This is a genomic window from Qipengyuania sp. ABI-127-1, from assembly GCA_022953095.1.
Lineage (GTDB): Bacteria > Pseudomonadota > Alphaproteobacteria > Sphingomonadales > Sphingomonadaceae > Qipengyuania.
Window position 1 is genome coordinate 1,239,416 of record JALJCR010000001.1, and the last position, 53,836, is coordinate 1,293,251.

The following is a 53,836-nucleotide window of genomic DNA, read 5'->3' on the forward strand; positions in this document are numbered from 1 at the left end:
ACGAGCGCGATGACGACCACGATCACGAGATCGTACCACACCTGTGTTCCCCACAGGTTCTGGATATGGTTGGGAATGAAGCCGAGATAGCCTTCCTGCACGATGGGGACGGCACTGAAGGCGATAAAACCGACCGCCAGCAGCGCCGCAAGGCCCGCGCTTTCTTGCACTCGTTTGCGGAATGCCAGAGAGAGCATGGCCGGAAGCGCTCCGAGCGCACCGAGGACGAAGAGGATTTCGAGCGTGGTCATGTCTGATTCCCATTGCTGTGTAGCGACTGCTACATACGATATGTGTAGCAAGTGCTACATTTAGTCAATGGCCGATCATCGCCTCTCGCGTGAAACGCTGCTGCCGCTGCTTGCCCAGCACGTGCTGGAACATGGCCTGGCCGGAGCCAGCCTGCGTCCGCTGGCCAAGGCCGCCGGGACCAGCGACCGGATGCTGATCTACCATTTCGGCTCCAAGGACGGTCTCGTCACCGCGCTGCTCGACCATGTCGCAAAAATGTATTCGGGCGCGCTTGCAATGGCCTATCCAAGCGAGCCTGCGGCCTCGCGCCGGGAATGCGCCCAGCGGCTGCTGGAGATCGCGCGCGCGCCGATGTTCGCGCCGTTCCTCAAGCTGTGGTGGGAAATCGTTGCGGGCGCATCCACGGGCGATCCCGCCTACCGCGCCAGCGCTTCCGCGATGATGGACAGCCAGCTCGCCTGGTTCGAAGCGCATATGCCGCATGATGATCCCGACCCCAAGGGCGGGGCGCGGCTGGTTGCAACCATGGTCGAAGGGGCGCTGATGTTCGATGCGCTGGGCCTGGGCGAGACCGCCGAAGCCGGGCTTGCCGCCTTGGAAGGCTGACCTGCTTGCCGCTTCACGCGGGCATGCTATCGAGCGCGTCATGAAGAACACCACCGGCACCAACCGTTCGATCACCTCTGGGTGGCGGCCCGCGACGCAGGCCGTGCGCGGCGGCACCTGGCGATCCGAACATGGCGAGACCAGCGAGGCGCTGTTCCTCACCTCCGGCTATACCTATGACGACGCGCAGACGGTGGCCGACCGTTTCGCGGGCGAGGCGGCAGGGATGACCTATTCGCGCCTCCAGAACCCGACCGTCGCCATGCTCGAAGAACGCGTCGCGCTGATGGAAGGGGCGGAGGCCTGCCGCGCCCAGGCAAGCGGGATGGCGGCGATGACCACTGCGCTGCTGTGCCAGCTTTCGGTGGGCGACCATGTGGTCGGCGCACGGGCGGCGTTCGGTTCGTGCCGCTGGCTGCTCGATCATCTGCTGCCGCGCTTCGGGATCGAGACGACGGTGATCGACAGTGCGGACGACGATGCGTGGGAGGCCGCGATCCGACCCAACACCAAGGTGTTCTTTTTCGAAACGCCCGCCAATCCCACGCTCGATATGGTCGACCTCGCACATGTCTGCGGCGTCGCGCGGGCGCACGGGATCACAACCGTTGTCGACAACGCCTTTGCCACAAGCGCGCTACAAAAGCCGCTGGAATTCGGCGCGGATGTGGTCGCCTACAGCGCGACCAAGCTGATGGACGGGCAGGGGCGGGTGCTTGCGGGCGCGGTCTGCGGATCGCAGCAGTGGATCGACGAGGTATTGCTGCCCTTCCAGCGCAATACCGGCCCCAATATTGCGCCGTTCAACGCCTGGGTCGTGCTCAAGGGGCTGGAGACGCTGGACCTGCGCGCGCGGCGCCAGAGCGAGAACGCAGTCGAACTCGGCCAATTCATGGAAGGCCGCGTGCCGAAGATGCTGCATCCCGGCCTGCCCAGCCACCCGCGCCACGATCTCGCAAGCAAACAAATGGTCGCGACCGGCCCGATTTTCGCCTTCGATGTGGGCGACCGGGCGACGGCTTTCAGCATTCTCGATGCGCTCGAACTGGTCGATATTTCCAACAATATCGGCGATGCGCGCAGCCTGATGTGCCATCCGGCCAGCACCACCCATGCCGGCATGACGCAGGAAGCACGTGACGAGATGGGCGTGACCGAGGGCCTGCTGCGCATCAATGTGGGGCTGGAAGATGTCGAGGATGTGAAGGAAGATATCGACCGGGCGCTGACGATCGCCGGGCTCTAACGCCGCCAATTGTTGCGGATCGCGACCCGTTCCAGCTCTTCGCCCAGCGCATGGGCGCTCGTCATCGCCACGGCACAGCGCGCATCGTCGGTCAGCACGCCGTGAACGTCGAGACCGGCGCCGCCGATAAGCGCCATGAGCAGACCTTCGTCGCGCGTCATTCCGGTCGCACAGCACGGTGCGAGCAGAATCCGGCGCTGCGAGGTTCGGGCCAGATCGATGACCAGCGCCCGCGCCAGCACCAAGATCTTGCGAAATTCCGCACCGCTTGCATCGAGCGCCAGCATGGTTGCGCGGGCATCGTGAAGTCCGTGTGCCGCCAGTCGCCGCATGAGAACCAGCCCGAGCGTCTGGTGGCGGCGGGCGGGCAACGGCAACTCGAGAGCGGTCGAATCATGTGAACGGGCCATGCGATCTCCTTTTCAGCCCTTCTACGCTAATGCGAGTCATTCGCAAGTAGAGGCTGGGTGTGACCCGTATCGTTTGGCGGCCCTTTTCGATAACCTGCCTTTATCGCCTGCGGGAAGCTTCGCAGGCCACCCCGTCATTGTCGCGGTCCAGCGCCCGCCGATATCCGGCCTCTCCGCGGCGGATCGGCGCTGCGCCTGCCGCCCGGGCGGCATCGCAATTGCGGAAATAGACGCCGCCCCTGATCTGTGATGCGGGTGGTTGAGGCGTTGCGCGCCGGTTGCGGTGGCAGTGATAATCGCCCGTCTTGCGGTTGTTGTGGCATCCTTGCGCATTCAGCCCACCCGGATGCGCCAGCGCGGGCGGCGGCGGACCAGCCAGAAGCGCGAGCGGCAGGAGGAGGGCGATGCCTTTCATCCTCGCAAGCATAGCATCAAACGGCTATCGGGGGGAGCGGGGAGAAACGAATGGCCCGGAAGACCATCGAATACATTTTCGATTTCGGTGCGCCGAACGGCTATCTTGCATGGTATCCACTCAAGGATATCGCGGCGCGAACCGGTGCGCGCCTGGAGGTGACGCCGGTCTTTCTCGGCGGCATGCACAAGCTCACCGGCAATGCCCCGCCAATGGTGCGCGATGCCGGGGTGAAGGGCAAGGTCGCCTATGCCGCGCTCGAATTCCAACGCTTTCTGGACCGTCACGGGATGGACAAGTTCAGGATGCACCCCGCGCTGCCGTTCAACTCTATCCTACCCCAGCGTGTACTGGTGGCGGCGGGCGACGAGGCGGAGCGACACGCCATCGTTGAAGCCCTGCTTCCGGCAGTATGGGAGCGGAATATCGATTGCGGCGATATCGAGGTGGTGGGGCGTGAACTGGCCGGGGCAGGCCTCGATGCGGAGCGCCTGCTCGCCGCCACGCAGGATGCGGCGGTGAAGGCGGAACTGGCGGAGAATACCGAACGGGCGGTGGCGCGCGGGGCTTTCGGCATCCCGACCTATTTCGTCGATGGCGAAATGTGGTTCGGCAAGGAACGTCTCGGTCAGCTCGAAAGCTATCTGGTCGGTGGGAAGCCCTAGCACGGCGGAACCGATCGTTTGCGGTCCGCCGAATCGGCGAGGCCGGGGCATCGCAGCATAAAGGCCCGGAATATCGCGGTTGATCGGTGCTTGCCGAGACGATCGCCGGGAGGGCAGACGAGATGCCTAAGGTGGAAAATCGCACGGTTTTGCTTGCACAGCTTTGCAGGTGCTCTAACTTGGGCGTGTGATGAAAGAGCTTTTCCAACATGCCGCGATCACCGATGGGATTACGGTTCGCGTCTCGGTGAATTTCCTGCCCGAGCAATCGCGCCCGGAAGCGGGAAAGTGGTTCTGGGTCTATCACATCCGCATCGAAAACGGCTCTCATGAGCGCGTCCAGCTTATGACCCGGCATTGGCGGATTACCGACGGGGCCGGGCTGGTCAGCCATGTCGATGGCGATGGCGTGGTTGGCGAACAGCCGGTCCTGATGCCGGGGCAGAGCCACGATTATGTTTCGGGCTGCCCGCTCGACACGCCCCATGGCTCGATGGAAGGCTTCTACACGTTCCGCGGCGAGGATGGCTCTCCGCTGGAAGTGCGCATTCCGTATTTTCCGCTCGCCGCACCCGCAACCGCGGATTAAGCCTTGCGGGGGCGCACTGCTTACCCGTCCTCTTCCTCGTCCAGCCCCGAAAACTCGAAATCGCCGATCTTGATCTTGGGACTGAGGTCGAGCCAGTTCGCCAGCACTTCCAGGTCCTGCGTGGCGGGATAATTTGCCAGCGCGGCGCGGCTCTCATGGAGGCGCAGGACCAGCCGCTTCTTCTTGCGCCGCAGCGCGCTCGTGGTGAGCGAGACCTTGCTCCCGCCGCCCAGCCTGCGCGCGAGGCGAAAGCCCAGCCCCCAGGTCATGCCTTCGCGCAGATCGTCGTCGCTGGTGAGTTCGCGCAACTTTTCGGGCAGTTCGGTACGTCCCATGCTGCCGAACAGTGCGGCGCAGATCATGGCCCGGCCGCGCGCGTCCAGATCGATCCAGCGCTTGCCCAGCGCCCATTCGATCGCGTGGCTGCTCCGCAGGTTGGGCTCGACCCGCTGGAGCGCGCCCGATAGCTGCGCGGCGGCCAGCCGCAAGCGCTCGTTCACGCGGCCATCGCCATCCGCCAGCTCCACCGTCCAGGCGGCAAGCAGAGCCGCTTCGGTGATCGAGGCATCGCGCGGCCCGGCATAGGCGGCGACCCCCGCAAGGAGCGGATCGGCGCGCATCTGCGCCGGATCGAGCCGGGCATAGAGCAGCCCTTCGCGGATACCCCAGGAGGAGAAGACCAGCTCGTCGGGGTCAACCGCGTCGAGCAGCGGACGCAGCAGGGCGGCGGCATCGGGGAGATAATGCGCGCGCATCGGAGTGATCCCGCTGATCTCCATCAGTGCTTCCGGTTTCGCTCCGACCAGCTCGCCGGCCAGGCGTCGCGCATCGTCGGGTGCCAGGGTGAAGCCGTGCGGGTCGGTCAGCGGATAGTCGAAATACCGCATGGCATAGGCCGCCAGCGCCCGCCAGGTGCCGCCGATCATATATATCGGGCCGGGATGCGCGACCGCCCAGCCGACGCCGGCGAGCTGATCGTGCACATGCCGGGCGAAGGCATCCTGTCCGGCGGCGCGCAGCGCGGGCAGGCGCAAGGTTCCGAGTGCCAGGCTGGCGGCTTCGTGACATTCGTTCTTGGCGATGGAAACGAGCTCGAGGCTGCCCCCGCCAAGGTCAGCGACCACGCCCCTGGCACCGGGAAAGGCCCCCAGCGCGCCCATTGCCGAGGCGCGGGCCTCCTCCTCGCCCGACAATAGCCGCGGTTCGAGCCCGAGATCGGCGACCCGCTCGAGGAATTGCGCGCCGTTCTCCGCCTCGCGCGCGGCGGCTGTCGCGACCGTCTGGACATCGTCGATCCCGAGATCGCGGATGATCAGCGCATAACGCGCCAGCGCGCCCAGTGCCTCGTCGGACGCTTCATCGGGAATGCGCCCGGTTTGGGACAGGTCCCGCCCGAGCCGCGCAGCGACCTTCTCGTTCCACACCACTTCGGGCGCGCGCCCGGTGCCTTCGTAAATGACCATCCGCACGGTGTTCGAACCGATGTCGATCACTGCCCGCGGAGGCTGCATCAGTCGGCGCTGCCACTTGGCCGAACGCGATTTGCTCACGTGGTGCCGTCCCGCAGCGTCAATCGCGGAACCTCGTGATCGGCAAGCGCGGCACCACGGCCCGAAAGTGATGGATTGGCCATGAAATACTGGTGGCAATTGAAGCCGCCATCTCCCTGTCGCATACGATGATACTGACCGTCCGGCTCCAGTACCCAGCTTTGTTCGGTATCGAGGATATTGGCCAGCATGACCTGCCCCAATACCTGGTCGTGCACGGTCTTGTTGGCGATCGGCACCATCACCTCGACCCGGTGTTCGAGATTGCGGCTCATCGCATCGGCGCTGGTCAGGAAAACCTTGGCCTGGCGGCTCGGCATCGTTTTGCCGTTGGCGAAGGCCCAGACGCGCGAATGTTCGAGGAACCGACCGATGACGGATTTGACGCTGATATTCTCCGAGATGCCCGGCAGCCCCGCCCGCAGGCTGCAGATGCCGCGCACCACCATGCGGATTTCCACCCCCGCCTGGCTCGCATCGTAGAGCTTGTCGATCATCGCCCGGTTGGTGATCGAATTGAGCTTGACCCAGATACCTGCCGGCTTGCCCGCTTTCGCATTGGCGATTTCGGCGTCGATCAGTTCGTAGAGCTTTTCCTGCAGGCCGATAGGGGAAAGCGCCAGCTTCTCGAGATCGTCGGGTTCGATGTAGCCGGTGATGAAATTGAACATCTTGGCTGCATCGCGCCCCAGCGCCGGATCGGCGGTGAAGAAGCTGAGATCGGTGTAGATCTTCGCATTGACCGGGTGATAATTGCCGGTGCCGAAATGGCAGTAGGTGCGGTATCCGTCCTCCTCGCGCCGCACGACCAAGCTGACCTTGGCGTGGGTCTTCCAGTCGGTGAAGCCGTAGATAACCTGCACTCCGGCGCGCTCCAGCTCGCTCGCCCAGTGGATGTTGCGCTCCTCGTCGAAGCGGGCCTTCAGCTCGACCACGGCGGTTACCGCCTTGCCGTTCTGCGCCGCCTCGATAAGCGCGGCGATTACCGGCGACTGGTCGCCCGCGCGATAAAGCGTCTGCTTGATCGAGACCACCGCCGGATCGCGCGCCGCCTGGCTCAGGAAATCGACCACCACGTCGAAACTTTCGAACGGGTGATGAATGACGATGTCTTTCTCGCGGATGGCAGCGAAGCAATCGCCATCATGTTCGAGGATCCGTTCGGGATAGCGCGGGCTGAAGGGTTCGAACTTGAGATCCGGGCGCGGCTCGCCGCATATCGCCGAAAGGTCGGCAAGGCCCAGCATACCGCCGGTCTTGACGACCATGGCCTCTTCCACCTCGAGTTGTTCGCGTAGCAGCGTTTCGGCCACTTCGTCGCAATCGTCGTCCAGCTCCAAGAGGACGGCGCGGCCCCGGCGGCGACGTTGAATGGCGGTGCGGAAATAACGCACCAGATCTTCGGCCTCTTCTTCCACTTCGATGTCGCTGTCGCGGATGACGCGGAAAATTCCGTCCCCCAGCACTTTGAAGCCGGGGAATAGCTGGTCGGCATATCGCGTCACGAGCTGTTCGATCGAAACGTATATCGCATCGTCCCCCGGCACGCGCACGAAGCGCGGGGCGCCGCTCGGAATCAGCACCATTTCGATGAGATCGGCCTGACGTTTCCCGCGCTTCAGCCGGAAGATCACCCCGATCCCCTTATTGGCCACGAAAGGGAAGGGGTGGCTGGGATCGATCGCCTGAGGGGTGATGAGCGGCAGAATGTCGCTTTCGAAATACTCGGCCAGCCAGTTCTGCTGGCTTTCCGGCAGATCGTCGATCGCGGCGATCAGGATACCTTCTTCGGCCAGCAGGCCGCGCAGCGTTTCCAGGCTTTCCTGTTGCCGGTCTTCCAATGCCGAAAACTGTTCGCGAATGGCGGCAATTTGCTGGCGCGGGCTGGTGCCGTCGATTCCCTGGGTTTCGATCCCGCGCTGTACCTGGCCTTCGAGGCCGGCGACGCGCACCATGATGAACTCGTCGAGATTGCTGGCCGAGATCGACAGGAACCGGAGGCGTTCAAGCAGGGGATATCGCTCGTTCTCGCTTTCGGCGAGCACGCGCCGGTTGAACGAAAGCCAACTGAGTTCGCGATTGGTATAGCGGTCGCCCCGCGCTGGCGGCGCGTTCGTTCCGGCGTCATTGGCCGGGGTGGTCCGGGCAGCTTCGGCAGTCATGCGGGTACGGTTGCGGCCATGGGCCTCGATTGTGACGGTCGGGTTACAAGATGCTTCAAAGGCGCGCTAAAGGAAAGGGTTGACAGACGCACCTTGTTTCCTGCGCGTGCCGCATTTATGTCGCATCGCACCATGAAGCGTACCCATCTGCCCCTGAACGCCCTGCGCGTCTACGATGCCGCCGCCCGGCATTTGTCCTTCACCCGCGCCGCGGACGAGCTGGCGGTGACCCCGGCAGCGGTCGGCCAGCAGATTCGCGCGCTGGAGGATCATCTCGGCACGGTTCTGTTTCGCCGTACCAGCAAGGGACTGGAACTGACGCAGGAAGGGGCTGCCGGGCTCGATGCGCTGCGAGAAGGGTTCCTCAAATTCGAGGAAAGCGTTTCGGCGATGCAGGCGGGGCAGGCGTCCGACAGCTATACCATCGCCTGTCCGCGCGAATTCTATGCCCAGTGGCTGGCACCGCGCCTGGCGAAGTTCGGGGAAGCCAATCCGGACATCAAATTCACTTTCGTCGCAGACGAAAATGCCGACTTCACCGAAACCAATCTCGATTGTGCGATTCGCCTGGTCGACGGGCCGGGCGACCTGCAAGGTATCGAATTGGACGAAGCGCGCCGTGTCACCGTGGCGCGGCCCGGGGATCAGGGCGGCGCGCCCGACCAGTGGATCGACTGGGGCCTTCCGCTGCAGGACGGTATGACGGCGCATGTGACGGTTTCCAACGCCGGGCAGGCTTTGTCCTCGGCCCTCGCCGGCCTGGGCAAGGCAATTCTGCCCGAACTCCTGGCGAAGGAATCGATCGAGGCCGGCAAGCTCGAGGTGCTCGATGGGCCGCACACCGGCACGCGGGCCTATTGGCTGGTCGCCCCGACACCGCAATGGCGGACCAAGAAGGTCAAGTCTCTGGTATCGTTTCTTTCGGCGGAGTGAGGGCCTTTCGGCGACCTGCCGCGATATTGTTGGCTCGGGGCAAGCCGTTGTTTTGTAATGCGTTTAATGTACTTAACCGGGCGTAAACCATAATAGGTTCCGGAATGTTTCCGTTTTCCCTCGATAGGGCCTGATGGGCTGAACAGGGACAAACGGAATGACGGGCTTTTTCCGAAAGCTTACAGCGGACCAGAAAGGCAACACGCTGGCGATTTTCGCCGCTGCTCTGGTTCCGCTGACCATCGTCATCGGCAGCGGTCTGGATTTGAGCTTTGCCTATATGGCCAAGGCCAAGCTGCAGAACGCCTGCGACGCCGCCGTGCTGGCAGGCCGCCAATCGATGGACGGCAATGCCTGGACCGACGCCAACAAAGACGAGGCGTTCAAGTTCTTCGACTTCAATTATCCCGCTGGGCTGATGGGTTCCCGGAACCGCGTGTTCACTGTCGCCCAGGACCCGAACGACAATGCCCAGATCGTCGGCAGCGCCACCGCGGATGTGCCAACGTCGCTGATGCATATTTTCGGCTTCGACACGATCGGGATCAAGGCCAATTGCGACGCCAAACGCGATCTTGGCCATAACGATGTGATGCTGGTGCTCGACACCACCGGGTCGATGAACGACCCTCCTTCGACCGGCGGAAGCAAGAAGAAAATCGAACTTCTGCGCGACGGGACGACCGGACTGTACCGTGCGCTCGACGACTCCGGCAACGGATCGATTACCCGGTTCGGCATCGTATCCTACTCGCACACCGTCAATGTCGCGCGTCGCTTGAAGAATCGCGACATCCTGCAAAACCAGCAACACCATAAGAGGGTTTACGAACAACGAGTGTGCACGCAGTACAAAAGCGGTTGGTATTGGTATCAGGATAGCTGCACGACCAACACCTACGACAGCTATGGCGACACGCAGAGCAGCGGCTACACGTATCAATCGAGCACCCGCCGGACCCGGGTCTATAACCCGTCTTCGACATATGAGTACCGGACGGTCGACATCAACGATACCCCGTGGGCTTCCTCTGGCAAATCGGTAAACGAAAACAAGCGCGACTTCCGTATAAGCGGCATTGGCTGTATCGAGGAGCGCTCCAGCATCGGCCAGGCAGAAGATCCCGTGACGATCCTCCAGACCGTGAGCCAGCAGGATATCGATTCGGTTGCGGCCCGTGACAGCGATACGGCCTTGCAGTGGGGCCGGTACGACCCCGTCAGCCAGGAAGGGGAATCGCAGGACGGCTGCCCATCGGAATCGCGAAAGCTCCAGGAATACAATACGGAGCGAGGATTCCAGAACGCGGTCGACGCATCCACCAGCAATGTCACCGGCGGTACCTATCACGATATCGGTCTTCTGTGGGGCGCGCGGTTTCTCTCGCCCACCGGCATGTTCTCTGCCGAGAATCCGACATCGCATGGTCTCGTGCCGGTCAACCGGCACCTGGTCTTCATGACCGACGGCGAACTCGGTACGGGTGACAGACTCTATTCCGCCTTCGGTATCCAGCGCTATCACGACCGTCTCACTGGATCCGGAACGCAGGGAGCGAAACACATCGCCCGTTTCCACGCAATCTGCGACCGGGTGAAGGCCACCGGGACGACGATCTGGGTAATCGCGCTCGACGTGACGGCGACGGACGATATCGACGATTGCGCGACGAGTACGGCGCATTTCTATACCTCGGACGGTTCCGATCTCGAAGAGATTTTCGAGAATATCGGGCGCGGTATCGGCAATCTGAGGCTGACGCGGTGATGCGGCTGCCACTTGTCATCCGTCGTCTGCGGCGCGACCAGCGCGGTGCGACCATTGTCGAATTCGCGATCATCAGCGGGCCTATGCTGCTGCTGCTGATGGGCGGGCTCGAACTGGGCTACGACAGCTATGTCCGCTCGACCATGCAGGGCGCGCTCAACGATGCGGCGCGTACTGCGGCGGTCGAATTCCCCATTATCAACGTGCCGGGCAGCACCGTCGAAGAGCAGGTCGAGAACCTGATCGAGGAACAGGTCCAGAATGTCGCGCCGAATGCGACCATTACCGTAACGCAGAAGAGCTATTTCGATTTCTCGTCCATCGGTGATCCGGAAAAGCTGATGACCGATCACAATGGAAACGGCCAGTTCGATGCTGCGGACGGCGATTGTTTCGAAGATGCCAATGGCAATGGCAGCTACGATACCGACGCCGGCAAGACCGGCAATGGTGGGGCGGATGACGTCGTGCTCTACACCGCCCATGTCAGCGCGCCGCGCATCCTGCCGCTCGACGGGTTCCTGCCCGGGGTAGGGCCGACGATCGAATATTCGCTGCAGACCGCAGTGCGTAACCAGCCCTACGACCAGCAGGCGACCGCGGCGGTGATCTGTGCTTAGGGCGCTGCGATCCTTGCGCGCGCTGCGGCGCGACACGCGCGGGCTGGCGCTGACCGAATTCGCCTTTGCCGCGCCGGTCTTCCTCACGCTCGTGCTCACCGGGCTCGAGCTGTCCAACCTCGCGCTCGCGCATTTGCGCGTCAGCCAGATGGCGATGACCGTGGCCGACAATGCCGGGCGCGTTACTACCGGGATCGACGAGGCCAATATCTACGAGGTCTTCACCGGCGCCGAGTATGTCGGCAACAGCCTCGACTTCAAGGCCCATGGCCGTGTCGTGCTCTCCAGCCTCGAACACAATGGCGAGACCGGATCGGACGAGGGGCAGACGATCGTCTGGCAACGCTGCTGGGGCGACGATACGGCGGTGGAACCCCTCTATGGCGAGCAAGGTGACGGGGCCGACGACGATAGCCTCGAGGACGGCCTGGGTTCGGGCAGCGACAAGATCACCGCGCTCGAGGATACGGCGGTGATGTTCGTCGAGGCGACCTACGATTACCAGCCGCTCGTCTCGACCGGCTTTTTCGACCCGCCGACGATCCGCTATGAAAGCGCCTTCAACGTCCGCGGGCGGCAGAATAACGACATCACCAACACGCAGAGGCTCGCCGTGATGAGCTGCTGACCTGCCCGTGCGCCCACGCGGCCCGGCGGGCTGCGACCCGCGCGCGGGCGATCGGGCCTAGGCAGCTTCCGAAGCGTCGAAATGGGCGAAGATATCGGCCAGGCCCGGCGGGTCCTGCTCTTGCCGCAGGCGGGCGAGCGCCTCGGCGATGTCGAGCCGATATTCCAGCGTCGGCCCGTCCTGCGCCACGCGCTGCGCGCCCAGCCGCCGGATAAAACGCATCGCCGCCGTGTTCTCGTAAAGCACATGCGCGGTCAGCGCCTCCAGCGCATCGTCGCGCGTATCCAGCAGCAGCGTCGCCGCCAGCAAACGCCCCAGGCCGAGCCCGTGATAGTCGTCGACCACCCCGACCGAAAATTCCGCCACCCGGTCGCCCGCATCGGGCCGCATCGCATGGACCACGCCCATGGCGGGCTGCGCGGGGTCCGACAGGTCGATCGCCCCCCAGGCGAGATGCAGCACGCCATCGACGTCCAGCAGCCGCTCGATCACCCAGTCGGGCGGCGTGGTAGCGCCGGAAAAGAACCGCAGATAGCGCGAGCGCGGGCTCATCCGCGCAATCCCCTCGCGCAGCCGCCCCTCATCCTCGGGCGAGACGGTGCGGATGCAGATCTCCCGCCCGTCCTCCAGCCGTGTGAGGATGGAGGCATCGCCGCGGGCTTCCTGCCAGCGCGGCGCGGCCTTGCGGTTCGTATCGTCACCCATGGGTATCCTTGGCTCCCGCGCGCACGTGCGATCGGGATCGAAGCTAGGGCTTTTGCGCAGAGCTTGCCAGTGCCGAGATGTCGGCGGAGTTCGCGCAGGTCCCGTCGTCGGCCCCCTCCTCGCCTTCTCGCGCCAGCCGCTCGGCAAAATGGCGGGAGAGCGCGCATTCCCGCGCCTCCTCCCCGCTCCCGCACTCGGCGGCGGCAGCGCGGGCGGGGGGCAGGCCCGCCAGCACCTCGGCGCGAATGCGTTCGTAGACCGGGTGGCCGGGGCGGATATGCTCGGAATAGCGTTCGGGGCGGCGGTTGCGCAGGAAGAACATCACCAGCGCCTCGTTATGCGTCACGCCATAGGTGACGAGCCCGCCATCGCCATCGCTCTTCCATACTGGCGTGCCCTGGATCGCGCGGGCGAGCGCACTGTCCTCCAGCCGCTGCACCCCGCGCTCCAGCGCCGCATCCCAGGCCGCCGCAAAACCCTCCGCGCCCGGTTTATTGCGCAGCTTGTAGAGCGCCTCCATGCTCTTCCCGATGGAGAGCGCGGCCTGCGTGACGATCCCCGTGGCCGCAAGGCTGGCGATAAAGCGCCTCTGCAACGTCGGCGTGATCGAATTGGAGCGCGGTGCCTTGTGGAGATAGGGCGCGAAACCGAGCAGCGGATCGTCCGCCGCAGGCTCGGGCGCGATGTGGGCGACGGCCGAGGTGGCCTGGCGAGCGATTGCGCGGGTGGGGGTGGTCATATTGCTCTCCGTCATTGCGAGGAGCCGCAGGCGACGCGGCAATCCAGCTTCCAACCTTGTAAAATGCGGCGAGGGCAGGAGATGGATTGCTTCGCTACGCTCGCAATGACGAGTAGGAAAATGGTTCCTAGCTGGCGCTGTAACCGAGCCGCAGGCGAGGCAAGCACGACTGCGCGCCCGAGCTTATGCGAGGGAGTCGGAGCCGTAGGCGGAGACGGCGCGAAGCGCCAACGCAAGGCGCGCGGATGCGTCGCGCCCGGCGCTTGAGGGGGAAACACGAACTCGCGGGTAAGGCTGGTATCCTCCCCGAACCGGGGAGGGGAACCATCCGCAGGATGGGGGAGGGGCATGTCCGGCGGCTCCGTAGGTCCGCCATCCGCGCCAGTCCGGCTATCGGCAGGCACTGCGCCGGTCTGAGTCACACAAAGGCGCGAAGGCACGAAGAGTTCTGTGGGGCTGGGGTCGTCCATATCCTTCAGACTTAGCGCCAGCAGCATCTGAAGTATCTTTCCGCCGTTGTCTTGGAAGATATCGTCGATGCCATTGTGCCGATGTAGTCGGAATTGCCTCAAGTCCTACCCTCTGCATCCATAATCCCTTGTCCCCCCACATCCCACTATGTGCGCGCATATCCGGTGTTGGAGCCGCTTCGCGTGATTCCCCCATCGGTCAGATAGAACTGAACATTGCCGGTCACGTCCCGGGGGCCATCCCCCCTTGCAATCCACCGTCCTGCCCCCATATAACACCTAGCTACCAGTCGCGATTGACGGTCTTGGGGGCCAGTTGCCTCCCCTTCTTTCCATTTCGCCTTCTAGCCCGCGTGCACCAGCGGTCGCTATTGAACGCCTGCGCGACATCGAAGGAAGCCAGTCCCATGACACATTTCGGCACCATCAAGAGCTACGACAGCGGCAAGGGCAGCGGCACGATCGCTCCCGAAAAGGGCGGCGAGCCGCTCTTCTTCGGCAAGGACGACTTCCAGCAGAAGGCCGCAGAGCCCAAGCAGGGCCAGCGCTGGGGCTATGAAACCCGCCAGCTCGACGGCAGCAAGCCCACGGCCACCAACCTGCGCCAGCAGGAGCAGGAAAAGGGCCAGAAGCAGCAGCAGGGTGAAGAAGGCGGCAAGAGCGCAGCGCGCACGCAGGCCCACTAACCCCTGACACCCCGGTTGCCCGGACGCGTCCCCAAGAGCGCGTCCGGGCGGCACCTGTGTTCCTCGCGTTCCAGCTTCTGCCAGAAAGGGGGCCGCCTGTGGACCTCAACGAACTTCTCCACGCACACCAGGTCGCGGTGATGCAGGCCAGTGCCTCGGGCGACGAGGATGGACGCGACGGTCACTTCGCCAAGGTGGCCGAATATGCCCGGCGCGTGCGCGCATTGCGCGAAATGCGGATGGAACCTGCCCCTGTCGCGATGCCCGCGGCCATGCCGAAGCCCGAGACGATCATCTACGGGACCTATGCCGGCCCGATCGAACAGCCCGCGGCGGCCAAGGCGGTCGATAGCTGGGAAGACGAGGGCGGGGCGCTCGATCCTCCGCAGGTCGTCATGCGTGACGGGGTGACGAGCAGGACGGTGCGCGAGTATCAGGTTGGGCCTTTTGTCTATCAGGACCTCGACCTTGCCGTGGCCGAGCACATGCGCCAGCTATCGGCGGCGAGCGAGGACTGACCGCCTTGACCATGCGGCGTGCAGACACTATGTGCGCGCCCATCCGGTGTTGGACCCGCCTCGCGTGATTCCCCCATCGGTCAGATAGAGCTGAACATTGCCGGTCATGTCCCGGGGGTCTGTCGCTTATGCGATCGGGCTCTTTTCTATTGGTGTTGCTCTGTGAGGATAGCGGTCCCCGCTTTCGCGAGGACTGCGTGCTTCCGCAAGGGAGCCTTGCAGAAACACTTGGGGCAGCCGTCAAAGTAACCCGGTGGCCGTGTGGGCCGATGGGTGGAGTGATTTCAGCTTAGACGTCATTCCAGCGAAAGCTGGAATCTCGTGCCGCAGGCTCTGCGCTTGCGGGCAGCGATCCCAGCTTTCGCTGGGATGACGGGCTAAGCCAGACACACCACCTCATCTCCCGCTAGTCGCCGCCACGAAACGGTGAAGAGAAAGAACTCATATGCCGACGATCAACCAGCTGGTCCGCAAGGGCCGCGTTCCGCAGAAGGCCAAGAGCAAGGTCCCTGCGATGGAGCAGAACCCGCAGAAGCGCGGCGTTTGCACCCGCGTCTATACGACGACCCCGAAGAAGCCGAACTCGGCTCTGCGTAAAGTTGCCAAGGTCCGCCTGACCAACCAGCGCGAAGTCATCTCCTACATCCCGGGCGAAGGCCACAACCTGCAGGAACACAGCGTCGTGCTGATCCGCGGCGGCCGTGTGCGCGACCTTCCCGGCGTGCGCTACCACGTCCTTCGCGGCGTGCTCGACACGCAGGGCGTCAAGGACCGCAAGCAGTCGCGCTCGAAGTACGGCGCAAAGCGGCCCAAGTAAGGTTTTTCCCTTTCTCGTCACCCCGGACTTGTTCCGGGGCGATGCTTCCTTCTCACGCGCGCGTCGCCATGAAGAAGAAGCGCTGGCCCGGAACAGGTCCGGGCTGACAGTCAAGATTTTGGAGACATTGAAATGTCACGTCGTCGTCGTCCCGAGAAGCGGGAAATCCTGCCTGATCCCAAGTTCGGTGATCAGGTCCTGTCGAAGTTCATGAACAACCTCATGCTCGACGGTAAGAAGGCTGTTGCCGAGAAGATCGTCTATGGCGCGCTCGACACGGTCGAGAACAAGGCCAAGGCCAACCCGGTCGAGCTGTTTCATGCAGCCCTCGACAACATCAAGCCGCAGGTCGAAGTGCGCAGCCGCCGTGTCGGCGGTGCGACCTATCAGGTGCCTGTGGAAGTGCGTCCCGAGCGTGCCCAGGCGCTGGCCATTCGCTGGCTGATCTCGGCCGCGCGCGGTCGTCCGGAAACCACCATGTCGGCCCGCCTCTCGGGCGAGCTGATGGATGCGGCCAACAATCGCGGCAACGCGGTGAAGAAGCGCGAGGACACGCACCGCATGGCGGACGCGAACCGCGCCTTCTCGCACTACCGCTGGTAAGGCTCGTCTGGCAGGCCGTTCCGCCGAAACGCGGAACGGTCGCCGGGCGGTCACATTAAGGATCCAAGGGGCGGCGCATCTGTCACCCCGAACCCACGAGGAATTTCACATGGCCCGCGAATATCCGCTGGAGCGGTACCGCAATATCGGCATCATGGCTCACATCGATGCCGGCAAGACCACCACGACCGAACGCATCCTCTATTACACCGGCAAGTCCTACAAGATCGGCGAAGTCCACGACGGCGCCGCGACGATGGACTGGATGGAGCAGGAGCAGGAGCGCGGCATCACCATCACCTCGGCTGCGACCACGACCTTCTGGACGCCCGAGGATCCGGCGATGGATCCGCGCTCGGAGCCCGAAGCGCTGCGCACCGACATGCCCAAGTACCGCATCAACATCATCGACACCCCCGGCCACGTCGACTTCACCATCGAAGTCGAACGCAGCCTGCGCGTCCTCGACGGCGCGGTGGCGGTTTTTGATGGAGTTGCCGGGGTCGAACCCCAATCCGAGACCGTCTGGCGGCAGGCCGACAAATACGGCGTTCCGCGGATGTGCTTCATCAACAAGCTCGACCGCACCGGCGCTGACTTCTACTACTGCGTCCAGTCGATCATCGACCGCCTCGGCGCCACGCCGCTGGTGATCACGCTGCCGATCGGTGCCGAGAGCAACCTGCAGGGCGTGGTCGACCTCGTCGCCAACCGCGGCATCGTATGGCAGGCCGAAGACCTCGGCGCGAAATACGAGTTCGTCGACATCCCCGAGGACATGGCCGACAAGGTCGCCGAATATCGCGAGAAGCTGATCGAAACCGTCGTCGAGCAGGACGACGAGGTGATGGAAGCCTATCTCGAAGGCAACGAACCGGACGTCGCCACGCTCAAAAAGCTGATCCGCAAGGGCACCATGGCGCGCGATTTCGTGCCGGTCACCTGCGGCTCGGCCTTCAAGAACAAGGGCGTTCAGCCGCTGCTCGACGCGGTCGTCGACTACATGCCGTCGCCGCTCGACGTTCCGGCGATCAAGGGTGTGCTGCCCGACAGCGACGTGGAAGAAACCCGTCCGTCGTCCGACGACGAGCCTTTCGCGGCGCTGGCGTTCAAGATCATGAACGACCCGTTCGTCGGCTCGCTGACCTTCACCCGCATTTATTCGGGCAAGCTCGCCAAGGGCTCGGTCCTGAACTCGGTGAAGGACAAGAAGGAAAAGATCGGCCGCATGCTGCTGATGCACTCGAACAACCGCGAGGACATCGAAGAGGCATATGCCGGCGACATCGTCGCGCTGGCGGGCATGAAGGACACGACCACCGGCGACACGCTGTGTGATCCGTCCAAGCCGATCATCCTCGAGCGTATGGAATTCCCCGAGCCGGTGATCGAACTGTCGGTGGAGCCCAAGACCAAGGCCGACCAGGAAAAGATGGGCGTCGCCCTCAACCGCCTGGCTGCCGAGGATCCGAGCTTCCGCGTGTCGACCGACCACGAAAGTGGCCAGACGATCATCAAGGGCATGGGCGAGCTTCACCTCGACATCCTCGTCGATCGCATGAAGCGTGAATTCAAGGTCGAAGCCAATGTCGGTGCGCCGCAGGTGGCTTACCGCGAATATCTCGGCAAGCCGGTCGATGTCGATTACACCCACAAGAAACAGTCGGGTGGCTCGGGTCAGTTCGGCCGCGTCAAGGTAAAGGTCACTCCCGGTGAGCGCGGCCAGGGCTTCGTCTTCGAAGACGAGATCAAGGGCGGCAACATTCCGAAGGAATACATCCCGGCGATCGAAAAGGGCTTCCGCGAGCAGGCCGAAAGCGGCCATCTCGTCGGCTTCCCGATCATCGACTTCACCGTCAATCTGTATGACGGTGCGTACCACGACGTCGACTCGAGCGCGATCGCGTTCGAAATCGCCGGTCGCGGTGCGATGCGTGAAGTCGCCGACCGTGCCGGTATCAAGCTGCTGGAACCGATCATGAAGGTCGAGGTCGTGACCCCCGAGGATTACCTCGGCGACGTCATCGGCGATCTCAACAGCCGTCGTGGCCAGATCCAGGGCACCGACAGCCGCGGCAACGCCCAGGCAGTCGAAGCCAATGTGCCGCTGGCGAACATGTTCGGTTACGTGAACGAGCTGCGTTCCTTCACCCAGGGACGCGCACAGTACTCGATGCAGTTCAGCCACTATGACGAAGTGCCGGCCAACGTGGCCGCCGAGGTCAAGGAGAAGCTTGCGTAAGCCAGCTTTGAGGTTTAGGGGCGGCGCCTGATTCCGCGGGCGCCGTTTCCTCCCCGCAGAAATCCCAAATTTTGAGACAGAGGTTATTTAAAAATGGCGAAGGAAAAGTTCGAGCGTAACAAGCCGCACGTCAACGTTGGCACCATCGGTCACGTCGACCATGGCAAGACCACGCTGACCGCGGCGATCACCAAGGTCCAGGGTTCGGCCGTCGATTTCGCAAACATCGACAAGGCTCCCGAAGAGCGCGAGCGCGGCATCACCATCTCGACTGCACACGTTGAGTATGAAACCGACAACCGCCACTATGCGCACGTCGACTGCCCGGGTCACGCCGACTACGTGAAGAACATGATCACCGGTGCAGCCCAGATGGACGGCGCCATCCTGGTCGTGAACGCAGCTGACGGCCCGATGCCGCAGACCCGCGAGCACATCCTGCTTTCGCGCCAGGTCGGCGTGCCCAAGCTGGTCGTGTACATGAACAAGGTCGACCAGGTCGACGACGAAGAGCTCCTCGAACTCGTCGAACTCGAAGTTCGCGAACTGCTCACCGAATACGGCTTCGACGGCGACGATATTCCGATCATCAAGGGTTCGGCGCTGGCCGCTCTCGAAGGCCGTGATCCGGAAATCGGTGAAAACTCCATCAAGGAACTGATGGAAGCCATCGACACCTACATTCCGACCCCCGACCGTCCGGTCGACAAGGACTTCCTGATGCCGATCGAAGACGTGTTCTCGATCTCGGGTCGCGGCACGGTTGTTACCGGCCGTGTGGAAACCGGCGTCGTGAACGTTGGCGACGAAGTCGAAATCGTCGGCATCAAGGACACCACGAAGACGACCGTGACCGGCGTGGAAATGTTCCGCAAGCTGCTCGATCGTGGTGAAGCCGGCGACAACATCGGTGCCCTGATCCGCGGTGTTGGCCGTGACGAAGTCGAGCGTGGCCAGGTTCTCGCGAAGCCGGGTTCGGTTACGCCGCACACCGAGTTCAGCGCTGAAGTCTACGTCCTGTCGAAGGACGAAGGCGGCCGTCACACGCCGTTCTTCGCGAACTACCGTCCGCAGTTCTACTTCCGCACCACCGACGTGACCGGCGAAGTGATCCTTCCCGAAGGCACCGAAATGGTGATGCCGGGCGACAACGTGACGATCAACGTCAAGCTGATCGCACCGATCGCCATGGACGAAGGTCTGCGCTTCGCAATCCGCGAAGGCGGCCGTACCGTCGGCTCCGGCGTCGTCGCGAAGATCACCAAGTAATCTTCGCGCGAAAGCGCATCAAATCGTTGGCCCGCTCCTCGGGAACGAGGGGCGGGTCTTCGCCTTTTAGTGAGGGCATACGAACCGTGCCGGAGCACGGTTTGTCGCTTCCCGTCCCGTCTGGCAAAATTGGACGGAATTCGGGGGTTGTCAGATACGGGGTAGACCCGTATATGCGCGCCAACAGACGGGGATTCGTCCTCGACACACAATTTCAGTAGGGCCGCCCACTGACGGGAAACCGCAACGTGGGGCTGGCCTTTGTTTTTTGAGGGGCTCACGCTCCTTTGGCTCTTTCGCATCGGTGTAGGTAATGGAAGCTCAGAATATCCGCATTCGCCTCAAGGCGTTCGACCATCGCGTTCTCGACCAGGCGACTGGCGAAATCGCAGACACCGCGCGTCGTACGGGTGCTCTTATTCGTGGCCCCATTCCCATGCCGACGCGTATCGAGAAGTTCACCGTGAACCGCGGCCCGCACATCGACAAGAAGTCGCGCGAGCAGTTCGAGGTGCGCACCTACAAGCGGCTGCTCGACATCGTGCAGCCCAACGCCCAGACCGTCGATGCGCTGATGAAGCTCGACCTCGCTGCTGGCGTGAACGTCGAAATTAAGCTCGCTTAATTCGGCCCGGTCCCCGGCAGGACCCTAAACCGGCCGGAAGTTAAGGGGCGCTCGATAGCCCCGCCGGATCGCAAGATCAGGCAAGACATCGGGATACCGCCGGATCTGATCCGGGTCTGCGTCCCCCGTCTCGCTGCCAAGGCTTAAATGCTACGGCGGCACTCAGCCCGGACGGGGCGATGCATCACAAAACGGGCTGGCAAGCACCTCGGATGGGCCGGGGTGCCTCTGTTTTAGGAGTTTTACGATGCGCACTGGCGTTATCGCAAAGAAAGTCGGGATGACCCGCCTCTTCCAGGAGGACGGTCGGCACGTGCCGGTCACCGTTCTCGCGCTGGAAAACTGCCAGGTCACTGCTCACCGCACCGAAGATCGCGATGGTTATTTCGCGGTGCAGGTCGGTTCGGGCGAGGCCAAGCAGAAGAATGTCAACAAGCCGCAGCGCGAAGCCTTCGCCAAGGCCGAGGTTCCGCTGAAGATGAAGGTCGCCGAATTCCGCGTCGACACCGAGGAGGCTCTGCTTCCGGTCGGTGCCCGCATTTCGGCCGAGCACTTCATTGCCGGCCAGAAGGTGGACATCACCGGCCACACGCAGGGTAAAGGCTTTGCCGGCGCCATGAAGCGTTGGGGTTTCGGCGGTCTGCGCGCCACTCACGGCGTTTCGATCTCGCACCGCTCGCATGGTTCGACCGGTAACCGTCAGGATCCGGGCCGCGTGTTCAAGGGCAAGAAAATGGCCGGTCACATGGGTGATCGTCAGCGCACGCAGCAGAACCTCGAAATCGTGCGCACCGACGCCGATCGCGGCCTGCTCTTCGTCAAGGGGTCGGTCCCGGGTTCGAAGAATGGCTGGCTTCTGGTCAAGGATGCGGTCAAGATCGACCACATCGATCTGCCGTTCCCCGGCGTGATGCGTCGCAACGAAGACGAGTTCAAGACCGAAGAGGCTGATCCCGGTCTGGTCGAGAGCGCGGCCGAGCACGAAGTCGGCACGGAAATTTCCGCCGAACAGCAGGAAAAGCTGCTGAAGGAACAGGAAGCCGGTGCTGAAACCACCACCGATACGCCCGCAGCCGACACCGGCTCGGACGAGAACAAGGAGGGCTGATCCGTGAAGGTGAAGGTCCAGAAAATCGACGGCAAGGCGTCGGGCGACATCGAGTTGAACGATGACGTGTTCGGTCTCGAGCCGCGTGCCGATATCCTGCACCGGGTTGTCACCTGGCAGCTCGAAAACCGCCGCGGCACTGCCCGCCCGACGCGCGAGCGTTCGGACGTTGCCCGCACCGGCAAGAAGTGGGGTCGCCAGAAGGGCGGCGGCACGGCTCGCCACGGCGATCGCGGCGCTCCGATCTTCATCGGCGGCGGCAAGGCTCATGGTGCGCGCAAGCGTGACTTCGAGCAGTCGCTGAACAAGAAGGTCCGTGCTCTCGGTCTCAAAATGGCTCTGTCGAGCAAGGCAAAGGACGGCCTCGTTGTTGTCGATAGCCTCGAACTCAAGGACGCCAAGACCAAGGCGCTCAAGGGTCACTTCGACAAGGCTGGCTGGAACGGCAAGGTCCTCGTGATCGACGGCGAAAGCGTCAATGACGGTTTCAGCAAGGCTGCCCGCAACCTGCCCGGCGTCAATGTACTGCCGGCCATGGGTGCCAACGTCTACGACATCCTGAAGCACGACACGCTGGTCCTGACTAAGGACGCGGTCGAAAAGCTGGAGGCCCGTTTCAATGGCTAAGAAGCAGGAAGTGGAAGCGCGTCACTACGACGTCGTGCTCGCACCGCACATCACCGAGAAGGCCACGCTGGCGTCGGAACACAACGCCGTCGTCTTCAAGGTCGCCAACGATGCCACCAAGCCGCAGATCAAGGAAGCGGTCGAGGCGATCTTCGGCGTCAATGTGACGGGCGTGAACACCATCGTGACGAAGGGCAAGACCAAGCGCTGGAAGGGCAAGCCCTACAAGCGTGTGGACATGAAGAAGGCCATCGTCACCCTGAAGGACGGCGATTCCATCGACGTCACCAGCGGTATCTGAGGGGCTAGAGAATAATGGCACTCAAGAACTACAAACCTACGAGCCCGGGCCGTCGCGGCCTGATCCTCGTCGACAAGTCGGGCCTGTACAAGGGCAAGCCGGTCAAGTCGCTCGTCGAAGGCAAGCGCAAGACCGGTGGCCGTAACAACAAGGGTCACGTCACGTCGCGCGGCATGGCTGGCGGCCACAAGCAGAAGTACCGCTATGTCGACTTCAAGCGTCGCAAGTGGGACGTCGAAGGCACTGTCGAACGGCTCGAGTATGACCCGAACCGCACCGCGTTCATCGCGCTGGTCAAGTACGACGATGGCGAACTGGCCTACATCCTCGCTCCGCAGCGTCTGGCTGTCGGCGACAAGGTCATCGCTGCCGAGAAGGCCGACACCAAGCCTGGCAACGCCATGCTGCTCGGCCAGATGCCGGTCGGCACGATCTGCCACAATGTGGAAATGAAGCCGGGCAAGGGCGGTCAGATCGCCCGCGCCGCAGGTTCCTACGTCCAGTTGGTCGGCCGTGACCGCGGCATGGTTATCGTGCGTCTCAACAGCGGTGAGCAGCGTTACCTGCGCGCCAACTGCATGGGCACCGTCGGCGCCGTGTCGAACCCGGACAACCAGAACCAGAACCTGGGCAAGGCCGGGCGTCGTCGCTGGATGGGCATCAAGCCGCTGACCCGCGGTGTCGCCAAGAACCCGGTCGACCACCCGCATGGTGGTGGTGAAGGCCGCACAAGCGGTGGCCGTCACCCGGTCACTCCGTGGGGCAAGCCGACCAAGGGCGCCCGTACCCGCAAGAACAAGCAGACGGACAAGTTCATCATCCGTTCGCGCCACGCGAAGAAGAAGAGGTAATCCGACATGGCTCGTTCCGTCTGGAAAGGTCCGTTCGTCGAGCTCAGCCTTCTGAAGAAGGCCGAGACCGCTCAGGACGCTGGTGGCTCCAAGCCGATCAAGACCTGGTCGCGCCGTTCCACCATCCTGCCGCAGTTCGTTGGTCTGACGTTCAACGTCTACAACGGTCACAAGTTCATCCCGGTCTCCGTTTCGGAAGAGATGGTCGGCCACAAGCTCGGTGAATTCGCGCCCACGCGCACCTTCCCGGGCCATGCTGCCGACAAGAAGGGTAAGCGCTGATGAGCAAGCAGAAAGCACCCCGTCGCGTTGCCGACAACGAGGCGCTCGCCGTCGGAACCACGATCCGTGGTTCGGCGCAGAAGCTCAACCTCGTGGCCGAGCTGATCCGCGGCAAGAAGGCCGAAGAGGCGCTCAACATCCTCGCTTTCTCGAAGAAGGCGATGGCCAAGGACGCCACGAAGGTTCTCGCATCGGCAATCGCCAATGCGGAAAACAACCACAACCTCGATGTCGACGCGCTGGTCGTTGCCGAGGCTTCGGTGGGCAAGTCGATCACCATGAAGCGGTTCCACACTCGTGGCCGCGGTAAGTCGACGCGCATCCTGAAGCCGTTCAGCCGCCTTCGTATCGTCGTCCGCGAGCAGGAAGAGGCGTAAGATGGGCCAGAAGAGCAATCCGATCGGTCTGCGCCTGCAGATCAACCGCACCTGGGACAGCCGCTGGTACGCCGAAGGGCGTGACTATGCCAAGCTGCTCAGCGAAGACATCGAAATCCGCAAGCACATCGTCGAGAACCTGCCGCAGGCAGCGATCTCGAAGGTGGTGATCGAGCGTCCGGCCAAGCTGTGCCGCATTTCGATCTATGCGGCCCGTCCCGGTGTGATCATCGGCAAAAAGGGCGCGGACATCGAAAAGCTGCGCGCGAAGCTGTCGAAGATGACCGAAAGCGAAGTGAAGCTGAACATCGTCGAAATCCGCAAGCCGGAAATCGACGCCAAGCTCGTCGCCCAGGGCATCGCCGACCAGTTGATCCGCCGCGTTGCGTTCCGTCGCGCGATGAAGCGCGCCGTGCAATCGGCCCTCCGCCTTGGCGCGGAAGGTATCAAGATTGTCTGCGGCGGCCGTCTCGGCGGTGCGGAAATCGCCCGCGTGGAATGGTATCGCGAAGGCCGTGTGCCGCTGCACACGCTGCGCGCCAATGTCGACTATGCGGAAGCCGAAGCGCTGACCGCCTACGGGATCATCGGCATCAAGTGCTGGATCTTCAAGGGTGAGATCATGGCGCACGACCCGACCGCCCAGGATCGTCTCATGATGGAAGCCCAGACCTCGGGCGTCCGTCCGGCGCGCTGATTGCAGGATTAGGAAAGAACCATGCTGCAACCGAAGAAAACCAAGTACCGCAAGGCCTTCAAGGGCAAGATCAAGGGCGACGCCAAGGGCGGCACGACCTTGAACTTCGGCTCCTACGGCCTGAAGGCACTCGAACCCGAACGGATCACTGCGCGCCAGATCGAAGCTGCGCGTCGTGCGATCACCCGCCACATCAAGCGTCAGGGTCGCCTCTGGATCCGCGTGTTCCCCGATGTGCCGGTGTCGAAGAAGCCTGCCGAAGTCCGTCAGGGTAAGGGCAAAGGTTCGGTCGAATACTGGGCCGCCCGCGTGAAGCCGGGCCGCATTCTGTTCGAACTCGACGGCGTCGCCGGCCCGCTGGCTGCCGAAGCGTTCCAACGCGCAGCGATGAAGCTGCCGATCAAGACCAAGGTCGTTGCCCGCCTGGGCGACACTGCCCATCTGGGAGGCGAATAATGGCCAAGACCGAAGACCTGCGCCAGAAGTCGGACGACCAGCTGGCCGAAGAGCTGACCACGCTGAAGCGCGAGCAGTTCAACCTCCGCTTCCAGGCGGCGACGAACCAGCTCGAGGCTCCGGCCCGCATCCGTGAAGTCCGCCGCACGATCGCCAAGATCAAGACGCTGCAGAGCGAGCGTTCGCGCTCGGCTGAGGCGAAGGCTTAAGGAGTAGACCATGCCCAAGCGTATTTTGATCGGGACCGTCACCTCCGACAAGACCGACAAGACCGTTACCGTGCTCGTCGAGCGTAAGGTGAAGCATCCCCTCTACGGGAAGATCATCCGCCGTTCGAAGAAGTACCATGCCCATGACGAAAAGAACGAGTTCACGCTCGGCGACGTCGTGCGTATCGAAGAAACCAAGCCGATCTCCAAGACCAAGACCTGGCAGGTGATCGATCGCGTTACCGCAGGCGGCACGCAGGCTGTCGAGGCCGACCTCGACGTCGAAGCCGCAGGTAACTGAAGCCAATTAGACGTAGGAACTGCCGGGCATCGGTCCCGGCAAGCCATTGAGAAGGAACCGGATCGATGATCCAGATGCAATCCAATCTCGACGTCGCGGACAACAGCGGCGCCAAGCGCGTCCAGTGCATCAAGGTACTGGGCGGCTCGAAGCGCCGGACTGCCTCCGTGGGCGACGTGATCGTGGTTTCCGTCAAGGAAGCCCAGCCGCGCACCAAGGTGAAGAAGGGCGATGTCCATCGCGCTGTCATCGTGCGCACGAAGAAGGATGTTCGCCGCCCCGATGGCAGCGTCATCCGCTTCGACAGCAACGCCGCGGTGCTCGTGAACAAGAGCGAAGAGCCGATCGGCACCCGTATCTTCGGACCGGTCGTGCGCGAATTGCGTGGTCGCGGCTTCATGAAGATCATCTCGCTTGCTCCGGAGGTGCTGTAATGGCCGCCGCTAAGATCAAGAAAGGTGACAGCGTCGTCGTCCTGTCCGGTAAGGACAAGGGCAAGACCGGAACCGTGGCGAAAGTCATGCCCAAGGACGGCAAGATCGTCGTCGAAGGCGTCAATGTCGCCGCGCGTCACCGCAAGCCGACCCAGCAGAACCCGCAGGGTGGTATCGACCGCTTCGAGGCGCCGATGGCCATCAGCAAGGTTGCTCTGGCAGATCCGAAGGATGGCAAGCCCACCCGCGTCCGTTTCGAAGAAAAGGACGGCAAGAAGGTGCGCGTTGCCGTGAAATCCGGGGAGACCATCGATGGCTGATTATACCCCTCGCATGAAGCAGCGCTATGACGAGCAGATCGTCAAGGCGATGACCGAGAAGTTCGGCTACAAGAACCGTCTCGAAGTTCCGAAGCTGGAAAAGATCACGCTCAACATGGGCGTCGGTGAAGCCAGCCAGGACAAGAAGAAGGTTCAGACGGCCGCCGAGGAAATGGCTCTGATCGCCGGACAGAAGCCGGTTATCACCAAGGCCAAGAAGTCGATCGCGCAGTTCAAGCTGCGTGAAGGCATGCCGATCGGTTGCAAGGTCACCCTGCGCCGCGAGCGCATGTACGAGTTCATGGATCGTCTCGTGACCGTGGCCATGCCGCGCATCCGCGACTTCCGTGGCCTCAATCCGAAGTCGTTTGACGGCCGTGGCAATTACGCCATGGGCCTGAAGGAACAGATCATCTTTCCCGAGATCAGCTACGACCAGATCGACAAGGTCCGCGGGATGGACATCATCGTAACCACGACGGCGAAGACCGACGAAGAGGCGCGCGAACTGCTCCGCCTGTTCGGTTTCCCGTTCCCGGCTGAAGAGTCGGAAGAGAAGGAGGCGGCGTGAGCCGCTAATAGAGGAACTTAAGTCCAATGGCGAAACTGAGTTCGATCAACAAGAACGAGCGTCGCAAGAAGCTCGTCAAGCAGTATGCGGACAAGTACGCGAAGCTTAAGGCTATCGCGAACGACGAAAGCCTCGACGAGAGCGAGCGTCTCATCGCGCGCCTCAAGATGGCGGAACTGCCGCGCAATGCGAACCCGACCCGGGTGCGCAACCGCTGCTCCACCACCGGCCGCCCCCGCGGCTATTACCGCAAGTTCGGTCTCAACCGCATCGAACTGCGCGACCTCGGCAATAAGGGCCTGATTCCGGGCCTGACCAAGTCGAGCTGGTGAGGTAAAGACAGATGGCTATGACCGATCCCCTGGGTGATATGCTCACCCGCATCCGCAACGGCCAGCGCGCGAAGAAGGACAGTGTCTTGTCGCCCGCCAGCAAGCTGCGTGCAAACGTTCTCGAAGTGCTTCAGCGCGAAGGCTACATCCGTGGCTACAGCGAAGACGCTTCGGGCAAGCACCCCGCGCTGCGGATCGAACTGAAATATTTCGAGGGCGAACCTGCGATCAAGCATGTCGCTCGCGTCTCCAAGCCGGGCCGCCGCGTCTATTCGGGTTCGAAGGAACTTCCGGTTGTGCGCAACGGCCTCGGCATCACCATCGTCTCGACGCCCAAGGGTGTGCTTTCGGATGTCGAAGCGCGTACCGAAAACGTCGGCGGCGAAGTGCTGGCGGAGGTGTTCTGATGAGCCGCATCGGCAAGAAGCCGGTGGCGATCCCTAGCGGCGTCACCGCCAATATCGACAACGGCACGCTCAGCGTTAAGGGCCCCAAGGGCACCCTGACCATGGGCCTGTCTGACCTGATCGAATACAAGCTGGAAGACGGCGAGATTTCGGTCAAGCCGGCCAACGATACCCGCGCTGCCCGCAACCATTGGGGCATGCAGCGCACCATGGTTTCGAACCTGGTCGAGGGTGTGACCGAAGGCTTCACCAAGGTCCTCGAGATCAGCGGTGTCGGTTATCGTGCACAGGCGCAGGGCAAGAAGCTCAAGCTTCAGCTCGGCTTCTCGCATGACGTCGACCTCGACGTTCCGGAAGGGATCGAGGTGAAGACGCCCGACCAGACGACCGTCGAGATCAGCGGTATCGACAAGCAGGCCGTGGGCCAGTTTGCGGCTAACGTCCGCAAGTGGCGCAAGCCCGAACCCTATAAGGGCAAGGGCATCAAGTACCGCGGCGAGTATATCTTCCGCAAGGAAGGGAAGAAGAAGTAAGATGGCAAAGCTCTCTCTCTTTGAACGTCGCCGTCGCCGGGTCCGCACCGCGCTTCGCAGCGTTGCGGGCGGTAAGCCCCGCCTCTCGGTGCACCGCACCGGGAAGCACATCTACGCACAGATCATCGATGATGCGGCCGGCAAGACCGTCGCCGCCGCCTCGACGCTCGGTGCCAAGGGCTCAGGCGCCAATGTCGAAGCCGCCAAGAAGGTCGGTGGCGACATCGCCGCTGCTGCCAAGAAGGCCGGCGTGACCACCGTCGTGTTCGATCGCGGTGGCTTCCTATTCCATGGCCGCGTCAAGGCGCTGGCCGACGCCGCTCGCGAAGGTGGGCTGGAGTTCTGATGATGGCTGACGACAAGAAAACCGAAAACACCGAAGCGGAAACCAAGGTCGAGGAGACCAAGGTTGAGGCGACCGAGGCGAAGGCCGAGACCGAAGCAGCCGTGACCAAGGAAGAGCCGGCAGTAGCCGATACTCCTTCGGAAGCTGCTGCCAACCAAAGCCCGGCTCAGGGTGCCGAAGGGCAGCCGCAGCAGCGCGAAGGTCGTGGCCGTGGTGGCCGCGGTGGCAACGATCGCGGACGCGGTCGTGGCGGCCGTGACAATCGTCGCGGCAACCGCCGTGAGGAAGAAGACGACGGCATCATCGAGAAGCTCGTCCACATCAATCGCGTCAGCAAGACGGTGAAGGGCGGTAAGCGCTTCGGTTTCGCTGCACTCGTGGTTGTCGGTGACGGCCAGGGCCGCGTCGGCTTCGGCAAGGGCAAGGCCCGTGAAGTTCCCGAAGCGATCAGCAAGGCGACCGCCGCTGCGCGCAAGAAAATGATCCGCGTCGCACTGAAGGAGGGCCGCACCCTCCATCACGACGGCAAGGGGCATTTCGGTGCCGGCAAGGTTACCGTTCGCACTGCGCCTCCGGGTACCGGCATCATCGCCGGTGGTCCGATGCGTGCCGTGTTCGAGAGCCTCGGCGTTGCCGACGTGGTGACCAAGTCGGTCGGCACTTCGAACCCCTACAACATGATCCGCGCCACTTTCGATGCGCTGACCAACCAGACTTCGCCGAAGTCGGTAGCTCAGCGTCGCGGCAAGAAGGTCGCCGACCTGCTTGGCCGTGGTGGCGCTTCGGAGGCAGAGGCTGAAGCCGACGCCGCAGCAATCGCGGAGTAATCGAGATGGCCAAAGCTAAAACCATCAAGATCAAGCAGATCGGCTCGCCGATCCGTCGCCCGGAAAGCCAGAAGAAAATCCTGGTCGGCCTGGGCCTCGACAAGATGCACAAGATCGTAGAGCGCCAGGACACCCCCGAGGTGCGCGGCGCGATCGCGAAGATCCCGCATCTGGTGACCGTGGTCGACTAAGCGACCGTTGCCATAGAAGAGCAAAGGCCGGGCCACGCAGCAGCGTAGCCCGGCCTTTTCTTTCGGTATGTTGTTTCGGCAGAGAGTTTACCAGCGCTCCGGATTCGGGGTCGACAAGCGTGGGTAAACCGATTATCGGCGCCCACTTCCCAACAGCGCGAACCCCGTTATGGGGCGTTAGAAAGCGAAAGCGAGTGCACTATGAAACTGAATGATATCCGCGACAATTCCGGCGCACGCAAGAACCGCATCCGCATCGGTCGTGGCATCGGCTCGGGCAAGGGCAAGACCGGTGGCCGTGGCCAGAAGGGCCAGAAGAGCCGCTCGGGCGTGGCGATCAAGGGCTTCGAGGGCGGCCAGATGCCGCTGCACATGCGTCTGCCGAAGCGTGGCTTCAACAATCCGTTCGGCAAGGACTACGCGGAAGTGAACATCGGCATGGTCCAGAAGTTCATCGACGCCAAGAAGCTCGACGGCAAGAAGGTTGTCGACCACGAAGCGCTGAAGGCTGCTGGCCTTGCCCGTGGTGGCAAGGATGGTGTTCGTCTCCTCGGCAAGGGTGAGATCAAGGCCAAGGTCAGCTTCAAGGTCGCCGGTGCCTCCAAGGGCGCCATCGAGGCGGTCGAAAAGGCAGGCGGCAAGGTCGAAGTGATCGCTGCCGACAAGCCCGAGCACGAAAAGAAGGCTGCTCGCGCCGAAGCCAACAAGGCTGCGAAGGCAAAGTAAGCGGGAAAATTCGGGGAGCGGGGTTCGACATTCCGCTCCCCGTTTCCTATCTAGCCTTCCTGTGCCGGGAGGGACCGGCGCCAATTCAGGATTGAACAGATTCCCATGGCATCACGCGCCGACAATATCGCGAGCAATATGAGCCTCGCAAATTTCTCCAAGGCCACCGAGCTGAAGAACCGTATCTGGTTCACTATCGGTGCCCTGATCGTCTTCCGCTTCCTGAGCTTCGTTCCGCTCCCGGGTGTGAACCCGCTGATCCTGAGCGACCTCTACGATCAGACGCGCGGCGGCATCCTGGACATGTTCAACACATTTTCGGGCGGCAGCCTGGAGCGGATGAGCCTCATCGCGCTCGGCGTCATGCCTTACATCACCGCCTCGATCGTCGTGCAGCTTGCTGCGGCTCTCCATCCGACTCTGGCCGCGCTCAAGAAAGAGGGCACCGTCGGACGGCAGAAACTCAATCAGTACACACGCTATGGCACGGTGTTCCTGTGCGCGATCCAGGGCTGGTTCCTGGCGTCGGGGCTGGAAAGCTTCGGGGCGCAGAGCGGGATGCAGGCGGTGGTCGATCCGGGCGTTATGTTCCGCGTCGGCGCGGTCATCAGTCTCGTCGGCGGCACGATGTTCCTGCTGTGGCTCGGCGAGCAGATCACCAGCCGGGGTATCGGCAACGGCGTCTCGCTGATCATCATGGCGGGCATCGTGGCCCAGTTCCCCACTTTCGTCTCGAACCTGGGTTCGGGCTATTCGGAGGGCTCGATCGCGACGGGCATCATCGTCGGCCTTATCGCCATGGTGGTGATCCTGATCCTCGTGATCTGCTTCATGGAGCGTGCGCAGCGCCGTCTGCTGATCCAGTATCCCAAGCGTGCGACGCAGCGCGGCATGATGCAGGCGGATCGCTCGCACCTGCCGCTCAAGCTCAACACTGCCGGCGTTATCCCGCCGATCTTTGCCAGCTCTTTGCTGCTGCTGCCGCTGACGATCACTCAGTTCGCCGGGAATACGGTCGATACCGACACTGCCGCGGGCGGGGTGCTGCAAACCACTCTGCAGTATCTGCAGCATGGCCAGCCGCTCTATATGGCGCTGTATGCGCTGGGCATCATCTTTTTCTGTTTCTTCTACACGGCGATCGTCTTCAATCCGGAAGAAACCGCCGAGAACCTCAAGAAGAACGGCGGCTTCATTCCCGGTATCCGCCCGGGCAAGCGCACCGAGGAATATCTGGATTACGTGCTGACACGCATCACCGTAATCGGCGCGATCTATCTGACGATCGTCTGCGTCGTGCCCGAATACATGATCGCGCAGACCGGCGTGCCGCTATTTCTCGGCGGGACCAGCCTTCTCATCGTGGTGAATGTGACGGTGGATACCATCAGTCAGATACAATCGCATTTGCTGGCGCACCAGTATGGCGATCTCATCAAAAAGGCGAAGTTGAAGGGGCGCGTGCGTTAAGGCACAGCAGGCGCGAAGGGGACTTTACGCTATGGACATTATCCTCCTCGGCCCTCCGGGCGCCGGCAAGGGAACACAGGCGCAGCGATTGGTCGAGCACCATGGCATGCGTCAGCTTTCGACCGGCGACATGCTTCGCGAGACGCGCAAGGCCGATACAGAACTGGGTCGCAAGGTCGCTGGCATCATGGATTCGGGCGGTCTGGTCTCGGACGAGATCGTGTCGGCCATGATCGATGCCAAACTGTCCGACATGGGACCCGAAGTGGGCGCGATCTTCGATGGATATCCGCGTACCGCCGCGCAGGCCGATCAGCTCGACGAAATCCTCGCCAAGCATGGCCGCCAGCTCGATCATGTGATCGAGCTCGAAGTGGACGAAGATGCGCTGGTCGAGCGTATCACCGGGCGGTTTACCTGCGCCAAGTGCGGCGAGGGCTATCACGATGTCTTCAAGCAGCCCAAGCAAGAAGGCGTCTGCGACAAGTGCGGCTCGACCGAGTTCAAGCGCCGTCCGGACGACAATGAAGAAACCGTCCGCACCCGTATGCAGGAATACCGTGGCAAGACCGCGCCGATTCTGCCGGGCTATGAGGCGCGCAATATCGTGACGCGGGTCGACGGCATGGCCTCGATCGAAGACGTCACTCACGCAATCGACGCGATCCTGGCGGGCTGATCCTGCCACTTTCAATGCGTTCCGGCTTGGCCTAGGACCTCTGTCCGTCAATGGAGAGAGGTCTTATGCGTCGTCCCGCCACCGTTTTTGCATTAGCCGCAATGGTGGCTGCCGCCCCGCTTTCCGCGAAGGTAGCCGACACGAGCGACAACGGCTTTGTTACACAGGACGTTGCCGAAGTGGCCGCGACGCCGCTGGAAACCTGGCTGGCGCTGATCAAGCCGGGTGACTGGTGGAACGATGCCCACACATGGTCGGGCGATGCCGCCAACATGACGCTTACGCCGCAAGCGGGCGGCTGCTTTTGCGAGCGTGTCCCGGGCGAGGATCGTGAAGACGGTTTTTCCCTGGACGGGAGTGCAGGGCACATGTCGGTGATCCAGGCCTATCCGCTAAAGAACTTGCGCATGCGTGGTGGCCTGGGGCCGCTACAGGGTGAACCGGCAACAGGGGTCCTCACGGTGACACTCGAGGAAATCAAAGGCGGCACGCGTATTCGTTGGGAATATGTCGTGGGCGGATATATGCGCTACGATGTCGAGACCATCGCGAAGGCTGTCGATGGCGTGATGAGCCAGCAGCTTGCGGGGCTGCGCGATCATCTCGGTGCTTTGGAGGGCGAGGGATCGGAACCGGAGCCGGTCAAGGACCCCGAAGAGGAACCCAGCATCGAAGCGCAGATCGATGCGCTTCAAGGGGCGGAATGACCGGCGTTGAACGTAACGCTCGCGCTTTTCGTTAAAGGGGCGGTGCGGAGGCTTTGACCCCAGCCACACGAAACGCTACAAGGGTAACATCATCTGGCGAGCCGCCCATATCGGCGGTCTCGTTGCCTTGTGCGCGCTCGGTGGTTGACGCGACCAGCGAATCCTCCTAAGCGCGCGGTTCATTCGACATTGCGGTGAGTCCGGCAGGCGGCAGCCATTTGCACGCCATCCGGGCTTTTTGCGTTAGACAGCGCGCCGCATCGGCGGATGAATTGAGCGATGAGATAGGGAAAGCCGGATAAATCGGCCCCTGTGGAGCATGGAGAAGTAAGTGGCTCGTATTGCCGGGGTAAACATCCCCACCAACAAGCGCGTTATCATCGCGCTCACCTACATTCACGGTATCGGCCGTACCAAGGCCGTCGAGATTGCCGACAAGCTCGGCATCGATCACGCAGCGCGCGTTCAGGATCTGTCCGACGAGGAAATCCTGCGCATTCGCGAGACGATCGACGAAGAGCATATGGTCGAGGGCGACCTTCGCCGCGACACTGCGATGAACATCAAGCGTCTGATGGACCTGCGTTCCTATCGCGGCCTGCGTCATCGTGCCGGCCTGCCCGTTCGCGGCCAGCGCACCCACACCAACGCCCGTACCCGCAAGGGCAAGGCCAAGCCGATCGCCGGCAAGAAGAAGTAAGCTTCGGCTCGACTGTAAGCTTTTCCCTTCTTGATAGACTGTAAGGAAGATACACCATGGCACGCGAACCCGGCCGCGTTAGGCGCCGCGACAAAAAGAACATTTCGAGCGGCGTTGCGCATATCAATGCCAGCTTCAACAACACGATGATCACCATCACCGATGCACAGGGCAATGCGATCAGCTGGTCCAGCGCCGGCATGATGGGCTTTAAGGGTAGCCGCAAGTCGACTCCCTATGCCGCACAGGTTGCTGCCGATGACGCGGGCCGCAAGGCTGCCGAACACGGCGTGCGCACTCTCGAAGTCGAAGTGAAAGGTCCGGGCTCGGGCCGTGAAAGCGCGCTGCGCGGTCTCGCCGCAGTCGGCTTCACGATCACTTCGATCCGCGACGTGACGCCGATCCCGCATAACGGGGTCCGTCCTTCCAAGCGTCGCCGCGTCTGATCCGTACCTGCCTGGCGGCTCGCTAGCGGGCCGCCGACACCCTCTCACGGACCGGACGCTCTAACGAAGAGCGCCGGTCCTGCCCGCATCCGAACCAGGGGATTTTTATGTCCGTCAACATTAAGAACTGGCAGGAACTCAAGAAACCCAATGTCCTTGATATCAAGGAATCCGGCGACAAGGCCCGCAAGGCGACCTTCGTGGCCGAACCGCTCGAGCGGGGCTTCGGCCTGACGCTCGGCAACGCTCTGCGCCGCGTGCTCCTGAGCTCGCTCCAGGGCGCCGCGATCACGTCGATCAAGATCGAAAACGTTCTTCACGAATTCAGCAGCCTCGCCGGTGTGCGCGAAGATGTGACCGACATCGTGCTCAACGTGAAGCAGATCGCGCTGAAGATGGAAGGCGAAGGCATGAAGCGCCTGCAGCTTTCGGCTACCGGTCCGGGCGAAGTGAAGGCTGGTGACATCGCCGTTTCGGGCGACATCGAGGTGATGAACAAGGATCTCGTGATCTGCCACCTCGACGAAGGCGCGACGCTCAACATGGAGCTGACCGCCGACACCGGTAAGGGCTATCGCCCGGCCGTCATGAACCGCCCGGCCGATGCGCCGATCGGTCTCATCCCGGTCGACAGCCTGTACTCGCCGGTCCGTCAGGTGAGCTACAAGGTCGAGAACGCCCGCGTCGGACAGGAGCTCGATTACGACAAGCTCTCGCTGACCGTGGAAACCGACGGCACCGTTACCCCGGAGGACGCCGTGGCCTATGCCGCACGCATCCTTCAGGATCAGCTTACGCTGTTCGTCCACTTCGAAGACGGCATCCCGCAGCCGACCTCGGCCATGATCGGCCAGGCCGCCGAGCCGCAGGAAAGCGACACCAACCAGCTCAACCGTTATCTTCTCAAGAAGGTGGACGAGCTCGAACTGTCGGTCCGTTCGGCGAACTGCCTCAAGAACGACAACATCATCTATATCGGCGACCTGGTCCAGAAGACCGAAGCCGAGATGCTCCGCACGCCGAACTTCGGCCGCAAGAGCCTCAACGAGATCAAGGAAGTGCTCTCGTCGATGGGCCTGCGCCTCGGCATGGACATCCCGGGCTGGCCGCCGGAGAACATCGAGGAAATGGCCAAGAAGCTCGAACAGGAACTTCTGGGTTAAGACCTCGCATACGGGAATGGGCCGGACCCGAAATTCCGGCCCGTACCGGGCTACCTAGAACGGGCCCCTTACGAACGAAGGAAGAGTTACAATGCGTCACAAGATTTCCGGCCGTAAGCTGCAGCGCAAGACCGGCCACCGCAACGCGATGTTCCGCAACATGGCTGCCGCGCTGATCAAGCACGAGCAGATCATGACCACGCTTCCCAAGGCGAAGGAAATGCGGCCCTATATCGAGAAGCTGATCACGCTGGCCAAGCGTGGCGGCCTGTCGAACCGTCGCCTCGCGCAGAGCCGCCTGCAGGACGAAACGCAGCTCAAGAAGCTGTTCGACATCCTCGCCGAGCGCTACGCCGACCGTGAAGGCGGCTATACCCGCGTGATCAAGGCCGGTTATCGCGCCAGCGACGCCGCCCAGATGGCCGTTATCGAACTGGTCGACCGCGACGAAGACGCCAAGGGCCAGGATTCGGGTCCCGTCATCAACGATGAGGACATGGAAGAAGCGTAAGCTATACCATAACCAGACAAGCGGGGCCGGGAGGGAGACCTTCCGGCCCTTTTGTTTTGCGCGTGGGAGAAGCCGTGCCACAAGGCGATCATGATCAGACATACCTTGGCAGCCGCAGCGCTGCTCGCCTCCGTCCCGCTCGCCGCGCAATCGACCACGCAAGACGAAATCGCAGCGCGTTACGACCGTGCTCTCGCGGCAGGTTACAAGGCGCTGTTTCTATGCAGCGCGATTGCCAATGCCGAACGCAACGGAGCGACGCGGACGCCCGAAAGCGTCGAGGCATGGGAGCTAACCGGCATCCAGTCGCCGCTGGACAGCATGATCGATGACCTTCCCTACCGGATCCACCGCGATGGCTCTGGCGAGCTTCGGAGCGTCTCGGTGAAATGGACCGACGACGCTCTCCCCCGCATGGCGGTGCATAATTCGCGCAGAGGGTGCTCGCAGCTCCCCATTGGCGGCGCTCCCTTGCCGATTGTCACTAAACGCCCCGCGCTCCCGCGTGACCGTGCAGCTCTTCTCGGCCCGGGCAAGTCACTTTCGGCAAGTTTCGCCAAGGCGTTTGACCCCACTTATGGGGAAGGCACGCGTACGACCGCCGTGCTGGCGATGCGCAATGGGCAGGTGCTGGGCGAGGTCTATGCAACCGATTTCGGGCCTGCAGTACCCCAGCGTACCTGGTCGGTCGCCAAAAGCATCGCCGCGACCATTGTCGGCGCCGCGGTACAGCGAGAGCAGGCCGACGTGGCGAACCGGGCGGGGCTTGGCCTCGGTTTGAACGATCGGCGCAAACGGATCACGATCGATCATCTTCTGCGGATGGCTTCGGGGCGCTATTCGGACACGCCGGGCAACCGTACCAATCCTCTCTATTACGGCGGCTCGGCGGTGGCGGAGACGGCACTGCACTGGCCGCTGGTCCATGAGCCGGGCCAAGTCTTCCGCTACGCCAACAACGACACGCTCGCCGCGATCAAGGCGATCGAGGAAGCGCTTGAGGAACATCCGCCAGCGCAATTCTTCGCACAGTTGGACATGCGCGATACCGTCGCGGAGACCGACTGGCGCGGCGATTACATTCTTTCGAGTCAGGTCTGGTCCACCGCGCGCGACTTGGCAAAGCTTGGCCAGCTTTATCTCGATGATGGGGTTTTACCGTCGGGTGAGCGTGTCCTGCCCGAAGGCTGGGCGGAATATGTTTCGTCCCCTTCCGGCCCCCAGCCCGACGGTGCTTTCGGTTATGGAGCGGGATTCTGGCTGCTCAACAAGTCCGAGGGCGTTCCTTCCGACACATTCGCGGCCATGGGGAATCGCGGGCAATTCATCGTGATCGTCCCGAGCCTGAATACGGTCATCGTCCGGCGGGGCGAAGATCCCGCCGGGCACCGCTTCGATATCGCCGGGTTTACGCGCGATGTGCTTGAAAGCCTTGGGGATTAGGTGTTCAGAAAAGTCCCCATTAAACTGAATACTTCCTGTAGCCCAAGTTCAGCGTGACCTCACGGCGACTCGCCTAGAAGGCTTCTCACAGCCAAGGCAATCCCGCCCTGGCCTCGATGAGGAGGACCTCGAGATGAAACTGTTTCCCAAAGCGTTCGCGAAAGGTGGGATCGCAACGGCTGCTGTCGGCGCGATGGCGCTGGCCGGAGCTACCCCCGCCCATGCGGGCGACCGTGACGGCGACGGTATTTCCGTTGGCGACGTAATCGCCGGAGCCGTTATCATCGGCGGTATCGCCGCCATCGCAAGTGCCGCCAGCAAGGATCGCGATTATTATCGCGGTGGCCGCTACTACCGGGACGGGCGCTATTATCGCGATGGCCGTGACTACCGCCGCCACGCCTATGCGCGCCGCGGAAATCCGCGCAAGGCGGTCAATCGCTGCGTCCGGGCCGCTCAGCGCGATGCGCGGCGTAGTGGCTACCGCTACGCCCAGGTGACGGACATCCGCGATGTAGACGACACGCGCTATGGCTGGCGAGTCAAGGGTCGGATCGTGGTCGAAGGGGAGCGTGGATACTATCGCAGCAATTACGATCGCCGGGGCCGTTATGACCGTGGTTATCGCGACCGCGATCGCGGCAAATTCACCTGCTATGTCGAGCGCGGCCGTGTTGCCGGGGTCGATTTCCGCGGTATTCGAGGGCTCTAAGTTCAGCATTACCAGAGCACCATGGGCGGTTCAGGCAGTATTTAGCCTGGACCGCCTATGCTTATCGGAATGTCAATCATGCGCCTTGGTGGGGGCGCCAAACGGGGTAACGGACCATGCCGTCCAAACAATCGCTCTTAGGCGCACCAGCCATGCTCGCAGCGCTGTCTCTCACGACCACGCCGGTGCAGGCTGCGGAACTGCCGAGGTCGACGACTCCGGTTGCCGCGCATATCGCGCCCGCATGGGCGCCTGGCGACGATACGGCCGCCAAGCACCGTCGCTATCGACACTATCGGCACCACCGCCATCGCGGCATTGGCGCGGGCGATATTCTTGCCGGAGTTTTGATCATCGGCGGTATTGCCGCCATCGCCAACGCTGCCGAGAAGTCGCGCGATCGCTACCCCCGCCGCGAGACACGCTATCCGCAGCCACGACGGGGCGATTACCGCTATAATGACGGGCGCGGGATCGACCGCGCGGTGACGATGTGCGTCGACGAGATCGAGCGCGATGCGCGGGTCGAGACGGTCGATCGAGTCGATCGCGATGCACGCGGGTGGAGCGTTACCGGCACGCTGTTCGATGGCCAGAGCTTTACCTGCTCGATCGGAGAGGATGGCCGGATCGAGGCGCTCGACTATGGTCGAGGCCAAGCGCGCTATGGCGCATACGGTTCTGCCGAAGGGGCCTATGGAGCCGGAACGGCGGATGCCGACCGTCAGCATAACGACGATGTCTATCGAGCTGCTCGGGCGCGCAGCGAAACGGTTCAGCCCGCCTATCCGGGCGCGCCACTGCCCGGCGAGGATGTTGACGAGATCGATGCCGATATCGAATTCGGCACCGGCTATCGGGGGGCGCAGCGCTAGTCGCGCCCGTAGGAGGGTAGCGCGAGGTTCCACCTGATCGCCGCGAGCCGCAGGCCATATCCGGCGGCCGTCGCCCCGATCCACACCCATTCGCGCATGATCCCGACGAACTCTCCCACCACCGTGAGGCTGGCCGAAAGCGCCGCGGCGGTCACATACAGCTCGGGCCGCATCAGGATCGATGGCCGCCCGGCAATCACATCCCGAATGATGCCTCCCACCGTGCCGGTGACTACGCCCATCAAGGCGGCGGGCACTGGCGGAACGCCATATTGCAGCGCTTTCGCCGCCCCCAGCACGGCATAGGCCGTGAGGCCCAGCCCGTCGGCAATATCGAGCAAGCGGCCTTCCCACCAGCGCGTCGGGGTGAACCACGCAAGCAACGCGATCCCCAGGCAAACCAGGGCGACCCAACCATCGTGGATCCAGAACACGGGCGCACCGATCAGCAGATCGCGCACCGTTCCACCTCCAACACCGGTTAGCAGTGCGAAGAAAGCCATAGTCACGAAGGTCTGCTTCTCCTTCGCTGCCACTAGCGCGCCGGTCAGCGCGAAAATCGCCACCCCGGCCAGGTCGAGCCAGTCGAGGACGGGGGTGAGGACTGCCGGATTCATCTGGCCACCATGCGCGCCTTACGGCGGCGGAACATCAGGATGCAGCCGAACATCGCGCCGATAACCGACAGGGTGGCGAATAGGATCAGGATCGGGTGGCTGGTGTCCTCACGCGTTTGCAGATCCATGATGTGCAGGCCCCAGGCGATATCGAAAGCTCGCCACCAGCGCGTGCGCACAGCTTCGATCCGTCCTGTCTCGGTACCGACATAGACATGGGTCCCATCTTCCAGCACGACCTGCCACACCGGCATCGGGCGGCGGAAGTCGAACGGGACGTTGGCTGCCTCGAAGCGTTCGGTTCGTGCGACCTTGTCACCACCCTCGATCCCTTCCGCCACAATCAGCCGTGCTTCGACATCGGATAACGGCCCCATGGCGCTACCATCGGGGCGAAAACGGGCGGTGGTACCGTCCATATAGGCGATCCGCGTGATGGTCTCGCCGCGCTCCACCTGCGTCGTGACCGAGCGGACGGGCTTGGTGCTTTCGGCCGGTAGCGAGACGGCGATTTGCGTGTCGGCGGGCAGGGCGCGTTCGGGCACCTCCTCGCGTAGATGGTTGCCGCGCACTTCCTCGATCGGCTTGATCACCATCACGAGACCGGTCACCGTCCACATCAGGATGGGGAAACCGACCAGCCATCCCAGCCATATATGCCATTTGGCGAAGCGTTGCATGACGCTCTGATTGCCCATTGCCGTCGTGGCTCCCTAGCCGTGGAGGATCGTGCCGATCGCCTCCGCCGCGGCGATGCAATCGAGATCCGCCCATCTGCGCGAGATGACCTGCATGCCGCAAGGCAGGCCATCTGTTTCGCCCACAGGCAGGACGGTGGCGGGAAGGTTGGGATAGGTCGCGAGGCCCGCCCAGCACAGCACGCTGCCACCGGGCTGTTCGGTGCCGTTGATTGTAACCGTTCCGTCGAAGACGCGCCCCTCGCGGTGCGGTATGGCGAGCACGGGGGCGGGCGGGGCGAGCACGAAGTCGTAGGTCTCGAACAGCTCTGCCCAAGCGTTTGCGTTGCGCGCCTGCGTATCGAGCATGTCGAACCAGTCTGTCGCGCTGGCCCGTTTGCCGTTGGGACCTGGCATTCCGCGCGCCATGGCGACATTGAGCATACGCATATAGTCGGCTTGCTGAGCCTGCAGGTCGGGCAGAAGTTCGCTCGTCCGGTCGATCGCGACACCCGCCCGTTCGAGCTCGGTGGCGACCGCCTCGATCGGTCCGCGCACAGCATCGTCGGTCGGGCAAGAGGGATGGTCCAGCATCATCAGGATGCGGCAATCCGCGAGCGGTTTGTTGCGTTCAGACAGGGGAATGGTCCGGGTCAGGTCGATAAGCAGCCGAAGATCGGCGGCGTTGCGCGCAAGCGGCCCTGCGATCGACAGCGCGCCGTCATGGGTATCCTTGCCTGCTATCAGGGGGTGATCGTGACCCTGCTTGGAGACCAGGCCCCAACTGGTCTTGTGTCCCCATACACCGCAGAAATGGGCCGGCACGCGGACAGAGCCTCCGATATCGGTGCCGTATTCGCACGGCACCATCCCGCTCGCGACGGCTGCGGCGGCTCCACCCGACGACCCGCCGGGCGACCGTTCGTGATCGTGGGGATTGTTGGTGCGACCATAGACCGGGTTGCTTGATTGCCAGTCGGCCAAGTCTGGCGGGACATTGGTCTTGCCCAGAAAGATCGCTCCGGCCGCTTTGAGCTGGCTGACCACCTTGGCATCCCGCGACGCGATCTGGTCGGCGTATTCCTCGTGACCCCAGCAGGTCGGCAGACCTGCGATGTCGAAGCTTTCCTTGATCGTCATCGGCACGCCGAACAGGGGCTGGTCGGGACCGGCGGGCTGGTCCGTCATGCCCCTTGCGGTTTCGCGTGCACGGTCGAAATCGGTTACGGCCACCGCGTTGATATGCGCGTCGTGATGCTCGATCCGGGCAATCGCGGCGTCGACCGCTTCCAGTGGCGATATCTCGCCCCGGCTGATGGCCGCGGCCGTTTCGATTGCGCCGGGTTTGTCGGTCAGCTTCGGATAGGTCATGCATGTCTCCACCGCTTGCGCGCTTTGTCGGGCAAGGCCTGCGCAGGGTCAATCGCGCACTTGCGCAGGACACATCGCCGACGCATGGCGTTTAACCAGCACCAGACCCAGAATATCGGAGGATTCTCGATGCGCCGCGCCTTACTGCCCCTGCTGCTGGCCAGTGCCGCCTGCACCCCCGTCGCCACGCAAACTCAGGTCGCCTCGTCCGATGTGCCGCCTCCGGCCGCCACGGCCGAGGGATACGATCTGGGCGCGCAATATGCCAAGCTGGCGGTCATCGAGATGGATCCCGATACGTCTTTCCTGACGCAGGAAGAGCGCGACGTGGTGAATCTGCTGATCGAAGCCAGCGGGTATATGGACGAGATCTATCTGCGTCAGCGCGCGGCGGATCTGCCGCAAATGCGCGAGGCGATTTCGCGCAACCGTCGCGGCGATCGCGATCTTCTGCTGGCCATGTTCGATCGCAATTTCGGCCCGTGGGACGAAGTGGCGGAACTGCATCCCTTCTGGGGCACTGAGCCGATGCCGGAAGGGGCCGGTTTCTACCCGGCAGACCTGACGCGTGAGGAATTCGATGCGTATCTCGCGGCCAATCCCGATCAGCGCGAGGCACTGACAAGCCCCTATACCGTCGTGCGGCGCAACGCGGACGGCTTTGTCGCCGTGCCCTATTCGCAGGCCTATCGCCAATGGCTGGTGCCCGCCGCGCGGCTGCTCGAACAGGCCGCGCAGCGTACCTCCAATTCAAGCCTGAAGCGCTTCCTCTCGCTGCGTGCGGCCAGCTTCCTGACCGACGATTACTTCGAAAGCGAAATGGCATGGATGGACCTGGAGGGCACGCCGATCGAAATCGCGATCGGCCCCTACGAAGTCTATACCGACCGCCTCTATGGCACCAAGACCGCTTTCGAGAGCTTCGTCACATTGCGCAATCCGGCGGAGAGCGCGGCGCTGGCGAAATATAAGAACTATCTGCGCACGATGGAGGAAAACCTCCCCATCCCGGATCAGCACAAGAATTTCCAGCGCGGCTTCGAAAGTCCGATCGCGGTGGCGGACCAGGTCCATGGCGGGGGTGACAATGTGCCGGGCACGCAAACCATCGCTTTCAACCTGCCCAATGACGAGCGGGTGCGCGAGGCCAAGGGGGCCAAGAAGGTCATTCTCGCAAATGTCCTGGGCGCGAAATACGACCGCATCCTGGCGCCCATGGCCGAAATCGTTTTGACCGATGCGCAATCCGACCTGGTGATGAAGAAATACATGGAAGCGAACACGCTGTTCCATGAGCTGTCGCACAGCCTCGGGCCGGGTACGATCACCGTCGACGGGCGTCAGACCACCGTCAATGAAGAGCTGAGAGATCAGTATTCGGCGCTGGAGGAATCCAAGGCCGACGTCATGGGCATCTGGAACATTCTGCTGATGATGGACAGGGGTGAAATCCCCGCAGCAGAAAAACCGCAGCTTTTCTCGACCTATTTCACCGGCCTGTTCCGCTCGATGCGCTTCGGCACCGAAAGCGCGCATGGGCGCGGGGCCAAGCTGCAATACGGATATTTGAAGCAGAAGGGCGCCTTCGCCTGGGACGAGGCGCGCCAGCGCTACACGGTCGATTACGGCAGGATGGAAACAGGCATACGCGACCTGCTGAACGCCCAGCTCTTGTTGCAGGCGACCGGCGATTACGCGGGCACCAAGGCCTTCTTCGATCGCTATGCCGTGCTCGACAATGCGGCGAATTCGCGCTTCGTGGCCATGGCAGACATTCCGGTCGATATCGCGCCTGTTTATCCCGACGAAGTCTGATTGATGGACGAGGGGGCGACGAAGGCCGTCTTCCCTCGAACAGTCAATCGAGTGCTAGCTGGCGGGTCCGTTTGTCGTGCGACGCGTCCTGCCTGTAATCGCCAGTCCGATGGCCAGACCGAAACCGAGAATCGGCGCGGCGCCATAGCCGACGAGAATGGTCGGATAATTCGATACCAACGCGGCAAGCGAGAAGCCGAACAGGCCCCCCGCCAAGGCGTGACGGACCGGCTTGGGAGCGGGAATTGCGTGGGCTAGGAGGAAGAAACTCACCAGCAGGGCGATGGCGAGGCCGAAGGCGGCCAGCGGCGTGTCGATCGCGAGGTGGATCAGGATGCGTTCGACGAAGGGCTGCGCGGGCAGTTCGCCTCTAAGTCCCGCCACCATGCTGGCGAGGAGAGCGATCCCCGCAACGGGGACGAGCCGCCAGTCTTTCGTTGCGTTGTAGAGGCCAACGGCAGTCAGCATTACCGCAAGGCCGGTCGCCGCATCGGGCTGGAGCGAGGCAGCGAGCAGAGCAGCGAGTAGGATCGGCGGCGCGAAATCCTCGTCGCGAGCCGCGAGGACGACGAGTGAAGGCAGGACAAGCGCGCCGCTGTGCAGGGCGAAGGAGCCGAGTTGGAGCCAGCGGGCGATGCCGTTAATGTAAGGGCCGGTGAGCAGCGGTACGAAGAGCAGTGCGATCAGCACCACGGAAATCACGCGGCGTGCCCTGATTTCGGGTAACGACGGGACCAACAGCACAAGCAAGGCCGCGATGCCGAGCGCTGCCGCATTGAGGATCGCGTAGCTCGAAGGCGCGCTCATGACCATCAGGTAAGCGATCCCGGCCAGCACGGGCATGGCCAGTGTGAGGAGACCGGGCAGTCGCGCCTTCACCTAGACCGCGTCCATCGCGGCATCTTCGGCCGCGTAGTCGAACAGGTCCCACGGATAGACGGTGAGCTGCGGGAAGGCCGCGCGCCAGTCCTCGGGATTGTTCTCGACCAGCCACTCCACCGCGTTGCGGGCGTTGGGCCAGTAAGTCGAGCCTGCCCGGCTGCAGGTAGTACGCGCCTTCGATCCGTCGACGAGGAAGGGGCGCGGCACCGACCAGGGCGTCCGGCCGATGGTGGAGTTCTTGTTTGCCGGGACCTCGACCAGCTCCGCGTGCCTGCCGGTGAACTCGCATATGTAGCGGGCGATATCGGCGACCGAGGGGCCATTCTCGTCGGCGATATTGAAGATGCCGCCGATTTCGCCGAGGGCCATTTCGAGCGCGAATTCGGCAATGTCGCGCGCATTGGTCGTCTGGAAGCGCGAGACCTCGGGGTGCATCACGGGGATGCGCTTGCGCCCGTCGAGCAGGCGTTTCACGAACCAGTATTCGCGCGGGTGGCGCGACCACAAGCCGTAGATCGCGCAGGGGCGCAGGATCGTCGCCCGCCCGCCCAAGCGGGCGCGGGCTGCGGTTTCCATGCGGATCTTGCGGGTGGAATAGGTGTCGGGGCCGGGTGCGGCCGTCGCCTGCTCCTCGGTGATCCGGTCAGCGAATTCGGGGAACCCGCAAGTCGCCGCCTCGTCGAGCGTGCGCCCGTCGGCGTCTTGATAGACGCTGGCCGAACTGATCGCGATCAGCCTACCGACGCGGTCGGGGTCGTAGCCGAGTACATCGCCCTCGTCGAAGGCGATGGTGTCGATCACGCAGTCGGCCGAAGGTGGCTCATCCTCGCCGCGCACGAAGGGAACGAAGGGGCAGGGCATGGCGCCGAGCCATTGCGGCGCGGAGCGTGCATGGAGCGTTATGTGCCAGTCGTCGCTGAAAGCAGCGACCATCTCGTAAGCGATCTGGCCCGCACCGACGATTGCAACGCTGCGGGCCATGATCCTTTGCTCCTGAAGTCCGATCAGATGTGGATCGGTTTGCCCTGGACCGCCATCGCCGCTTCCTTGATCGCTTCGGAATGCGTCGGGTGGGCGTGGCAGGTGTAGGCGATATCCTCGCTAGTGGCGCCGAATTCCATTGCCTGAGCGGCCTGCGCGATCATCGTGCCGGCAACGCTGGCGATCGCCCAGACGCCGAGCACTCGGTCGCTCTCGGCTTCGGCGATGATCTTCACGAAGCCGTCGGGTTCGTGATTGGTCTTGGCGCGGCTATTGGCCATCATCGGGAATTTGCCGATTTTCACCTTGGTCTTGTCGCCGCCCATCTTCTCGATGGCTTCTTCGGTGGTGAGGCCGACGCCGGCGAATTCGGGCCAGGTATAGACCACGCCGGGGATGACATCGTGGTTCACGATGCCGGTTTGGCCCGCGACGTTCTCTGCGCAGGCAATGCCTTCATCCTCGGCCTTATGGGCCAGCATGGGGCCGGGCACCACGTCGCCAATGGCCCAGACGCCATCGACCGAGGTGCGGAAATCGTGATCGGTTTCGATCTGGCCGCGTTTGTTGACCTCCAGGCCGATAGCATCGAGGCCGAGGCCTTCGGTGTTCGGACGGCGGCCGATCGAGACCAGCACGCAATCGGCTTCGAGCGTTTCCGCATCACCGCCTGCGCTCGGCTCGAGCGTCAGCGTGGCAGTCTTGCCCTTGACGGTGCAGCCGGTGACCTTGGTCGACAGGCGCAGTTCCATGCCCTGTTTCTTGAAGATCTTGGCCGCTTCCTTGCGGACATCTTCGTCCATGCCGGGGAGCAGCTTGTCGAGATATTCGACCACGATCACTTCGGCGCCGAGCCGGTTCCAAACCGAGCCGAGTTCAAGCCCGATCACGCCGCCGCCGATAACGACCATCTTCTTGGGCACCTTGGGCAGTTCGAGCGCGCCGGTGGAATCGACCACCACATGCTTGTCGTTGTCGACCTCGACGCCGGGAAGCGGGGTAACCGAGGAACCCGTGGCGATGATGACATTCTTCGCGGTGACCGTCTCGTCGCCAACCCTGACGGTGTGCGCATTCTGGAAAGTAGCGTGGCCCTTCTTCCAATCGACCTTGTTCTTCTTGAACAGGAATTCGATGCCGCCGGTCAGTCCCTTGACCGCATCGCGGCGCTGCGCGTGCATGGTGTCGAGGTTGAGCTTGGGGCTCGTCTCGATGCCCATCGCGGCCATCGCGCCATTGGCTGCGGCGTCGTAGAACTCGCTCGCATGCAGCATCGCCTTGGACGGGATGCAGCCCACGTTGAGGCAGGTCCCGCCCAGCGTCTCGCGGCTTTCGGCGCAGGCGGTCTTCAGGCCAAGCTGCGCGGCGCGGATCGCGGCGACATAGCCACCCGGGCCAGCACCGATAACGAGGACGTCGTAGTCGTATTCAGCCATTTTATCCCTCCGCAGGAGCGACTTGCGCGTCGTCCTGGATGCAAATCCTCAAGACTTCTTCCACGCGCTCCGGATTGATGTCCAACCGGCCATCGGCAGCAAAGTCTTCCTCGAAATTTTCCGCGCTGCATTCGCACGCGGCGTCGATGCGTTCTGCGGCGATGCCAGCGCTTTCGGCGATGCCCTGGCACTGCTCGATATAGCGCGTGCGAATTTCGCCCGCGATCGCGTCACCCGCAACTTCGGAAGCGACGTCGCACCCCGTCAGCGCCACGAGGGCAAAGGTGCAGATAACCAGCTTCTTCATGCTCGCGCTCCTTACAGGTCGATCAGCATCCGGGTCGGATCTTCGATCGCTTCCTTGATGATCTTGAGTGCAGTGACTGCTTCGCGGCCGTCGATCAGGCGGTGGTCGTAGGACAGGGCGATATACATCATCGGGCGGATGACGATTTCGCCGTTCACCACGACCGGGCGGTCCTCGATGCGGTGAAGGCCGAGGACGGCGCTCTGCGGCGGGTTGATGATCGGGGTCGACATGAGCGATCCGAACACGCCGCCATTGGAGATGGTAAAGGTGCCGCCCTTCATGTCTTCCATCGTCAGCGTGCCTTCCTTGGCGCGCTTGCCGAAATCGGCGATGTCCTTCTCGATGCGGGCAAAACCCTTGTCCTGCGCATCGCGGATGACGGGGACCACGAGGCCGTTGGGCGCCGACACGGCAACCGAGATATCGACATAGTCGTGATAGACGATCTCGTCCCCCTCGATATAGGCGTTGACCGCGGGCACATCCTTCAGCGCCAGGCAGGCGGCCTTGGCGAAGAAGCCCATGAAGCCGAGGCGAATGTCGTGCTTCTTGGCGAACATGTCCTTGTACTTGCCGCGTGCTTCCATGACGGCGGACATGTCGACATCGTTGAAAGTGGTGAGCAGCGCGGCATTGTCTTGCGCGCCCTTGAGCCGCTTGGCGATGGTCTGGCGCATCCGCGTCATCTTGACGCGTTCCTCACGGCGCTCACCGCCAGTCGAGGCCGGAGCTGCGACTGGAGCCGGAGCGGCATCGCCCGAAGCGCCCTTGTTCTTCGCTGCGGCGATGACGTCTTCCTTGGTCAGGCGGCCGTCCTTGCCGGTGCCCTTGATGGTCGAGGGATCGACGCCGTGCTCCAGAACGGCGCGGCGCACGGCAGGCGACAGCGTCTGTGCGGCATCGCCGCCGGTTGCAGCCTTGGCCTGCGCCGGAGCGGCCTTCTCGACGCCTGCGTCGGCTACCTCGGCTTTGGGTGCTTCGCCGCCGGAGGACTTCGCCGCAGCCGCACCTTCCTCGATCACGGCGATGACCGAGTCCACCTCTACCGTGTCGCCGACCGCAACCTTGAACTCCTTGATGACACCGGCAACGGGGGAGGGGGCCTCCACCGCGACCTTGTCGGTCTCGAGGCTGATGATCGGCTCGTCCGCCGCGACTGCGTCGCCGACATTCTTGAGCAGTTCGCCGACAGTCGCTTCGGTGACCGATTCACCTAGCGTGGGAACTTTGACTTCGGTGGCCATAATGTGTGGCTCCTTCGGCCTTATGGGATCAGTTGCAGTCGCTGCGGACTTTGGGCGTATCACCGCCATTCAGTCCGAGCGCGATGTTGACGAGGGCTTCCTGCTGTACCTGGTGGCGGCTGGCATAACCCGTGGCGGGCGAGGCGGCGACTTCGCGGCCGGCATAGCATGGGCGCATGCCGTCCTTGCCCGCGGCGGTGAGCGATTCTTCGATCAGGCGATCGACGAAGAACCAGGCGCCGTTATTCTTCGGCTCTTCCTGGCACCAGACCACCGTTTCGAGATTGCTCATGCGTTCGAGGCGCACGGCCAGCGGTTCGCCGGGGAAGGGGTAGAGCTGTTCAATCCGGACCACCGAGACATCGTCCAGACCGGCTTCGTCGCGGCGCTGCATCAAATCGTAGGCAACCTTGCCGCTGCACAGCACGAGGCGCTTCACCTTCTTGTCGTCGATCTCCGTCATGTCGGACTTGATCCGCATGAAATGGTGATCGCCCATGAACTCTTCGGCGCTCGATTTGGCCAACGGATGCCGCAGCAGCGATTTGGGCGTCATGATGACCATCGGCTTGCGGAAGCTGCGCAGCATCTGGCGGCGGAGAACGTGAAAGTAGTTCGCCGGCGTGGTGATGTTGAGCACCTGGATGTTGTCGTTCGCGCAGAGTTGCAGGAAGCGTTCAAGGCGGGCTGAACTGTGTTCCGGGCCTTGGCCTTCATAGCCATGCGGCAGCAGCAGCACGAGGCCGTTTGCGCGCAGCCACTTCACTTCGCCCGCAGCGATGAACTGGTCGATCATGATCTGCGCGCCATTGGCGAAATCGCCGAACTGGGCTTCCCACATCACCAGGCTCTTCGGATCGGCCATCGCGAAGCCGTATTCGAAGCCGAGCACGCCATATTCGCTCAAGGGGCTGTCATAGACCTCGAACTTGCCGTGCGGCAGCGTCGTCAGCGGAATGTATTTGCGCTCGTCCTTCTGGTCGACCCAGACGGCATGCCGCTGACTGAAGGTGCCGCGGCCTGAATCCTGGCCCGACAGACGCACGCCGAAGCCTTCGGTGACGAGGCTGCCGAAAGCGAGCGCTTCCGCCGTCGCCCAGTCGAAGCCGGTGCCGCTCTCGAACATTTCGCTCTTGGCCTTGAGCACGCGGCCCAGCGTCTTGTGGATCGCGAGATCGTCGGGAACGGTGGTCAGCGTTCGGCCGAGGCTGTCGAACAGCTTCTTCTCGATCGCAGTTTCGACATTGCGGCGTGCGGTTTCCGGATCGGCCGGCTTGTTCATTCCTGCCCAGCGACCGCCGAACCAGTCGGCCTGGTCGGGTTTGTAGTCCTTGGCGGAAGCGAATTCCTGTTCGAGATGGTCGGTGAATTCGGAGATCAGGCCGTCGGCATAGCCTTTCTCGATCACACCTTCTTCCTCGAGACGGGCGGTGTAGATCCGGCTGACCTTGGGGTGCTGGCGGATCTCGTCATACATCAGCGGCTGGGTGAATTTCGGCTCGTCGCCCTCATTGTGGCCGAAGCGGCGATAGCACCACATGTCGATCACGATGTCGCGACCGAAAGTCTGGCGGTATTCGATCGCCAGTTTGCAGGCGAAGGTCACTGCTTCGGGATCGTCGCCATTTACGTGCAAAATGGGGGCCTGGACGCCCTTGGCGACGTCGGAGGGGTAGGGTGACGATCTGGCGAATTGTGGGCTTGTCGTGAAACCGATTTGGTTATTGATGACGAAATGCAGGCAGCCGCCGGTGTTGTAGCCGCGCACGCCGGAAAAGCCGAGGCATTCCCACACGATCCCCTGGCCAGCAAAGGCCGCATCACCGTGGAGGAGGACGGGCAGTACCTGCTCGTGCTGCTTGAGGTCATCGCGGATTGCCTGCTGCGCTCTGGATTTGCCGAGCACCACCGGGTTCACCGCTTCCAGGTGGCTGGGGTTGGGGACCAGCGACATATGCACGTTGATTCCGTCGAATTCGCGGTCGGTGCTGGTGCCGAGGTGGTATTTCACATCGCCCGAGCCGCCGACATCGTCAGGGTTGGCGCTGCCGCCGGAGAATTCGTGGAAGATGACCTTGTAGGGCTTGCCCATCACGTTTGCGAGGACGTTGAGCCGGCCGCGGTGGGCCATGCCGTAGATGATCTCGCGCACGCCCAATTGGCCGCCATATTTGATCACCGCCTCCAGCGCGGGGATCATCGATTCGCCGCCATCGAGGCCGAACCGCTTGGTGCCGACATATTTCTTGCCGAGAAAAGCTTCATACTGTTCGCCGCGAATAACGGCTGCGAGGATGGCCTTCTTGCCTTCGTCGGTGAACTGGATCGTGTCTTCGGGCGTTTCGAACTTGTCCTGAAGGAAGCGGCGTTCCTCCGTGTCCGAAATGTGCATGTATTCGAGGCCGACATTGCCGCAATAGGTCGCGCGCAGCGCCCGGTAGAGCTCGCCTACAGCCACCCATTCATAGCCGAAGATGCCGCCGACGAAGACTTCCCTGTCTTCCTGTCCGGCGAAACCATGCCATTCGAGCGTCAGGTCTTCGGGGACGTCGCGATTGGACAGGCCCAGCGGGTCGAGATTGGCCGCCAGATGGCCGCGCACGCGATAGAGCCGCACGAGCAGCATGGCGCGGATAGAATCGTCCGCCGCCTGCTCGATCGCCTTGGGGTCAGTCGCCTTGCCTGCCTTTTCGGCCGCCTGCGTGACCGCAGCTCGCATCTGCGTGGGATCGAGCGCGGCCGTCAGATCCGCCCCGCTGTCGACCACTTCGGCCAGCCAGCGCGGGTTGCCCCAGCTGGGGCCTTGTTGCGGGCCTTCCTGATCGCCCATCTCGGGCAGGAAATCGTGGCTTTCGTTACCCATCGGGTCCCTTTCGCACCGACTTTGGTGTCGGCTTACTATTGCCAATGCATCGGCGGTGCGGAAGGCTCCCGGGGAGGAATAAACCGTTCCGCAAAGCGGATCAGGCGAGTTCCTTCAGTAGCGCGTCGAGCGTGGTGCCGAGTTCGCTGGGCGAAGGGCTGACGCGGATGCCCGCAGCTTCCATCGCGGCGATCTTGTCTTCGGCGCCGCCCTGGCCGCCCGAAACGATCGCACCGGCATGGCCCATGCGGCGGCCCGGAGGCGCCGTGCGGCCCGCGATGAAGCCGACCATCGGCTTGCTGCGGCCCTTGGCGGCTTCCTGCTTAATAAATTCGGCCGCTTCCTCCTCGGCGCTCCCGCCGATCTCGCCGATCATGATGATCGACTTGGTTTCCTCGTCGTCGAGGAACAGGTCGAGCACATCGATGAAATTGGTGCCGTTTACCGGATCGCCGCCGATGCCGACCGCGGTGGTCTGGCCGAGGCCGACCATGGTGGTCTGGTGGACGGCTTCATAGGTCAGCGTGCCCGAGCGTGACACCACGCCGACACTGCCCTTCTTGAAGATGCTGCCGGGCATGATGCCGATCTTGCATTCGCCGGGGGTCAGCACGCCGGGGCAGTTCGGGCCGATCAGGCGCGATTTCGAACCCTGCAGCGCGCGCTTCACGCGCACCATGTCGAGCACGGGGATGCCTTCGGTGATCGCGACGATCAGTTCCATCTCGGCATCGATCGCCTCGAGGATAGAGTCTGCCGCGAACGGCGGCGGAACGTAAATGCACGAAGCGGTGGCGCCGGTTTCGGCCTTGGCTTCGGACACGGTGTTGTAGACCGGCAGGTCGATATGCGTCGTACCGCCCTTGCCGGGGGTCACGCCTGCGACCATTTGCGTGCCGTAGGCCAGCGCCTGCTGCGTGTGGAAGGTGCCGGTATCGCCGGTCATCCCCTGGGTGATGACCTTGGTGTTCTTGTCTACGAGGATGCTCATCTTTGTCCTTTCGTCATCCCAGCGAAAGCTGGGATCGCTGTCAGCAATGTCGCACCTCGCGGCGCGCGACCCCAGCTTTCGCTGGGGTGACGGATTTACTTCAAGCTTTCGTCCAGCCCCTTGCACGCCTCAAGCAGTTCCTCGACCGCGTCGGTCGAGACCTTGAGGTTGCTCTTTTCTTCATCGGACAGTTCGATCTCGACCACATCCTCGGTGCCGCCCGCGCCGAGCACGGTGGGGACGCCGACATAGAGGCCGTCGAGGCCGTACTTGCCTTCGACGTAGCTCGCACACGGCAGGATGCGCTTCTGGTCGCCGAGATAGGCTTCGGCCATTGCGATCGCGCTGGTGGCAGGGGCGTAATAGGCCGAGCCGTTACCGAGCAGCTTCACAATCTCGCCACCGCCAGCGCGGGTGCGCTTAACGATTTCGTCGAGACGATCTTCGGACACACCCTTGATCTTAGCCATGTCCTTCACCGGAATGCCGTTGATCGTCGAATAGGACAGGACCGGAACCATGGTATCGCCGTGGCCGCCGAGGACGAAGGCGTTCACATCCTTCACCGACACGTCGAATTCCCAGGCGAGGAAGGTGGCAAAGCGCGCGCTGTCGAGCACGCCGGCCATGCCGACCACCTTGTTGTGCGGCAGGCCGCTGAATTCGCGCAGCGCCCAGACCATCGCGTCGAGCGGGTTGGTGATGCAGATCACGAAAGCGTCGGGGCAGTTCTTCTTGATGCCTTCGCCGACCGACTTCATCACCTTGAGGTTGATGCCGAGCAGATCGTCGCGGCTCATGCCGGGCTTACGCGGCACGCCAGCGGTGACGATCACCACGTCGGCACCGGCGATGTCGGCATAATCGTTCGAGCCGGTGATCTTGGCGTCGAACCCTTCGATCGGGCCGCACTGCGACAGATCGAGCGCCTTACCCTGCGGCATGCCTTCGGCGATGTCGAACAGGACGATGTCGCCCATTTCCTTCTTCGCCGCGAGGTGGGCGAGGGTGCCTCCGATCATACCGGAGCCGATGAGGGCGATCTTCTTGCGTGCCATGGAGGGTAGCGTCCTTGTTCCTGCCGTGCGGGACAATGATGATGCCCGGACCGTAAATGGGGCCGCGCTTCATGTGTCCCGCAAAGGAGGCACGGCACCCGGTCGATTGCGAGTGCGGCCTAGGCCCGTGAGAACGGGATTGCAACCAGCAATAAATATAGGTAGCGAACTATCTTTGCAAATAGTTCGCAATTGCAATAAGTGCAGGATTTCGCTAGCGCTTCCTGTCTTGACGCTTGATGTCCGGCAAGGTTCCTGCCGCGTCGGTCGGCAGGGCTCGATCCGGTGCGAAACGGCCGAAGACGCGCTCGCCCCTTGACCGCCCGGAATGCAGACGAGCAAGGCAACGCCGGGGATCAGCGCGCCAGCAGGGTCTCGATCGCGATCGTATCTTCCAAATCGCGGGCCAGCCGCCGGTCGAGCGTGCGGCATACGCCCAGCCACCAGTCATAGGCGGCCTGGTCGCCGGTA

The 53,836-nt window shown here is 62.8% G+C and carries 66 protein-coding genes (2 of these 66 cut by a window edge); 46 read left to right on the forward strand and 20 right to left on the reverse strand.

Annotated features, from left to right (window positions below; genetic code table 11):
• Positions 1–251, reverse strand: the 5' portion of a protein-coding gene (locus MUY37_RS06075; RefSeq protein ID WP_499194479.1) for a hypothetical protein. Its footprint begins 136 nt before the window's first position; the window shows 251 of its 387 coding nt (coding positions 1–251); its start codon is at positions 249–251; the stop codon falls past the left edge of the window.
• 67 nt (positions 252–318) lie between these two features.
• Here MUY37_RS06075 and MUY37_RS06080 point away from each other — a divergent pair, with 67 nt between their 5' ends.
• Both MUY37_RS06080 and MUY37_RS06085 read left to right on the forward strand, forming a co-directional pair.
• Positions 319–858, forward strand: a complete 540-nt coding sequence (locus MUY37_RS06080; protein ID WP_499194480.1) for a TetR/AcrR family transcriptional regulator — start codon at positions 319–321, stop codon at positions 856–858.
• Positions 859–898: 40 nt separating this feature from the next.
• Positions 899–2,104: a trans-sulfuration enzyme family protein gene (locus tag MUY37_RS06085; protein ID WP_499194481.1), complete on the forward strand. Its 1,206-nt coding sequence runs from the start codon at positions 899–901 to the stop codon at positions 2,102–2,104.
• Here MUY37_RS06085 and MUY37_RS06090 read toward each other — a convergent pair.
• Positions 2,101–2,514, reverse strand: a complete 414-nt coding sequence (locus MUY37_RS06090; RefSeq protein WP_499194482.1) for a DUF6628 family protein — start codon at positions 2,512–2,514, stop codon at positions 2,101–2,103. The two genes, MUY37_RS06085 and MUY37_RS06090, sit on opposite strands and share 4 nt — an antisense overlap.
• A gap of 100 nt (positions 2,515–2,614) precedes the next feature.
• Positions 2,615–2,929: an excalibur calcium-binding domain-containing protein gene (locus tag MUY37_RS06095; RefSeq protein WP_499194483.1), complete on the reverse strand. Its 315-nt coding sequence runs from the start codon at positions 2,927–2,929 to the stop codon at positions 2,615–2,617.
• A gap of 50 nt (positions 2,930–2,979) precedes the next feature.
• On the opposite strand from MUY37_RS06095, the gene MUY37_RS06100 reads away from it, so the two are divergent.
• Positions 2,980–3,594 (forward strand): 2-hydroxychromene-2-carboxylate isomerase, encoded by a 615-nt coding sequence (locus tag MUY37_RS06100; protein ID WP_499194484.1) that lies wholly within the window; start codon positions 2,980–2,982, stop codon positions 3,592–3,594.
• 190 nt (positions 3,595–3,784) lie between these two features.
• On the forward strand, positions 3,785–4,183 hold the full coding sequence (gene apaG, locus MUY37_RS06105; RefSeq protein ID WP_115417115.1) for a Co2+/Mg2+ efflux facilitator ApaG/CorD: 399 nt from the start codon (positions 3,785–3,787) through the stop codon (positions 4,181–4,183).
• 20 nt (positions 4,184–4,203) lie between these two features.
• On the opposite strand, the gene MUY37_RS06110 is transcribed toward apaG, so the two are convergent.
• Complete coding sequence (locus MUY37_RS06110) at positions 4,204–5,733, reverse strand: Ppx/GppA phosphatase family protein (RefSeq protein ID WP_499194485.1); 1,530 nt, start codon at positions 5,731–5,733, stop codon at positions 4,204–4,206.
• Positions 5,730–7,895 carry an RNA degradosome polyphosphate kinase gene (locus MUY37_RS06115; protein WP_499194486.1) on the reverse strand — a complete coding sequence of 722 codons (2,166 nt, stop codon included), beginning with the start codon at positions 7,893–7,895 and terminating at the stop codon, positions 5,730–5,732. Before MUY37_RS06115 ends, MUY37_RS06110 begins: the two co-directional genes overlap by 4 nt.
• Before the next feature lie 132 nt (positions 7,896–8,027).
• On the opposite strand from MUY37_RS06115, the gene MUY37_RS06120 reads away from it, so the two are divergent.
• The 4 genes from MUY37_RS06120 (at position 8,028) to MUY37_RS06135 (ending at position 11,844) form a co-directional block, all read left to right on the forward strand.
• Positions 8,028–8,828 carry a LysR family transcriptional regulator gene (locus tag MUY37_RS06120; protein ID WP_499194487.1) on the forward strand — a complete coding sequence of 267 codons (801 nt, stop codon included), beginning with the start codon at positions 8,028–8,030 and terminating at the stop codon, positions 8,826–8,828.
• Positions 8,829–8,985: 157 nt separating this feature from the next.
• Positions 8,986–10,596: a TadE/TadG family type IV pilus assembly protein gene (locus tag MUY37_RS06125; RefSeq protein WP_499194488.1), complete on the forward strand. Its 1,611-nt coding sequence runs from the start codon at positions 8,986–8,988 to the stop codon at positions 10,594–10,596.
• Positions 10,596–11,216, forward strand: coding sequence for a TadE/TadG family type IV pilus assembly protein (locus MUY37_RS06130; RefSeq protein WP_499194489.1), 621 nt, complete (start codon positions 10,596–10,598; stop codon positions 11,214–11,216). Before MUY37_RS06125 ends, MUY37_RS06130 begins: the two co-directional genes overlap by 1 nt.
• A 13-nt stretch (positions 11,217–11,229) precedes the next feature.
• A complete protein-coding gene (locus MUY37_RS06135) occupies positions 11,230–11,844 on the forward strand; it encodes a TadE/TadG family type IV pilus assembly protein (RefSeq protein WP_499194490.1) in 615 nt (204 codons plus the stop codon).
• Positions 11,845–11,901: 57 nt separating this feature from the next.
• On the opposite strand, the gene MUY37_RS06140 is transcribed toward MUY37_RS06135, so the two are convergent.
• From MUY37_RS06140 to MUY37_RS06150, 3 genes are read right to left on the reverse strand one after another with little or no spacing between them, the layout of a single operon-like run.
• Positions 11,902–12,549: a GNAT family N-acetyltransferase gene (locus MUY37_RS06140; protein WP_499194491.1), complete on the reverse strand. Its 648-nt coding sequence runs from the start codon at positions 12,547–12,549 to the stop codon at positions 11,902–11,904.
• A gap of 43 nt (positions 12,550–12,592) precedes the next feature.
• The gene (locus MUY37_RS06145) at positions 12,593–13,288 is read right to left on the reverse strand and encodes a hypothetical protein (RefSeq protein ID WP_499194492.1); all 696 of its coding nucleotides are present in this window, start codon (positions 13,286–13,288) and stop codon (positions 12,593–12,595) included.
• An 11-nt stretch (positions 13,289–13,299) separates the two neighbouring features.
• Positions 13,300–13,860 carry a hypothetical protein gene (locus MUY37_RS06150; RefSeq protein WP_499194493.1) on the reverse strand — a complete coding sequence of 187 codons (561 nt, stop codon included), beginning with the start codon at positions 13,858–13,860 and terminating at the stop codon, positions 13,300–13,302.
• Between the two features lie 305 nt (positions 13,861–14,165).
• Here MUY37_RS06150 and MUY37_RS06155 point away from each other — a divergent pair, with 305 nt between their 5' ends.
• The 37 genes from MUY37_RS06155 (at position 14,166) to MUY37_RS06335 (ending at position 39,120) form a co-directional block, all read left to right on the forward strand.
• On the forward strand, positions 14,166–14,444 hold the full coding sequence (locus MUY37_RS06155; protein WP_446279475.1) for a hypothetical protein: 279 nt from the start codon (positions 14,166–14,168) through the stop codon (positions 14,442–14,444).
• A gap of 98 nt (positions 14,445–14,542) precedes the next feature.
• Positions 14,543–14,962 (forward strand): hypothetical protein, encoded by a 420-nt coding sequence (locus MUY37_RS06160; RefSeq protein WP_446279476.1) that lies wholly within the window; start codon positions 14,543–14,545, stop codon positions 14,960–14,962.
• 445 nt (positions 14,963–15,407) lie between these two features.
• Positions 15,408–15,779 carry a 30S ribosomal protein S12 gene (gene rpsL, locus MUY37_RS06165; RefSeq protein WP_006831873.1) on the forward strand — a complete coding sequence of 124 codons (372 nt, stop codon included), beginning with the start codon at positions 15,408–15,410 and terminating at the stop codon, positions 15,777–15,779.
• 132 nt (positions 15,780–15,911) lie between these two features.
• On the forward strand, positions 15,912–16,382 hold the full coding sequence (rpsG, locus tag MUY37_RS06170; protein WP_115417108.1) for a 30S ribosomal protein S7: 471 nt from the start codon (positions 15,912–15,914) through the stop codon (positions 16,380–16,382).
• A 109-nt stretch (positions 16,383–16,491) separates the two neighbouring features.
• Positions 16,492–18,624 carry an elongation factor G gene (gene fusA / locus MUY37_RS06175; RefSeq protein ID WP_499194494.1) on the forward strand — a complete coding sequence of 711 codons (2,133 nt, stop codon included), beginning with the start codon at positions 16,492–16,494 and terminating at the stop codon, positions 18,622–18,624.
• Positions 18,625–18,717: 93 nt separating this feature from the next.
• Positions 18,718–19,893 carry an elongation factor Tu gene (gene tuf / locus MUY37_RS06180; protein WP_499194495.1) on the forward strand — a complete coding sequence of 392 codons (1,176 nt, stop codon included), beginning with the start codon at positions 18,718–18,720 and terminating at the stop codon, positions 19,891–19,893.
• A gap of 313 nt (positions 19,894–20,206) precedes the next feature.
• Positions 20,207–20,518, forward strand: coding sequence for a 30S ribosomal protein S10 (gene rpsJ / locus MUY37_RS06185; RefSeq protein ID WP_006831877.1), 312 nt, complete (start codon positions 20,207–20,209; stop codon positions 20,516–20,518).
• A 247-nt stretch (positions 20,519–20,765) separates the two neighbouring features.
• Entirely contained in the window at positions 20,766–21,626 is an 861-nt protein-coding gene (gene rplC / locus MUY37_RS06190; RefSeq protein ID WP_499194496.1) for a 50S ribosomal protein L3, read from the forward strand.
• Between the two features lie 3 nt (positions 21,627–21,629).
• The gene (rplD, locus tag MUY37_RS06195; RefSeq protein WP_219954189.1) at positions 21,630–22,253 is read left to right on the forward strand and encodes a 50S ribosomal protein L4; all 624 of its coding nucleotides are present in this window, start codon (positions 21,630–21,632) and stop codon (positions 22,251–22,253) included.
• Complete coding sequence (locus tag MUY37_RS06200; protein WP_115417104.1) at positions 22,246–22,554, forward strand: 50S ribosomal protein L23; 309 nt, start codon at positions 22,246–22,248, stop codon at positions 22,552–22,554. Before rplD ends, MUY37_RS06200 begins: the two co-directional genes overlap by 8 nt.
• A gap of 14 nt (positions 22,555–22,568) precedes the next feature.
• Complete coding sequence (rplB, locus tag MUY37_RS06205) at positions 22,569–23,405, forward strand: 50S ribosomal protein L2 (protein WP_499194497.1); 837 nt, start codon at positions 22,569–22,571, stop codon at positions 23,403–23,405.
• Between the two features lie 6 nt (positions 23,406–23,411).
• Complete coding sequence (gene rpsS / locus MUY37_RS06210; protein WP_050599053.1) at positions 23,412–23,687, forward strand: 30S ribosomal protein S19; 276 nt, start codon at positions 23,412–23,414, stop codon at positions 23,685–23,687.
• Positions 23,687–24,064, forward strand: a complete 378-nt coding sequence (gene rplV, locus MUY37_RS06215) for a 50S ribosomal protein L22 (RefSeq protein WP_067690121.1) — start codon at positions 23,687–23,689, stop codon at positions 24,062–24,064. The genes rpsS and rplV overlap by 1 nt, the downstream gene beginning before the upstream one ends.
• 1 nt (position 24,065) lies before the next feature.
• A complete protein-coding gene (gene rpsC / locus MUY37_RS06220) occupies positions 24,066–24,761 on the forward strand; it encodes a 30S ribosomal protein S3 (protein ID WP_115417102.1) in 696 nt (231 codons plus the stop codon).
• A gap of 21 nt (positions 24,762–24,782) precedes the next feature.
• Positions 24,783–25,217, forward strand: coding sequence for a 50S ribosomal protein L16 (gene rplP / locus MUY37_RS06225; protein ID WP_499194498.1), 435 nt, complete (start codon positions 24,783–24,785; stop codon positions 25,215–25,217).
• Entirely contained in the window at positions 25,217–25,426 is a 210-nt protein-coding gene (rpmC, locus tag MUY37_RS06230; RefSeq protein ID WP_067464826.1) for a 50S ribosomal protein L29, read from the forward strand. Before rplP ends, rpmC begins: the two co-directional genes overlap by 1 nt.
• A 10-nt stretch (positions 25,427–25,436) precedes the next feature.
• Positions 25,437–25,727: a 30S ribosomal protein S17 gene (gene rpsQ, locus MUY37_RS06235; RefSeq protein ID WP_219954185.1), complete on the forward strand. Its 291-nt coding sequence runs from the start codon at positions 25,437–25,439 to the stop codon at positions 25,725–25,727.
• A 65-nt stretch (positions 25,728–25,792) separates the two neighbouring features.
• A complete protein-coding gene (rplN, locus tag MUY37_RS06240; RefSeq protein ID WP_067464754.1) occupies positions 25,793–26,161 on the forward strand; it encodes a 50S ribosomal protein L14 in 369 nt (122 codons plus the stop codon).
• A complete protein-coding gene (gene rplX / locus MUY37_RS06245) occupies positions 26,161–26,481 on the forward strand; it encodes a 50S ribosomal protein L24 (RefSeq protein ID WP_067690109.1) in 321 nt (106 codons plus the stop codon). The genes rplN and rplX overlap by 1 nt, the downstream gene beginning before the upstream one ends.
• Entirely contained in the window at positions 26,474–27,052 is a 579-nt protein-coding gene (gene rplE / locus MUY37_RS06250) for a 50S ribosomal protein L5 (protein ID WP_499194499.1), read from the forward strand. The genes rplX and rplE overlap by 8 nt, the downstream gene beginning before the upstream one ends.
• Before the next feature lie 26 nt (positions 27,053–27,078).
• On the forward strand, positions 27,079–27,384 hold the full coding sequence (gene rpsN / locus MUY37_RS06255; RefSeq protein ID WP_067690105.1) for a 30S ribosomal protein S14: 306 nt from the start codon (positions 27,079–27,081) through the stop codon (positions 27,382–27,384).
• Between the two features lie 11 nt (positions 27,385–27,395).
• A complete protein-coding gene (gene rpsH, locus MUY37_RS06260) occupies positions 27,396–27,791 on the forward strand; it encodes a 30S ribosomal protein S8 (protein WP_499194500.1) in 396 nt (131 codons plus the stop codon).
• Entirely contained in the window at positions 27,791–28,324 is a 534-nt protein-coding gene (gene rplF, locus MUY37_RS06265) for a 50S ribosomal protein L6 (protein WP_499194501.1), read from the forward strand. The genes rpsH and rplF overlap by 1 nt, the downstream gene beginning before the upstream one ends.
• Before the next feature lies 1 nt (position 28,325).
• A complete protein-coding gene (gene rplR / locus MUY37_RS06270) occupies positions 28,326–28,670 on the forward strand; it encodes a 50S ribosomal protein L18 (protein ID WP_499194502.1) in 345 nt (114 codons plus the stop codon).
• The gene (gene rpsE, locus MUY37_RS06275) at positions 28,670–29,497 is read left to right on the forward strand and encodes a 30S ribosomal protein S5 (protein WP_234041428.1); all 828 of its coding nucleotides are present in this window, start codon (positions 28,670–28,672) and stop codon (positions 29,495–29,497) included. Before rplR ends, rpsE begins: the two co-directional genes overlap by 1 nt.
• Before the next feature lie 5 nt (positions 29,498–29,502).
• Entirely contained in the window at positions 29,503–29,688 is a 186-nt protein-coding gene (rpmD, locus tag MUY37_RS06280) for a 50S ribosomal protein L30 (RefSeq protein WP_115417095.1), read from the forward strand.
• A 201-nt stretch (positions 29,689–29,889) separates the two neighbouring features.
• A complete protein-coding gene (gene rplO, locus MUY37_RS06285) occupies positions 29,890–30,414 on the forward strand; it encodes a 50S ribosomal protein L15 (RefSeq protein ID WP_499194503.1) in 525 nt (174 codons plus the stop codon).
• 105 nt (positions 30,415–30,519) lie between these two features.
• On the forward strand, positions 30,520–31,884 hold the full coding sequence (gene secY / locus MUY37_RS06290; RefSeq protein WP_499194504.1) for a preprotein translocase subunit SecY: 1,365 nt from the start codon (positions 30,520–30,522) through the stop codon (positions 31,882–31,884).
• Between the two features lie 31 nt (positions 31,885–31,915).
• The gene (locus MUY37_RS06295; RefSeq protein ID WP_499194505.1) at positions 31,916–32,563 is read left to right on the forward strand and encodes an adenylate kinase; all 648 of its coding nucleotides are present in this window, start codon (positions 31,916–31,918) and stop codon (positions 32,561–32,563) included.
• Positions 32,564–32,628: 65 nt separating this feature from the next.
• Positions 32,629–33,270 carry an SRPBCC family protein gene (locus MUY37_RS06300; RefSeq protein WP_499194506.1) on the forward strand — a complete coding sequence of 214 codons (642 nt, stop codon included), beginning with the start codon at positions 32,629–32,631 and terminating at the stop codon, positions 33,268–33,270.
• Positions 33,271–33,601: 331 nt separating this feature from the next.
• Positions 33,602–33,970 (forward strand): 30S ribosomal protein S13, encoded by a 369-nt coding sequence (gene rpsM, locus MUY37_RS06305; protein ID WP_115417091.1) that lies wholly within the window; start codon positions 33,602–33,604, stop codon positions 33,968–33,970.
• A gap of 56 nt (positions 33,971–34,026) precedes the next feature.
• Positions 34,027–34,416, forward strand: coding sequence for a 30S ribosomal protein S11 (rpsK, locus tag MUY37_RS06310; protein ID WP_006831904.1), 390 nt, complete (start codon positions 34,027–34,029; stop codon positions 34,414–34,416).
• 107 nt (positions 34,417–34,523) lie between these two features.
• Positions 34,524–35,579, forward strand: a complete 1,056-nt coding sequence (locus MUY37_RS06315) for a DNA-directed RNA polymerase subunit alpha (RefSeq protein WP_499194507.1) — start codon at positions 34,524–34,526, stop codon at positions 35,577–35,579.
• A gap of 91 nt (positions 35,580–35,670) precedes the next feature.
• A complete protein-coding gene (rplQ, locus tag MUY37_RS06320; RefSeq protein WP_499194508.1) occupies positions 35,671–36,090 on the forward strand; it encodes a 50S ribosomal protein L17 in 420 nt (139 codons plus the stop codon).
• Positions 36,091–36,180: 90 nt separating this feature from the next.
• On the forward strand, positions 36,181–37,533 hold the full coding sequence (locus MUY37_RS06325) for a serine hydrolase domain-containing protein (RefSeq protein WP_499194509.1): 1,353 nt from the start codon (positions 36,181–36,183) through the stop codon (positions 37,531–37,533).
• 133 nt (positions 37,534–37,666) lie between these two features.
• Positions 37,667–38,245: a hypothetical protein gene (locus MUY37_RS06330; protein ID WP_499194510.1), complete on the forward strand. Its 579-nt coding sequence runs from the start codon at positions 37,667–37,669 to the stop codon at positions 38,243–38,245.
• A gap of 152 nt (positions 38,246–38,397) precedes the next feature.
• Positions 38,398–39,120 (forward strand): hypothetical protein, encoded by a 723-nt coding sequence (locus tag MUY37_RS06335; RefSeq protein ID WP_499194511.1) that lies wholly within the window; start codon positions 38,398–38,400, stop codon positions 39,118–39,120.
• Here MUY37_RS06335 and MUY37_RS06340 read toward each other — a convergent pair.
• The 3 genes from MUY37_RS06340 to MUY37_RS06350 are packed head-to-tail and all read right to left on the reverse strand — an operon-like array spanning position 39,117 to position 41,785.
• On the reverse strand, positions 39,117–39,737 hold the full coding sequence (locus MUY37_RS06340; RefSeq protein ID WP_499194512.1) for a trimeric intracellular cation channel family protein: 621 nt from the start codon (positions 39,735–39,737) through the stop codon (positions 39,117–39,119). The genes MUY37_RS06335 and MUY37_RS06340 overlap by 4 nt on opposite strands.
• A complete protein-coding gene (locus tag MUY37_RS06345) occupies positions 39,734–40,435 on the reverse strand; it encodes a PepSY domain-containing protein (RefSeq protein ID WP_499194513.1) in 702 nt (233 codons plus the stop codon). The genes MUY37_RS06340 and MUY37_RS06345 overlap by 4 nt, the downstream gene beginning before the upstream one ends.
• A 15-nt stretch (positions 40,436–40,450) precedes the next feature.
• Positions 40,451–41,785 carry an amidase family protein gene (locus MUY37_RS06350; protein ID WP_499194514.1) on the reverse strand — a complete coding sequence of 445 codons (1,335 nt, stop codon included), beginning with the start codon at positions 41,783–41,785 and terminating at the stop codon, positions 40,451–40,453.
• A gap of 84 nt (positions 41,786–41,869) precedes the next feature.
• Here MUY37_RS06350 and MUY37_RS06355 point away from each other — a divergent pair, with 84 nt between their 5' ends.
• Complete coding sequence (locus tag MUY37_RS06355) at positions 41,870–43,600, forward strand: DUF8614 domain-containing protein (protein ID WP_499194515.1); 1,731 nt, start codon at positions 41,870–41,872, stop codon at positions 43,598–43,600.
• A gap of 54 nt (positions 43,601–43,654) precedes the next feature.
• Here MUY37_RS06355 and MUY37_RS06360 read toward each other — a convergent pair whose 3' ends face one another.
• The 9 genes from MUY37_RS06360 to MUY37_RS06400 all read right to left on the reverse strand — a co-directional run.
• Entirely contained in the window at positions 43,655–44,479 is an 825-nt protein-coding gene (locus MUY37_RS06360) for a hypothetical protein (RefSeq protein ID WP_499194516.1), read from the reverse strand.
• Positions 44,480–45,463 carry a Rossmann-fold NAD(P)-binding domain-containing protein gene (locus tag MUY37_RS06365; RefSeq protein WP_499194517.1) on the reverse strand — a complete coding sequence of 328 codons (984 nt, stop codon included), beginning with the start codon at positions 45,461–45,463 and terminating at the stop codon, positions 44,480–44,482.
• A 23-nt stretch (positions 45,464–45,486) separates the two neighbouring features.
• On the reverse strand, positions 45,487–46,899 hold the full coding sequence (lpdA, locus tag MUY37_RS06370; protein ID WP_499194518.1) for a dihydrolipoyl dehydrogenase: 1,413 nt from the start codon (positions 46,897–46,899) through the stop codon (positions 45,487–45,489).
• 1 nt (position 46,900) lies between these two features.
• Positions 46,901–47,206 (reverse strand): hypothetical protein, encoded by a 306-nt coding sequence (locus tag MUY37_RS06375; protein ID WP_499194519.1) that lies wholly within the window; start codon positions 47,204–47,206, stop codon positions 46,901–46,903.
• Positions 47,207–47,217: 11 nt separating this feature from the next.
• Positions 47,218–48,453 carry a 2-oxoglutarate dehydrogenase complex dihydrolipoyllysine-residue succinyltransferase gene (gene odhB, locus MUY37_RS06380; RefSeq protein WP_499194520.1) on the reverse strand — a complete coding sequence of 412 codons (1,236 nt, stop codon included), beginning with the start codon at positions 48,451–48,453 and terminating at the stop codon, positions 47,218–47,220.
• 28 nt (positions 48,454–48,481) lie between these two features.
• Complete coding sequence (locus tag MUY37_RS06385) at positions 48,482–51,316, reverse strand: 2-oxoglutarate dehydrogenase E1 component (protein ID WP_499194521.1); 2,835 nt, start codon at positions 51,314–51,316, stop codon at positions 48,482–48,484.
• Between the two features lie 100 nt (positions 51,317–51,416).
• Entirely contained in the window at positions 51,417–52,307 is an 891-nt protein-coding gene (gene sucD, locus MUY37_RS06390; RefSeq protein WP_499194522.1) for a succinate--CoA ligase subunit alpha, read from the reverse strand.
• A 95-nt stretch (positions 52,308–52,402) separates the two neighbouring features.
• Positions 52,403–53,365 carry a malate dehydrogenase gene (gene mdh / locus MUY37_RS06395; protein ID WP_499194523.1) on the reverse strand — a complete coding sequence of 321 codons (963 nt, stop codon included), beginning with the start codon at positions 53,363–53,365 and terminating at the stop codon, positions 52,403–52,405.
• 356 nt (positions 53,366–53,721) lie between these two features.
• Positions 53,722–53,836 carry the 3' portion of a hypothetical protein gene (locus tag MUY37_RS06400; protein WP_499194524.1) on the reverse strand. It continues 227 nt past the right edge of the window, so 115 of the gene's 342 nt are visible here — the last part of the coding sequence; its start codon lies off the right edge, out of view — the gene reads right to left on this strand; its stop codon occupies positions 53,722–53,724.

Excerpts from the sequence above, each read along its gene's own strand:
- rplE (WP_499194499.1), top strand. The coding sequence starts at position 26,474 with ATGGCTGATTATACCCCTCGCATGAAGCAGCGCTATGACGAGCAGATC.
- rpsE (WP_234041428.1), top strand. The coding sequence starts at position 28,670 with ATGATGGCTGACGACAAGAAAACCGAAAACACCGAAGCGGAAACCAAG.
- lpdA (WP_499194518.1), bottom strand. The coding sequence starts at position 46,899 with ATGGCTGAATACGACTACGACGTCCTCGTTATCGGTGCTGGCCCGGGT.
- rplV (WP_067690121.1), top strand. The coding sequence starts at position 23,687 with ATGAGCAAGCAGAAAGCACCCCGTCGCGTTGCCGACAACGAGGCGCTC.
- MUY37_RS06085 (WP_499194481.1), top strand. The coding sequence starts at position 899 with ATGAAGAACACCACCGGCACCAACCGTTCGATCACCTCTGGGTGGCGG.
- MUY37_RS06140 (WP_499194491.1), bottom strand. The coding sequence starts at position 12,549 with ATGGGTGACGATACGAACCGCAAGGCCGCGCCGCGCTGGCAGGAAGCC.
- secY (WP_499194504.1), top strand. The coding sequence starts at position 30,520 with ATGGCATCACGCGCCGACAATATCGCGAGCAATATGAGCCTCGCAAAT.
- sucD (WP_499194522.1), bottom strand. The coding sequence starts at position 52,307 with ATGAGCATCCTCGTAGACAAGAACACCAAGGTCATCACCCAGGGGATG.
- rplQ (WP_499194508.1), top strand. The coding sequence starts at position 35,671 with ATGCGTCACAAGATTTCCGGCCGTAAGCTGCAGCGCAAGACCGGCCAC.
- MUY37_RS06200 (WP_115417104.1), top strand. The coding sequence starts at position 22,246 with ATGGCTAAGAAGCAGGAAGTGGAAGCGCGTCACTACGACGTCGTGCTC.
- MUY37_RS06090 (WP_499194482.1), bottom strand. The coding sequence starts at position 2,514 with ATGGCCCGTTCACATGATTCGACCGCTCTCGAGTTGCCGTTGCCCGCC.
- MUY37_RS06385 (WP_499194521.1), bottom strand. The coding sequence starts at position 51,316 with ATGGGTAACGAAAGCCACGATTTCCTGCCCGAGATGGGCGATCAGGAA.
- MUY37_RS06365 (WP_499194517.1), bottom strand. The coding sequence starts at position 45,463 with ATGGCCCGCAGCGTTGCAATCGTCGGTGCGGGCCAGATCGCTTACGAG.
- rpsH (WP_499194500.1), top strand. The coding sequence starts at position 27,396 with ATGGCTATGACCGATCCCCTGGGTGATATGCTCACCCGCATCCGCAAC.
- rplP (WP_499194498.1), top strand. The coding sequence starts at position 24,783 with ATGCTGCAACCGAAGAAAACCAAGTACCGCAAGGCCTTCAAGGGCAAG.
- MUY37_RS06120 (WP_499194487.1), top strand. The coding sequence starts at position 8,028 with ATGAAGCGTACCCATCTGCCCCTGAACGCCCTGCGCGTCTACGATGCC.
- apaG (WP_115417115.1), top strand. The coding sequence starts at position 3,785 with ATGAAAGAGCTTTTCCAACATGCCGCGATCACCGATGGGATTACGGTT.
- MUY37_RS06345 (WP_499194513.1), bottom strand. The coding sequence starts at position 40,435 with ATGGGCAATCAGAGCGTCATGCAACGCTTCGCCAAATGGCATATATGG.
- MUY37_RS06355 (WP_499194515.1), top strand. The coding sequence starts at position 41,870 with ATGGCGTTTAACCAGCACCAGACCCAGAATATCGGAGGATTCTCGATG.
- MUY37_RS06300 (WP_499194506.1), top strand. The coding sequence starts at position 32,629 with ATGCGTCGTCCCGCCACCGTTTTTGCATTAGCCGCAATGGTGGCTGCC.
- rplC (WP_499194496.1), top strand. The coding sequence starts at position 20,766 with ATGCGCACTGGCGTTATCGCAAAGAAAGTCGGGATGACCCGCCTCTTC.
- rplF (WP_499194501.1), top strand. The coding sequence starts at position 27,791 with ATGAGCCGCATCGGCAAGAAGCCGGTGGCGATCCCTAGCGGCGTCACC.
- MUY37_RS06145 (WP_499194492.1), bottom strand. The coding sequence starts at position 13,288 with ATGACCACCCCCACCCGCGCAATCGCTCGCCAGGCCACCTCGGCCGTC.
- MUY37_RS06335 (WP_499194511.1), top strand. The coding sequence starts at position 38,398 with ATGCTCGCAGCGCTGTCTCTCACGACCACGCCGGTGCAGGCTGCGGAA.
- rplN (WP_067464754.1), top strand. The coding sequence starts at position 25,793 with ATGATCCAGATGCAATCCAATCTCGACGTCGCGGACAACAGCGGCGCC.
- rplX (WP_067690109.1), top strand. The coding sequence starts at position 26,161 with ATGGCCGCCGCTAAGATCAAGAAAGGTGACAGCGTCGTCGTCCTGTCC.
- MUY37_RS06315 (WP_499194507.1), top strand. The coding sequence starts at position 34,524 with ATGTCCGTCAACATTAAGAACTGGCAGGAACTCAAGAAACCCAATGTC.
- MUY37_RS06130 (WP_499194489.1), top strand. The coding sequence starts at position 10,596 with ATGCGGCTGCCACTTGTCATCCGTCGTCTGCGGCGCGACCAGCGCGGT.
- MUY37_RS06375 (WP_499194519.1), bottom strand. The coding sequence starts at position 47,206 with ATGAAGAAGCTGGTTATCTGCACCTTTGCCCTCGTGGCGCTGACGGGG.
- rpsJ (WP_006831877.1), top strand. The coding sequence starts at position 20,207 with ATGGAAGCTCAGAATATCCGCATTCGCCTCAAGGCGTTCGACCATCGC.
- MUY37_RS06340 (WP_499194512.1), bottom strand. The coding sequence starts at position 39,737 with ATGAATCCGGCAGTCCTCACCCCCGTCCTCGACTGGCTCGACCTGGCC.
- rpsS (WP_050599053.1), top strand. The coding sequence starts at position 23,412 with ATGGCTCGTTCCGTCTGGAAAGGTCCGTTCGTCGAGCTCAGCCTTCTG.
- rpsK (WP_006831904.1), top strand. The coding sequence starts at position 34,027 with ATGGCACGCGAACCCGGCCGCGTTAGGCGCCGCGACAAAAAGAACATT.
- rplR (WP_499194502.1), top strand. The coding sequence starts at position 28,326 with ATGGCAAAGCTCTCTCTCTTTGAACGTCGCCGTCGCCGGGTCCGCACC.
- rpsQ (WP_219954185.1), top strand. The coding sequence starts at position 25,437 with ATGCCCAAGCGTATTTTGATCGGGACCGTCACCTCCGACAAGACCGAC.
- odhB (WP_499194520.1), bottom strand. The coding sequence starts at position 48,453 with ATGGCCACCGAAGTCAAAGTTCCCACGCTAGGTGAATCGGTCACCGAA.
- MUY37_RS06325 (WP_499194509.1), top strand. The coding sequence starts at position 36,181 with ATGATCAGACATACCTTGGCAGCCGCAGCGCTGCTCGCCTCCGTCCCG.
- rpmD (WP_115417095.1), top strand. The coding sequence starts at position 29,503 with ATGGCCAAAGCTAAAACCATCAAGATCAAGCAGATCGGCTCGCCGATC.
- fusA (WP_499194494.1), top strand. The coding sequence starts at position 16,492 with ATGGCCCGCGAATATCCGCTGGAGCGGTACCGCAATATCGGCATCATG.
- MUY37_RS06095 (WP_499194483.1), bottom strand. The coding sequence starts at position 2,929 with ATGAAAGGCATCGCCCTCCTCCTGCCGCTCGCGCTTCTGGCTGGTCCG.
- rpsN (WP_067690105.1), top strand. The coding sequence starts at position 27,079 with ATGGCGAAACTGAGTTCGATCAACAAGAACGAGCGTCGCAAGAAGCTC.
- MUY37_RS06295 (WP_499194505.1), top strand. The coding sequence starts at position 31,916 with ATGGACATTATCCTCCTCGGCCCTCCGGGCGCCGGCAAGGGAACACAG.
- MUY37_RS06100 (WP_499194484.1), top strand. The coding sequence starts at position 2,980 with ATGGCCCGGAAGACCATCGAATACATTTTCGATTTCGGTGCGCCGAAC.
- MUY37_RS06350 (WP_499194514.1), bottom strand. The coding sequence starts at position 41,785 with ATGACCTATCCGAAGCTGACCGACAAACCCGGCGCAATCGAAACGGCC.
- tuf (WP_499194495.1), top strand. The coding sequence starts at position 18,718 with ATGGCGAAGGAAAAGTTCGAGCGTAACAAGCCGCACGTCAACGTTGGC.
- rpsC (WP_115417102.1), top strand. The coding sequence starts at position 24,066 with ATGGGCCAGAAGAGCAATCCGATCGGTCTGCGCCTGCAGATCAACCGC.
- rpsL (WP_006831873.1), top strand. The coding sequence starts at position 15,408 with ATGCCGACGATCAACCAGCTGGTCCGCAAGGGCCGCGTTCCGCAGAAG.
- rplB (WP_499194497.1), top strand. The coding sequence starts at position 22,569 with ATGGCACTCAAGAACTACAAACCTACGAGCCCGGGCCGTCGCGGCCTG.
- rpsG (WP_115417108.1), top strand. The coding sequence starts at position 15,912 with ATGTCACGTCGTCGTCGTCCCGAGAAGCGGGAAATCCTGCCTGATCCC.
- MUY37_RS06155 (WP_446279475.1), top strand. The coding sequence starts at position 14,166 with ATGACACATTTCGGCACCATCAAGAGCTACGACAGCGGCAAGGGCAGC.
- MUY37_RS06330 (WP_499194510.1), top strand. The coding sequence starts at position 37,667 with ATGAAACTGTTTCCCAAAGCGTTCGCGAAAGGTGGGATCGCAACGGCT.
- MUY37_RS06115 (WP_499194486.1), bottom strand. The coding sequence starts at position 7,895 with ATGACTGCCGAAGCTGCCCGGACCACCCCGGCCAATGACGCCGGAACG.
- mdh (WP_499194523.1), bottom strand. The coding sequence starts at position 53,365 with ATGGCACGCAAGAAGATCGCCCTCATCGGCTCCGGTATGATCGGAGGC.
- MUY37_RS06080 (WP_499194480.1), top strand. The coding sequence starts at position 319 with ATGGCCGATCATCGCCTCTCGCGTGAAACGCTGCTGCCGCTGCTTGCC.
- MUY37_RS06125 (WP_499194488.1), top strand. The coding sequence starts at position 8,986 with ATGACGGGCTTTTTCCGAAAGCTTACAGCGGACCAGAAAGGCAACACG.
- rpmC (WP_067464826.1), top strand. The coding sequence starts at position 25,217 with ATGGCCAAGACCGAAGACCTGCGCCAGAAGTCGGACGACCAGCTGGCC.
- rplO (WP_499194503.1), top strand. The coding sequence starts at position 29,890 with ATGAAACTGAATGATATCCGCGACAATTCCGGCGCACGCAAGAACCGC.